This is a genomic window from Amycolatopsis speibonae (genome assembly GCF_042647925.1).
Classification (GTDB): domain Bacteria; phylum Actinomycetota; class Actinomycetes; order Mycobacteriales; family Pseudonocardiaceae; genus Amycolatopsis; species Amycolatopsis speibonae.
In genome coordinates this window covers 215,669-262,231 of record NZ_JBHRWK010000059.1, presented here as the reverse complement: position 1 = coordinate 262,231, position 46,563 = coordinate 215,669, and the positions used below count along the sequence as shown (strand labels likewise).

General features: G+C 66.8%; 45 protein-coding genes. 38 read left to right on the top strand and 7 right to left on the bottom strand.

Annotated features, from left to right (window positions below; all coding sequences use genetic code 11):
- Positions 1 to 124: 124 nt before the first annotated feature.
- Positions 125 to 670: a CHAP domain-containing protein gene (locus tag ACFOSH_RS32855; RefSeq protein WP_378243580.1), complete on the bottom strand. Its 546-nt coding sequence runs from the start codon at positions 668 to 670 to the stop codon at positions 125 to 127.
- A 222-nt stretch (positions 671 to 892) separates the two neighbouring features.
- On the opposite strand from ACFOSH_RS32855, the gene rpmE reads away from it, so the two are divergent.
- Together rpmE and prfA are read left to right on the top strand one after the other, a co-directional pair.
- Positions 893 to 1,120 (top strand): 50S ribosomal protein L31, encoded by a 228-nt coding sequence (rpmE, locus tag ACFOSH_RS32850; protein ID WP_005150382.1) that lies wholly within the window; start codon positions 893 to 895, stop codon positions 1,118 to 1,120.
- Positions 1,121 to 1,201: 81 nt separating this feature from the next.
- Positions 1,202 to 2,272: a peptide chain release factor 1 gene (gene prfA / locus ACFOSH_RS32845; protein ID WP_378243578.1), complete on the top strand. Its 1,071-nt coding sequence runs from the start codon at positions 1,202 to 1,204 to the stop codon at positions 2,270 to 2,272.
- A gap of 501 nt (positions 2,273 to 2,773) precedes the next feature.
- Here prfA and ACFOSH_RS32840 read toward each other — a convergent pair.
- Positions 2,774 to 3,445 (bottom strand): hypothetical protein, encoded by a 672-nt coding sequence (locus tag ACFOSH_RS32840; RefSeq protein WP_378243576.1) that lies wholly within the window; start codon positions 3,443 to 3,445, stop codon positions 2,774 to 2,776.
- Positions 3,446 to 3,939: 494 nt separating this feature from the next.
- Between ACFOSH_RS32840 and ACFOSH_RS32835 the strand changes: the two genes are divergently transcribed.
- From ACFOSH_RS32835 to ACFOSH_RS32815, 5 genes are all read left to right on the top strand, one after another.
- On the top strand, positions 3,940 to 4,422 hold the full coding sequence (locus tag ACFOSH_RS32835) for a hypothetical protein (protein WP_378243574.1): 483 nt from the start codon (positions 3,940 to 3,942) through the stop codon (positions 4,420 to 4,422).
- Between the two features lie 285 nt (positions 4,423 to 4,707).
- Positions 4,708 to 8,214, top strand: a complete 3,507-nt coding sequence (locus ACFOSH_RS32830; protein ID WP_378243572.1) for an ALF repeat-containing protein — start codon at positions 4,708 to 4,710, stop codon at positions 8,212 to 8,214.
- Complete coding sequence (locus ACFOSH_RS45160) at positions 8,139 to 8,540, top strand: SCO4402 family protein (RefSeq protein ID WP_449224199.1); 402 nt, start codon at positions 8,139 to 8,141, stop codon at positions 8,538 to 8,540. The genes ACFOSH_RS32830 and ACFOSH_RS45160 overlap by 76 nt, the downstream gene beginning before the upstream one ends.
- A 93-nt stretch (positions 8,541 to 8,633) precedes the next feature.
- Positions 8,634 to 10,589: an FG-GAP-like repeat-containing protein gene (locus ACFOSH_RS32820; protein WP_378243568.1), complete on the top strand. Its 1,956-nt coding sequence runs from the start codon at positions 8,634 to 8,636 to the stop codon at positions 10,587 to 10,589.
- A 305-nt stretch (positions 10,590 to 10,894) separates the two neighbouring features.
- A complete protein-coding gene (locus ACFOSH_RS32815; RefSeq protein ID WP_378243567.1) occupies positions 10,895 to 12,502 on the top strand; it encodes an arabinofuranosyltransferase in 1,608 nt (535 codons plus the stop codon).
- Between the two features lie 4 nt (positions 12,503 to 12,506).
- On the opposite strand, the gene wsfD is transcribed toward ACFOSH_RS32815, so the two are convergent.
- The gene (gene wsfD / locus ACFOSH_RS32810) at positions 12,507 to 13,940 is read right to left on the bottom strand and encodes a glycan biosynthesis hexose transferase WsfD (RefSeq protein ID WP_378243565.1); all 1,434 of its coding nucleotides are present in this window, start codon (positions 13,938 to 13,940) and stop codon (positions 12,507 to 12,509) included.
- Between the two features lie 111 nt (positions 13,941 to 14,051).
- Here wsfD and ACFOSH_RS32805 point away from each other — a divergent pair, with 111 nt between their 5' ends.
- The 17 genes from ACFOSH_RS32805 to ACFOSH_RS32725 all read left to right on the top strand — a co-directional run bounded on the left by ACFOSH_RS32805 (position 14,052) and on the right by ACFOSH_RS32725 (position 29,992).
- Positions 14,052 to 14,600, top strand: a complete 549-nt coding sequence (locus ACFOSH_RS32805) for an HD domain-containing protein (protein WP_378243563.1) — start codon at positions 14,052 to 14,054, stop codon at positions 14,598 to 14,600.
- An 84-nt stretch (positions 14,601 to 14,684) separates the two neighbouring features.
- On the top strand, positions 14,685 to 15,551 hold the full coding sequence (prmC, locus tag ACFOSH_RS32800; RefSeq protein WP_378243561.1) for a peptide chain release factor N(5)-glutamine methyltransferase: 867 nt from the start codon (positions 14,685 to 14,687) through the stop codon (positions 15,549 to 15,551).
- Between the two features lie 165 nt (positions 15,552 to 15,716).
- Positions 15,717 to 17,702, top strand: a complete 1,986-nt coding sequence (locus ACFOSH_RS32795; RefSeq protein ID WP_378243559.1) for a M6 family metalloprotease domain-containing protein — start codon at positions 15,717 to 15,719, stop codon at positions 17,700 to 17,702.
- 450 nt (positions 17,703 to 18,152) lie between these two features.
- Complete coding sequence (locus ACFOSH_RS32790; protein ID WP_378243558.1) at positions 18,153 to 18,803, top strand: L-threonylcarbamoyladenylate synthase; 651 nt, start codon at positions 18,153 to 18,155, stop codon at positions 18,801 to 18,803.
- Between the two features lie 88 nt (positions 18,804 to 18,891).
- Positions 18,892 to 20,043, top strand: coding sequence for a glycosyltransferase family 4 protein (locus tag ACFOSH_RS32785; RefSeq protein WP_378243556.1), 1,152 nt, complete (start codon positions 18,892 to 18,894; stop codon positions 20,041 to 20,043).
- Positions 20,044 to 20,099: 56 nt separating this feature from the next.
- Positions 20,100 to 20,555 carry a hypothetical protein gene (locus tag ACFOSH_RS32780; RefSeq protein ID WP_378243554.1) on the top strand — a complete coding sequence of 152 codons (456 nt, stop codon included), beginning with the start codon at positions 20,100 to 20,102 and terminating at the stop codon, positions 20,553 to 20,555.
- A 379-nt stretch (positions 20,556 to 20,934) separates the two neighbouring features.
- Complete coding sequence (atpB, locus tag ACFOSH_RS32775) at positions 20,935 to 21,729, top strand: F0F1 ATP synthase subunit A (RefSeq protein ID WP_378243552.1); 795 nt, start codon at positions 20,935 to 20,937, stop codon at positions 21,727 to 21,729.
- A 61-nt stretch (positions 21,730 to 21,790) separates the two neighbouring features.
- Positions 21,791 to 22,045: an ATP F0F1 synthase subunit C gene (locus ACFOSH_RS32770; RefSeq protein ID WP_378243551.1), complete on the top strand. Its 255-nt coding sequence runs from the start codon at positions 21,791 to 21,793 to the stop codon at positions 22,043 to 22,045.
- 33 nt (positions 22,046 to 22,078) lie between these two features.
- A complete protein-coding gene (locus ACFOSH_RS32765) occupies positions 22,079 to 22,636 on the top strand; it encodes a F0F1 ATP synthase subunit B (RefSeq protein WP_378243549.1) in 558 nt (185 codons plus the stop codon).
- A gap of 6 nt (positions 22,637 to 22,642) precedes the next feature.
- Positions 22,643 to 23,464 carry a F0F1 ATP synthase subunit delta gene (locus tag ACFOSH_RS32760; RefSeq protein WP_378243547.1) on the top strand — a complete coding sequence of 274 codons (822 nt, stop codon included), beginning with the start codon at positions 22,643 to 22,645 and terminating at the stop codon, positions 23,462 to 23,464.
- A gap of 53 nt (positions 23,465 to 23,517) precedes the next feature.
- Complete coding sequence (atpA, locus tag ACFOSH_RS32755) at positions 23,518 to 25,155, top strand: F0F1 ATP synthase subunit alpha (RefSeq protein WP_378243545.1); 1,638 nt, start codon at positions 23,518 to 23,520, stop codon at positions 25,153 to 25,155.
- A gap of 11 nt (positions 25,156 to 25,166) precedes the next feature.
- Positions 25,167 to 26,105 carry a F0F1 ATP synthase subunit gamma gene (locus ACFOSH_RS32750; RefSeq protein ID WP_378243543.1) on the top strand — a complete coding sequence of 313 codons (939 nt, stop codon included), beginning with the start codon at positions 25,167 to 25,169 and terminating at the stop codon, positions 26,103 to 26,105.
- On the top strand, positions 26,105 to 27,532 hold the full coding sequence (atpD, locus tag ACFOSH_RS32745; RefSeq protein WP_378243541.1) for a F0F1 ATP synthase subunit beta: 1,428 nt from the start codon (positions 26,105 to 26,107) through the stop codon (positions 27,530 to 27,532). Before ACFOSH_RS32750 ends, atpD begins: the two co-directional genes overlap by 1 nt.
- A gap of 114 nt (positions 27,533 to 27,646) precedes the next feature.
- Complete coding sequence (locus ACFOSH_RS32740) at positions 27,647 to 28,012, top strand: F0F1 ATP synthase subunit epsilon (RefSeq protein WP_093938091.1); 366 nt, start codon at positions 27,647 to 27,649, stop codon at positions 28,010 to 28,012.
- A gap of 25 nt (positions 28,013 to 28,037) precedes the next feature.
- Positions 28,038 to 28,472, top strand: a complete 435-nt coding sequence (locus ACFOSH_RS32735) for a DUF2550 domain-containing protein (protein WP_026466921.1) — start codon at positions 28,038 to 28,040, stop codon at positions 28,470 to 28,472.
- A 32-nt stretch (positions 28,473 to 28,504) separates the two neighbouring features.
- Positions 28,505 to 29,740 (top strand): 3-phosphoshikimate 1-carboxyvinyltransferase, encoded by a 1,236-nt coding sequence (gene aroA, locus ACFOSH_RS32730; protein WP_378243538.1) that lies wholly within the window; start codon positions 28,505 to 28,507, stop codon positions 29,738 to 29,740.
- A gap of 99 nt (positions 29,741 to 29,839) precedes the next feature.
- Positions 29,840 to 29,992, top strand: a complete 153-nt coding sequence (locus tag ACFOSH_RS32725) for a hypothetical protein (protein ID WP_378243536.1) — start codon at positions 29,840 to 29,842, stop codon at positions 29,990 to 29,992.
- A gap of 79 nt (positions 29,993 to 30,071) precedes the next feature.
- Here the strand turns inward: ACFOSH_RS32725 and ACFOSH_RS32720 are convergent, their stop codons facing one another.
- Positions 30,072 to 30,644 (bottom strand): cob(I)yrinic acid a,c-diamide adenosyltransferase, encoded by a 573-nt coding sequence (locus tag ACFOSH_RS32720; RefSeq protein WP_378243534.1) that lies wholly within the window; start codon positions 30,642 to 30,644, stop codon positions 30,072 to 30,074.
- Positions 30,645 to 30,705: 61 nt separating this feature from the next.
- On the opposite strand from ACFOSH_RS32720, the gene murA reads away from it, so the two are divergent.
- The gene (gene murA, locus ACFOSH_RS32715; protein WP_378243532.1) at positions 30,706 to 31,980 is read left to right on the top strand and encodes a UDP-N-acetylglucosamine 1-carboxyvinyltransferase; all 1,275 of its coding nucleotides are present in this window, start codon (positions 30,706 to 30,708) and stop codon (positions 31,978 to 31,980) included.
- Here murA and ACFOSH_RS32710 read toward each other — a convergent pair.
- Entirely contained in the window at positions 31,977 to 32,603 is a 627-nt protein-coding gene (locus ACFOSH_RS32710; protein ID WP_378243530.1) for a LysE family translocator, read from the bottom strand. The genes murA and ACFOSH_RS32710 overlap by 4 nt on opposite strands.
- Before the next feature lie 316 nt (positions 32,604 to 32,919).
- Here ACFOSH_RS32710 and ACFOSH_RS32705 point away from each other — a divergent pair, with 316 nt between their 5' ends.
- The 6 genes from ACFOSH_RS32705 to ehuA all read left to right on the top strand — a co-directional run bounded on the left by ACFOSH_RS32705 (position 32,920) and on the right by ehuA (position 38,719).
- Entirely contained in the window at positions 32,920 to 33,468 is a 549-nt protein-coding gene (locus ACFOSH_RS32705) for a hypothetical protein (protein ID WP_378243528.1), read from the top strand.
- Positions 33,469 to 33,549: 81 nt separating this feature from the next.
- Positions 33,550 to 35,571, top strand: a complete 2,022-nt coding sequence (locus tag ACFOSH_RS32700; protein ID WP_378243526.1) for a protein meaA — start codon at positions 33,550 to 33,552, stop codon at positions 35,569 to 35,571.
- Between the two features lie 117 nt (positions 35,572 to 35,688).
- A complete protein-coding gene (gene ehuB, locus ACFOSH_RS32695) occupies positions 35,689 to 36,582 on the top strand; it encodes an ectoine/hydroxyectoine ABC transporter substrate-binding protein EhuB (protein ID WP_378243524.1) in 894 nt (297 codons plus the stop codon).
- A 13-nt stretch (positions 36,583 to 36,595) separates the two neighbouring features.
- Positions 36,596 to 37,291: an ectoine/hydroxyectoine ABC transporter permease subunit EhuC gene (ehuC, locus tag ACFOSH_RS32690; RefSeq protein ID WP_378243522.1), complete on the top strand. Its 696-nt coding sequence runs from the start codon at positions 36,596 to 36,598 to the stop codon at positions 37,289 to 37,291.
- Positions 37,291 to 37,947, top strand: a complete 657-nt coding sequence (ehuD, locus tag ACFOSH_RS32685; protein WP_378243520.1) for an ectoine/hydroxyectoine ABC transporter permease subunit EhuD — start codon at positions 37,291 to 37,293, stop codon at positions 37,945 to 37,947. The genes ehuC and ehuD overlap by 1 nt, the downstream gene beginning before the upstream one ends.
- Before the next feature lie 7 nt (positions 37,948 to 37,954).
- The gene (ehuA, locus tag ACFOSH_RS32680; RefSeq protein ID WP_378243597.1) at positions 37,955 to 38,719 is read left to right on the top strand and encodes an ectoine/hydroxyectoine ABC transporter ATP-binding protein EhuA; all 765 of its coding nucleotides are present in this window, start codon (positions 37,955 to 37,957) and stop codon (positions 38,717 to 38,719) included.
- A 47-nt stretch (positions 38,720 to 38,766) separates the two neighbouring features.
- Here the strand turns inward: ehuA and ACFOSH_RS32675 are convergent, their stop codons facing one another.
- Positions 38,767 to 39,327 carry a cysteine hydrolase family protein gene (locus ACFOSH_RS32675; protein WP_378243518.1) on the bottom strand — a complete coding sequence of 187 codons (561 nt, stop codon included), beginning with the start codon at positions 39,325 to 39,327 and terminating at the stop codon, positions 38,767 to 38,769.
- Between the two features lie 72 nt (positions 39,328 to 39,399).
- Here ACFOSH_RS32675 and ACFOSH_RS32670 point away from each other — a divergent pair, with 72 nt between their 5' ends.
- On the top strand, positions 39,400 to 40,386 hold the full coding sequence (locus tag ACFOSH_RS32670) for a GlxA family transcriptional regulator (RefSeq protein WP_378243516.1): 987 nt from the start codon (positions 39,400 to 39,402) through the stop codon (positions 40,384 to 40,386).
- Positions 40,359 to 41,132: an enoyl-CoA hydratase-related protein gene (locus ACFOSH_RS32665; protein ID WP_378243514.1), complete on the top strand. Its 774-nt coding sequence runs from the start codon at positions 40,359 to 40,361 to the stop codon at positions 41,130 to 41,132. The genes ACFOSH_RS32670 and ACFOSH_RS32665 overlap by 28 nt, the downstream gene beginning before the upstream one ends.
- A 28-nt stretch (positions 41,133 to 41,160) precedes the next feature.
- On the opposite strand, the gene ACFOSH_RS32660 is transcribed toward ACFOSH_RS32665, so the two are convergent.
- Positions 41,161 to 41,700, bottom strand: a complete 540-nt coding sequence (locus tag ACFOSH_RS32660; RefSeq protein ID WP_378243512.1) for an NUDIX domain-containing protein — start codon at positions 41,698 to 41,700, stop codon at positions 41,161 to 41,163.
- Between the two features lie 37 nt (positions 41,701 to 41,737).
- Here ACFOSH_RS32660 and nucS point away from each other — a divergent pair, with 37 nt between their 5' ends.
- From nucS to ACFOSH_RS32635, 5 genes are all read left to right on the top strand, one after another.
- On the top strand, positions 41,738 to 42,397 hold the full coding sequence (nucS, locus tag ACFOSH_RS32655; protein ID WP_378243510.1) for an endonuclease NucS: 660 nt from the start codon (positions 41,738 to 41,740) through the stop codon (positions 42,395 to 42,397).
- Between the two features lie 247 nt (positions 42,398 to 42,644).
- On the top strand, positions 42,645 to 43,466 hold the full coding sequence (locus ACFOSH_RS32650) for a patatin-like phospholipase family protein (protein WP_378243508.1): 822 nt from the start codon (positions 42,645 to 42,647) through the stop codon (positions 43,464 to 43,466).
- 43 nt (positions 43,467 to 43,509) lie between these two features.
- Complete coding sequence (locus tag ACFOSH_RS32645) at positions 43,510 to 44,286, top strand: hypothetical protein (RefSeq protein ID WP_378243506.1); 777 nt, start codon at positions 43,510 to 43,512, stop codon at positions 44,284 to 44,286.
- A 293-nt stretch (positions 44,287 to 44,579) separates the two neighbouring features.
- Complete coding sequence (locus ACFOSH_RS32640) at positions 44,580 to 46,277, top strand: sodium:solute symporter family protein (RefSeq protein WP_378243595.1); 1,698 nt, start codon at positions 44,580 to 44,582, stop codon at positions 46,275 to 46,277.
- 10 nt (positions 46,278 to 46,287) lie between these two features.
- Positions 46,288 to 46,554: a hypothetical protein gene (locus ACFOSH_RS32635; protein ID WP_378243504.1), complete on the top strand. Its 267-nt coding sequence runs from the start codon at positions 46,288 to 46,290 to the stop codon at positions 46,552 to 46,554.
- The last annotated feature ends 9 nt before the right edge of the window (positions 46,555 to 46,563 follow it).

The following is a 46,563-nucleotide window of genomic DNA, read 5'->3' as shown; positions in this document are numbered from 1 at the left end:
CCCTGAGGCGACCGATCCCCACGGATCTCAAACAACACAACCCCTGAGACAAGTCAGGTGTTGCAACCACCACTAGAACCCAAGGGGAAGGGGGCCTTCACGCGCGACCCCGAAACTCGAGTGCTCAGCGGTGCGGAACGGCCGCGGGGGTCCAGCCGCGGTAGTTGTTGAAGTAGTTCACGCTCGACGCGTGGCCGATCTTGCCGCCGATGCTGGAGGCGTAGATCCCGCCGGAGCCGTCGGCGATACCGACGTGGCCCCACTGGCTGATGTTCCAGTACACGAAGGAGCCCTTCGGCGGCGTCCCAGTCGTGTGCTTCGGGCTGGCGCCGTTCCAGTGCGCGTTGGCCGAGGCCCAGACGCCGGTGGTCCCGTACGCGTTCTCGGCGGCCTTTTCGCAGAGGCCCTGGTACGCGGTGGAGCCGGCGTGGTTCTTGTACCACTGGACGGCGCCGGCGGGCGTGCCGTCGCCGGCGCCCTGGATGGACAGGTCACCTTCGGGCACGGTGGTGAACGTCCCCGCGGCCGGGTTGATGTCGGCGGCGGTGATGGTGGAGCCCGCTTCGGGGGCGGCCGGAGCGGCGCCGGCGACCGGAGCCACGGCGAGGGCCGCGATGGCCAGCGCGGCGACGGACGCCGGCTTCGCCACCTTGGCGAGGATGGTACGCATGATGCAAACCTCCTGTTGAGTATTAACCAACAGAAGAATCGTCCCGTGATCGAGTACAAATTTCGTACAACTCGGCGTAGATAGTTGATAACTCAACGTGTTGGAATATGCCGGGGGAGGGGTGCGTTAACCCCACTGCCAGCGCATCTGGCAAAATCATCCGCTGAAGTCCGGCACCGGTTCACCCCGTACGGGGACCCGGGGCCAACGAGAGAGGACACCATGAAAAGCGGTATTCACCCCGAGTACGTCGTCACGCACGTGAACTGTGACTGTGGCAACGAATTCACCACGCGCAGCACCAAGACCTCCGGCAGTCTCCACGTCGAGATCTGCTCGAACTGCCACCCGTTCTACACCGGCAAGCAGAAGCTCATGGACACCGGCGGCCGCGTCGCGCGCTTCGAGGCTCGCTACGGCAAGCGCAAGAAGGCCGAAGACGCCAAGTAGCTTGAACAACGGCGCCTACCCGCATGTCCGGGTAGGCGCCGTTTTTCATGGTTTCTGTCCAGGGTGTTGAGAGGTGGAGTGGTGGATTCGAGTTCGCTCAAGGGTCTGCTCGAAGAGCACACCCAGCTGGAAGAGCAGCTGGCCGACCCGTCCGTGCACGCCGACCAGGCGCGCGCTCGTAAGCTCGGCCGCCGTTACGCGGAGCTGAGCCCGGTCGTCAAGACGGTCCGCGAGCTCGACACCGCCCGCGAAGACCTCGAGACGGCGAAGGAGCTGGCGTCCGAAGACTCGTCCTTCGCGGCCGAGGCCGAGGAGATCTCGGCCAAGATCCCCGTGCTCGAGGCCAAGCTCACCGAACTGCTCCTGCCGCGCGACCCGTACGACGGCTCTGACGTGGTCATGGAGATCAAATCGGGTGAAGGCGGCGAGGAGTCGGCGCTGTTCGCCGGGGATCTGCTGCGCATGTACCTGCGCTACGCCGAGCGTCACGGCTGGAAGGCCGAGGTGCTCGACTCGGTCGACTCGGACCTCGGCGGCTTCAAGGACGTCACCGTGTCCATCAAGAGCCGTTCGGCCGACGTCGACGGCGTCTGGGCGCGGCTGAAGTTCGAAGGTGGGGTGCACCGCGTGCAGCGCGTGCCCGCCACCGAATCACAGGGCCGCATCCACACCTCCGCGTCCGGCGTGCTCATCTACCCCGAACCCGAGGACGTCGAGGTCGAGATCGACCCGAACGACCTGCGGATCGACGTCTATCGCTCGTCCGGCCCCGGTGGCCAGAGCGTGAACACGACCGACTCGGCCGTGCGCATCACGCACCTCCCGACCGGTGTGGTCGTCTCGTGCCAGAACGAGAAGTCGCAGATCCAGAACCGCGCCCGCGCCCTGCAGGTGCTGCAGGCCCGCCTCCAGGCGATCGCCGAGGAGCAGGCCGCCGCGAAGGCGTCGGACGCGCGCCGCTCGCAGGTCCGCACAGTCGACCGTTCCGAGCGGGTCCGCACCTACAACTTCGCCGAGAACCGCATCGCCGACCACCGGGTGAACTACAAGGCCTACAACCTGGACCAGGTCCTCGACGGCGACCTCGACGGCGTGCTGAACGCGCTCATCACGGCGGACCGCGAAGAACGGCTCGCCGCCCACGCCGGCTGATCCGAGCTTGTGATCGATCACCTCATCGAGGCGGAACTGGTCGAGTGCCGCGATCTCACGCTGCTGGGGGCCAGCACGTTCGAGGGGCGTGCGCCGAAACTCGTCCGGGTTCTGCGCACGAACCTGTACCCGGCGGACTGGTGGGCGGAGCTGAACTGGACTTCCGCCAAGTCCATGCCAGGGCGATCACCGCTCGGCTACTTCCTCTTCCACGACGACCAGCTTCCCGAGTCGAGGTGGATCGCGCCCGGGAACTTGTCCTGTGGGTGCTGGATGTCTTGCTGGAGAACGCATCCTCGTTCGGCCTTGCGGCGAGACTCGGACAGCTGCGTGAGGCGAAACAAGTACTTCCGGAGACACTGCTGTTCGAGGAGTAACAGCTTGTCGAGGTGCTCGCGATTCTCCGCTAGCGGCTCTGTCCCGCAGCCCAGCGGGCGTTCACCGATCAGCGGCGAACCATGCAGAACGTCTGGCATATCTCGCCTGCAAATGGAAGGCCAGCTAACCGGGTTCCGTGGCGAACGGGTCGTCTTCCAGGCTGGTGTGGATGGCCCGGACGGACATGCCCACGTCGGAAAGTCGGCCGATTACCTCGTTTTCGACCCGTCTGAGCGCCTCCTCGCCGGTCTCTCCGGTGCCTGCTGGGAATGCCGACAACAGCACCGCTTCACAAGGCCCCGCGTCCGTATTGATCCTGATCAGCGACGCCGAAAGGTCCGTCGCGGTCGCCCCGCACAGGCGTACGGCGGTCTGGAGGTCGCCGGTGGGAACGTAAAGATGTACCCGTGAGATGACGTCGGTTTCCGCCCTCGGTGTGGAATCGTGCCGGGGAACGTGCGCCGGCTCGCGTGGGTCGGTGCCGCCGAAGGTCGTCATGAGCGAAGAGACTGTGTAGCCGTCGGCCTGGGTGTCGTTGGCGTCGTAGCTACCGTACTGGCCGGTCTCCGGCGTGCCGCGAATCACGAAGAACTCCGCGTTCAGCCCGAAGTGGAAGAGCGCCGGTACCGCTGCACGCTGCAGGGTTTCGGCAGGTTCCTCGTCGTCCGCTGGCGGTGTGCGATAGCCGACGGAGACCGAGTGGCCCTTCCAGGCACCCTCCGGGTCGGCCCGGCAGATCTCCAGCTCGGTGGCCTCGAACTCACCGATCAGCCGCTCGCCCAGCTCGATGGCCACCGCGAAATTGTCCGTTTCGATATTCGCGGATATCCGCGTGACGGCTTCCGTTTCCCGGAGATCCATAGTTGTTTCACTGGCCCTTCGGCGACGGAGGATGCGCTCAGTCTACGGGTGGTGGCGGCGAGACCCTCGGTGGCGTGCCGGACGCCGAATAGGGTCGGGGCATGGCCGATTCGGAGAATGCATTTCGTGGCACCGGCAATAGGAATGTGATCCCGGATTTCCGGGTGTTACTCGGTTGTGAATTCACCATTCTTGGTCAGTGGTATTGAATTTCTATAGACATTCTCCATGATCGATATCGGTTTTGCGGTGCTTCGTGTTACATCGGATGTCACAACCCGTTTCCGCGAACCTGTGATCAGCGGTCGGCCGAACGGTCGATTTGGGTCGGTAGTCGTTGACGTGCTGAAAGTCCGAGACTAGAGTCCGTGGCAGCCCCAATCTGGGGGTGGAGAGGGCTTCGGCCCCTCTTAGGGGAGGACAACCTGGTGAGAAATTCGGCGCGCCTGCTTGGGCTTGCTGTTATCGCTATAGTATTTTCACCCATTCTCTCCGGAGCCGTTGCTGGAGCGTCGGTCAGCGACGATCAGCCGCCTCCGATTGTCGAGGATTACACCTATCCCGGTGCTGATCAGATCTTCGCCCAGTATGGTATTCGACTACTCAAGGGTAATGGGCAGATTTTGTTCACCCAGTGCGGCAGCGGTGGCAACCTTGTCGAAGTCTGGAGTAGGACGAAGTCTAACCCGTTCTGTTTCAAGATCTCGGGTAACAAGGGGTATCTCACCCTTGACCTGGCCGCAGTGTACTTGATCAAGGGTGATGACCACGCGCTGAAGGCGACTATGGTGATCAAGGGTTCGCCGGTTGTTTCCGAGATCGGAAAGAACACCTGGACGTCAGCGGGAGAGGGAGCTGACCCTGTGAACGGCCAGTCTCCGCTTGTGGAATTGAATTCAGGATCGCTCTGATTTTTGACCTGCTTGTTTGCGATGCTGAGCCGAAGCTCGGCGGGTAAACGGTTTCCGCTCAAGAACGGGCTCGCTTCGGCGAGCCTGTTTGATTATATTTTTTGGAATTCGCCCGTTAATTCACCTGTGGCTGTCGTTGTGCGCTCGGGTCGAATTATTACTCGGTGAACCTTCTGGTTCGTGACTGTAGGGACATGGATGAAATCGATTTCCCCGGTTCGGGTTAGGGTAAAGGCATGGTCGGTCTTGGCCATTTCTTTTGTGGTCAGTGCTGGGCTTCCTGCTATGTCCGGCCAAGCTGACGGAGCAGAAGCGAATCCACGACTGGTGGCCGTCGGATTTCTGAAGACCGGTGGTCCTGGCTTGGCGGACGCCGCCGAGACTGCACTTACCGGCACAGACGCCGACCTTCAGGAATTTATCGCTCGTGGTCAGCACCAGGCGCGTGAACACGATAATCGGGTCCGCGCGGCGCAGGTGCTTAATTTCGCAGGTCCTGGCGTGAAAAGCGCGACGAACGCCGCGCTGGGCAAGAGCGCTGCTGAACTGTCCGCTTATCTGGACAGTGGCTGGCAGCTCCCTTGGCTGGACGATCAGCGAGTGCTGGTGGCGCAGATCATGGAAAAGGGTGGCCCCGGCGTCAAGAGTGCGGCGCAGGCGGCACTCAATGGCAGTACCGAGGGCCTGCACGACTTCATCGCCCAAGGCCAGTTCGAGGCACGGACACATGACGAGCGGGTTCAGGTCGCCCAGCTCATGGCGTCCGGCGGGACGCAGGTGCGGGCCGCCGCGCAGAACGCCTTGAACGGTACCGCCGAGGACATCCGAGACTTCCTGCTCACCGGTCAGCATGTGGCACGAGAGCGCGACGAGGAAACACTGTCGATCACCCATCTGCTCGGCTTGGTCCGAGAGGCCGGCGCGAAAGCCGCAAGCGAGACCGATGAGGCGGTGAAGGCGGCTGATCGTGCTGTTCAGGCTTCGCGTTTGGCCAAGGAAGCCGCAGATCGTGCGGCGGCGGAGACCGCAGCCGCACGAGACTCGGCGGGGCGTGCGGCGGATGCCGCGAATCGCGCCGCCGAAGCCGCGGGCAAGGCCGCGGAGGCCGCGAAGGTTGCGATCGACGCTGCCAACGCCGCTACCAGGGCGGCCCGGTTGGCATCGAACGCCGCCGCGCGGGCTGCCACCGCGGCCGGTCTCGCTCGGGACGCCGCGGCTCGGGCGTTCGGCGCCGCCGGGGCCGCCGCGATCAACGCGAAAGACGCGGACACCGCGAGACAAGCAGCAGTCGACGCGCGTAAGGCTGCGGAAGGCGCCAAACTGGCCGCGGACGCCGCCGCTGCCGCGGGCAAAGCGGTCGAGGCGGTCGGGAGCGCCAGTCGAGCGGCGCTGGAAGCGGCGGGCAACGCCGATGCCGCCGCCAACGCCGCGAGCGCCGCGGATGGGCACGCGAAGGCCGCGGGCGTAGACGCTGCTCGTGCCAGGAAAGCGGCACAGGACGCCAAACGGGCGGCCAAGACAGCGGGGCAGGCTGCCCGAGCCGCAGATGCTCTCTCTCGTCAGGCAGCGGCGGCCGCCGGAGAAGCGCGTACCGCCGCGCTGGATGCGGCAGGGCATGCCGAAGCGGCCGCACGTGCCGCGGACGAAGCCGCGGACCACGCCGGGGACGCTGAGAACGCAGCCCGTGAGTCTGCCGCACACGCGGCTGCGGCAAGAGTGGCCGCTGACGCCGCCATACGCTTGTCAGGCCAGGCTCAGCAGATCGAGGACTCCGCGCGTGAGGCCGAGACCGGCCGGCTTCAGAACGACACCGAGCAGGCCGTCTATGACGCCGAGCAGGCGCGAGTCGCGGAGGCCGCTCGCACGGCCGAGAGCGCGTGGGATGCTGCTGAAACTGCGAGGCGTGACGCTGAGACGAGGCAGTTGATCGCTGAGGCGACGGCACCTGGAGCCTCCCCTGAGATAGTTTTGGGGAAAGGTCGCAAGGTCGCAGTTCGGCTCGTCCGGAACGGTGGCGCTTGGACTCGCGCCACCGCCGAGACGGCACTTGTGGACGATAACATGCAAGCCTTCCTGACAGCGGGACTCGCGGTTGCCGCTGAGCAGGATGACCGATCGCGGGCGCAGTACATTGGTGACACCACGACCATTCCGGCGCTCAAAGAGGCTGTCAGGGTGGCGCTGGCCGGTACTCATGCCGATGTCCTGGAGTTTCTGCGGACTCGCTGGTACGAAGGCAAGGAACACGACGATCGGGTAGAGATCGCTCGCATCATGGCTCTTGGAGGCCAAGCGACGAAAGACGCGGGAAACGTAGCCCTCAACGGCACGAACGCGGATCGTGAAACCTTCTTGCGGGTCGGTCAGCACGTGGCAGCCGAACATGACAACCGAATTCGGGTTTCCCAGATCCTGGCCGCAGGTGGGCCGGAGGTGAAGGCCGCGGCGCAGGTCGCCCTGGCCGGCCCGGCCTCGTACCTGCGCGATTTCCTTCAGGTCGAGCAGCTCAAGGCCGCCCAGCGGGATCTCGACACCGCGAGTCACGCCGCCGAGATCCGTGGATATGTCGCGCAGGCGGCCAAGGTGGCGGCGACCGCTCGTGAGAACGCCGACAAGGCCGCTGCGGCCGCGGCCATCGCCCGAAACGCTGCGGACGAGGCGGAGACCTACGCGGAACAAGCGCGCCGGTCGGAGGCGCAGGCGGCAGGCTATGCCCAGCAGGCCAAGGAGTCTGCCGCGAAGGCACAAACATCGGCGACCCAGGCCGCGCAGGCCGCGAAGACGGCGCGTGCCGCCGAAGCGACGGCGCGAAAAGCGGCGGATTCGGCGGCGAACTCCGCCATCCGTGCGACGGACGCCGCGTCCAGGGCGAAGTCCTACGCGGTTCAGGCAGCTGACTCTGCCGCGAGAGCACGGGATTCCGCGCTGAAGGCGGGGGAGAGCGCCTTCAAGGCTGCGGAGGAGGCACTTGCCGCAATCCGGATCTCCGGGGAGAAGGCGGCTGCGGAAAGCGCGACGCCGGGATCGCCGGCCGACCCTGGGTCGCAGGTGAGCGTCGGCGAGTTCCCCAACGGAACCAGGGTGGTGGTCGATGGCGGCGAATGCTATATCAATGGGGTATCCGTCCCGGCCACGAATGCTGGCTGCGGAAACCTTGGTGGAGAATTAGATCAATGGCTGAGCGTGGCCGCACTTCTCATTGATTTCAACACCTTGGAAGGAAATCCGAACGCGGGTGCCACCCTGCTCAAAGCTTTTTGTCGATCTTCCAAGAATAGTTGTCACCCGCTGCTCATGAGGCAGCTGGACGAGGCGAACCTGAAGACTCTCCCGATCGTAGAACTGGGCGGGGTTGGTGGAATCCCATTTCCCGGAGGTAGGTCTGGGCGTATTCCGAACCTGCCGGGGAAAATCTCGGATCTTTCGAAGATCTTGCCGGGTGCTGCCGATTGGCTGGATCCGCGCGCGCTGGCTAAGATTCCGGCTGAATGGAAAGCCGGGGTGGCGAACCAGAAGGGCGTAGGATTCAGGTGGTTCGGCCCCAATCCTAATGCGGCTGGGGTTCGGATCGATAAAGGTGTTCCGGGCGCGAAGCCGAGTCAGCAGGTCGACCACGTTGTTGTACGCGACGGGGGTAAGATCATCGGCAGAGATGGAAAGCCGATCCAGGGATCTCTCGAGCAGAACTGGGAAATGGGTCACATTCCGCTGTCGGAATGGGTCAAATGGTCGAAGTGGAATACGCCGTGTTTGAATCTGTCAAGTATCCTCAGATGCGAGAAATGGTCGTGAATGCGGTTAGGGCATTCTCTGACGTTGAATACCAGTGGCGACAGTGGGTTTGGCGGATGGATCCTCGAATCGTGGACAATTTCACGATGCAGATCAATGCGCTGGATGATCTTCAAATGCGCGAGTTTCCGCACGGTGCCGTCGGTGACGTATTGCGGAATACTCGCGAAGCTGACGCTTTCGGTCCGCTGAACGAGGCTCTGCAGAATTTGTTCGACAAGTTTGGAACCGAGCTTTCGGACAGGGAGTATCTGAACTTGGCCGAGTGGATTCCGGTGGTGACCGAGGCCAAGGAACTTCTCGCGGTACTTCTCGACAAGCAGTGAAAGCTCCGAGCGAGTTGTTTCTTGGGTTCTGTGGCACTAGTTGAGTTTGGTGTGAAGAATTTTCAGGCTGACGTCCACTAACTGAGGGAAGATATGAGCAAGGTCAGAGCGATCGCGTCGACGGTTTCGGCTGTCATCGCGTTTGGTGGCGTCCTCGCTGCTACGCCGGCGCAAGCTGTTTCCGGCGGTGCAGCGGCGGTCGATGGGGCCTATGGCTTCGTGGCCAAGATCGAGATCGACGGCAGCGCGTGCAGTGGTGCTCTCGTGGCATCGGAATGGATCGTGACTTCCGCGACCTGTTTCCCCGGCAACCCGCAGGGCGGCGTGCCGGTCAAGGCGGCCACCGCTATCGTCGGCAGGACCGACCTTTTCGGCACCACCGGAAAGGTCGCCAAGGTGGTGAACCTCGTCTCCCACCCGAGCCGCGGGGTGATGCTCGCCAGGCTTGACACGACGATCACCGGCATCGCACCGGTGACACTGGGCGGTGCGGTCGCCGCGGCCGGCGAGAAGCTGCGCCTGGCGGGCTACGGGCGTACCACCACCGAGTGGGTCCCGAACAAGCTTCACTCGGCGCTGTTCACCGTCGGCACGCCGACCGCGGACAATCTTCCCCTCGTCGGAGACAACGGCGCCGATGCGTGCAAGGGTGACGCGGGTGGTCCGGTGTTCCGCGAGACCGCGGGCAAGTTCGAACTCGCCGGTGTCGTGGGCGCATCGTGGCAGCATGGATGTCTCGCCGTGTCCGAGACGCAGCAAGGCACGACGGCTACGCGCACTGATGGTCTCGCTGAGTGGATCCGGCAGCAGACGTTCGTCGCGACGGCCAAGGCCGTCGATCACGCGATCACGGTCAGCTGGGCTCCGGTCTTGGGGCAGGGGCAGTTGACGTACCGGGTCTACGCGGGGGAGGAGCCCTCGGTTCCGGTGGCCGAAGCTCGCCGGATCGGTTCGACGACGGGAACCAGCTTCACGCACAAGTCCTTGCCTGCCAAGAAGACCTTGTACTACCGGGTCGTCACGACGCCCGCCGGCGGAACGGATCTGTCGTCCAACGTGTCATCGGCGACCACGCCGGTTCCGGCCGTGAGCGACTTCTCCGGTGACGGCAAGGACGACATCGCGGTCTTCACCCGCGGTGATACGGCGGACGTCTACGCGGCTGTTTCCGATGGCGCCAAGTTCGTGGGCAATTCGGTCAAGTGGCATGACCGGTTCGCGACGAACAACGAAGTGCCGTTGGCGGGCGATTTCGACGGTGACGGAAAGACGGACATCGCGACCTTCACCAGGGGGACGCTGGGTGATGTGTATGTGGCGCTGTCCGACGGTGGCAAGTTCGTCGGTGACTCGCAGCAGTGGCACGGTGATTTCGCGTTCGGCGAGGAGATCCCGGCGGTCGGTGACTTCGACGGTGACGGGAAGGATGACATCGCGGTCTTCACCCGTGGGTCGACGGCCTCTGTCTATGTGGCCTTGTCGGATGGCAAGAAGTTCGTGGGTAACGGCGTGAAGTGGCACGGCCGGTTCGCGGGAGGCGCGGAGGTTCCCGTGGTGGGCGATTTCGACGGCGATGGGAAGGACGACATCGCCACCTTCACGCGCGGTACTGCGGGTGACGTCTTCGTCGCGTTCTCCGACGGTGGCAAGTTCGTGGGCGATTCGCTGCAGTGGCACGGCGACTTCGCGTTCGGTGACGAGATCCCCGCCTCGGGCGACTTCGACGGTGATGGGAAGGATGACATCGCGGTCTTCACCCGCGGGACGGCGGCCGATGTCTACGTGGCGTTGTCGAACGGTGCGAGATTTGTCGGGAACGGCGTGAAGTGGCACGAGAACTTCGCCTTTGGGGCCGAATTGCCCGCGGTCGGTGACTTCACCGGTGACGGGAAAGCCGACATTGTCACTTACACGCGCGGCACGGGAGCGGACGTGTATGTCGGCTCGTCCGACGGGTCGAAGTTCGTGGGTGCTTCCGTGCTGTGGCATGGCGATTTCGGTTTCGGTGATGAGGTACTGGTCCCGAGGGCCTTCGCGCTCGGTTTCTGACCGTTCGCCAGTGTCGGGCAGGTGGATCGTCAACCGCCTGCCCGACACTGGCGATTCCGTCACCCGGTAAGATGACTCAAGATCGTTTTGGGGTCCTGCCCAGTTACGGACAGTGTTGTCACGTCACATTACTCTGGGTGGTTGTTGGTCTTTTCGGTTGCCTGGAGAATGCATTGAGCACGGTTACTGTCGAATCCGTATCTGCGCCTGGCAGACCCGGTGGAATTCGCGTTCGGACGTGGAACTGGGCTGTCATCGGGGCCACCGTGGTGGCTTTCCTGGTTCTTGCCTGGCAGCGGCGCTGGATGAGTGATGACGGCCTGATCGTGTTGCGGACGGTGCGGCAGGTCCTGGCGGGCAACGGCCCGGTTTTCAACGCCGGTGAGCGGGTCGAGGCCAATACCAGCACGCTGTGGACGGTAGTCCTCGTGCTGGTGGGGTGGATTCCCGGCGTCAGTCTTGAGTGGATCGCGGTGATCGTCGGACTGGCGTTCTCGGCGGGCGGTCTTGTCCTCGCTCTTGACGGTGCCCGGCGGCTGGCGGGTCCTTCGTCGTCCACTTTCGTTCTCCCGGCGGGTGCGCTTGTCGTGCTGGCGCTGCCGCCTTTTCGTGATTTCGCCACGTCCGGCTTGGAGACCGGGCTGATCAGCCTGTGGCTCGGCGGGACGTGGTGGCTTCTGGTGCGTCGCGGGACTGAACGGCCGTTCGGTCCGGTGTGGTCGACCGCGGTGGTCATCGGGCTGGGGCCGCTGGTGCGTCCGGACCTCGCTCTGTTCAGCGCGGCCGCGATGGTCGGTTTGCTGGTGCTCACGTGGCGGGGCTGGCGGCCCGCGCTGCTTCTTCTTGTCGCGGCGGCTGGGCTTCCGGTGCTGTATCAGGTGTTCCGGATGGGCTACTACGGGCTGATCACCCCGAACACGGCGCTGGTGAAGGAAGCCTCCGAGGCGCTGTGGGACAGCGGATGGGCCTATTTCGGTGATTTCACCGGTCCGTATCTGCTGTGGATCCCGGTCGCCGCGTGTCTGCTCGCCGGGCTGGCCTTGGTGGTGCGGAAGTCCGTGAATCGGCGGGTGGTGGTGCTGCTGGCTGTTCCGCTGCTGGGGGCGGTCATGCTGGCGGCGTATGTCATCCGGGTGGGTGGCGATTTCATGCACGGGCGGATGTTGCTTCCGGCGACGTTCTGTCTGCTGCTCCCGGTGATGGCGATCAGGGTGACCAAGCTGACGTTCGTGCCGGTCGTCGCGGTCGCCGTCTGGGCGGTCATCGCGGGTGGTTGGTTGCGGACTCCGTATGCCGGTCTGGAGGAGCCGATCGACGAGAACGAGGTCATCGCCGACGAGCGTGCCGCCTATGTCGAGGCCAGCGAGACCGAGTATCCGATCCTGGCGCGGGACTTCCGGTTGTTCGTGGCAATGGCCGACGACGCGAACAAGCAACTGGCCGCGCGGCAGGCCCCGGCCATCCACGTGTACGCGGACTCGACGGGGTGGGTCGCGTATCCCTCGGCGAACGGCCGCGACGTGCTCACGTATTTCAACATCGGCGGCCCGGGCATGCTGCTTCCGCTGGACGTGTGGGTGCACGACCCGATCGGGCTGGCCAACCCGGTGGCGGCGCACAGCACCACCGTGCCGGGACGGCGGATCGGGCACAGCAAGTTCGCCGGTTCCAACTGGGATGTCGCGGGTCTCGCCGAGGGGACGACGAAAGCCTTGGCGGCGCGGGGCCAGTACGAGCAGAGCGACCTCGACGCGATCCGGAGAACGCTGGCCTGTCCGCATACGAAGGAGATGCTCGACTCGGTCCGCGCGCCGCTGACCTTCGAACGATTCTGGGACAACCTCATCCACTCGGTCGGCCGGAGCGGACTGCGCTACGACCGCGACCCCGGGAACACGCCGGCCTGCGGATGACCCGTCAGCCGGAGATGGACACCGTCTCCGGCTCACGTTCTTCGGTCGTCGACGGCTCGTCCTTGCGCTTCGGCAGGAACGAGAGCGCGGCGAACGCGGCGGCCAGCAGGGTCGGGTAGATCGTCAGCTGCTGGTGCTTGACGTTCTCGATGCCTTCCGCGAGGCCGGAGACCAGCATCTGGCCCATCGCGAAGAACAGGAAAACGAACACCACGATGCCGACGTCGCGGCGTCCGGTGCGCTTCCGGAAGGCGCGCAGGCCCGCCCAGCCGATGAGCAGCCAGATCGGCAGCAGGGCGAACAGCCCCAGCGGGGCGATCCAGCCGGTGATCCCGGACAGGACCGGGACCCGGTACTCCTTGGCCAGCGGCGGCTGCCCGGCGTGCTCGCCGAAGCTGCCGAGGTTCGGCACCCGTGCGGTCAGCGTCTCCTGCGCGGACCGGTGCAGCATCTCGACCACGCGCACCGGGTGATCCAGGTAGTACTGGGCGACGTTGCGGCGGCTGATCTTGTCGCGATACCGGGCGTACGCGGGGTCGTGCCAGGCCGCGTTCTGGCTCCACCAGCCGGTGCCGACGTACTGGGCGAACTCGGGCGGGAGACCCAGCGCGGCGAGGTCGCCGGTGGTGTCGTGTTTCCCGTCCACGATCCCGTTGAACACGACGTGATACATGTTGGCCTCGCGGTACTCCGCGTTGGCCGAGTCGCCCGCCCCCTGCACCAGCGCGGTACCCGCGCCGACGACGGCGAGCACGGCCAGCGGCAGCGCCCAGCGGGCCAGGCCCCGGCTGCCCGCCGGTCGGACGAACAGCAGCGCGAGCGCGAACAGCGGGATCAGCAGCAGCGTCTGCGACTTCGCGTTGATCCCGATCATCGCGCCGAGCACGGTGACCGCGGCTCCGGTGTAGCGCCACGGCCCGGTGCGGTGCATCAGCAGGAGCCCGCCGGCGAGCAGGAGCATGCCGAGGAAGGCGGCGCCCTCGCTCAGCACGGAGGCGAAGTACCCGAAGAAGGCCGAGTCCGCCGCGACCAGCAGCAGCGCGGCGGTGGCGACGACACTGCCGCGGACGGTAAGGCGCAGGCCGGTCACGATCGCGGCGATCCCGCCCGCGACCAGCAGACAGCCCAAAACGCCCAGGACCAGCAGGTTCAGGATCGAGGACGAGCCGAGCAGCTGCCCGATCCCGCTGGCGATCTTGTCGATCCAGCTCTGGCTGGAGATGTACTCGCTATTGCAGGCAGGGGCGGGGCCGTAGGAAAAGCGGACGAAGCGTTCCGAAGGCCTGTCGAGTTCGCGCGCGCCGAACTGGCACAGGATGCGCCAGCCGTCGCCGTTGTCCGCCATGCCGATCGGACGTGGAAGCAGGAAACGGACGAGAAGCACACCGAGCGAGGCGAAAAACACGCCCAAGGTCAGTCTCAGTTCCCGGATCTTCACTCGCGCCACCTTAGGAGATTCCGGAGGGTGATCAGTTCGTGCCCTCTCGAAGGAGGGTGACGGGCCGGAGGACACTTGGTGGGGATCTCGCCGTCGACGCGTAGGAGAACTGTGGAAGCCCTGGCCAGGTTCGGATTCGAACTGGGTGTGCTCAAGCGGATCCGGCGGGCCGGATGGTGGCAGGCCGGGGTCCGCGATCCCGAATCGGTCGCCGAGCACACCACGCGGGTCGCGCAGCTGGCCGGCCTGCTGGCGGCCGAGGGCGGCGCCGACCCGGCGCGGGCGGCGTACCTCGCGCTTTGGCACGACACGCAGGAGACGCGGACCGGCGACCTTCCGCACACGATCAAGGGTTTCGTCGAGAAGCCGGACCCCCGGGCGATCACCGCCGCGCAGACGTCCGCGCTCCCCGGCGCCGCGCGTGGCTCCGTCCGCGACGCCGTCGACGAGTACGAAACCGCGGAGAGCCCGGAGGCGCTGTACGCACGCGACGCCGACAAGCTGGAGATGCTGCTTCAGGCCGTCGAGTACCGCGACGTCGGCGTACAGAACGTCGACGAGTGGATCGCTTCGGCGACGAAGAGCCTGCAGACCGACCTCGCGCGGCGAGTGGCCGAAGCGGCGCTGACGTTGTCTTCGCTCTCGTGGCGGGTGCGCTGAAAGCAATCGATACCCTGAGCCCGCGTGTATCGACCCCGGCACGCGTGCCTCGTGTGTCAGGCTTGACTCTGTGAAGGAACACCAGTGAACCGGCAGCCGCTGCGCCTCGCCATCATGGAAGCGACCCGCATCCTCACCGAGGCCGGCGTGGCGTCACCACGTTCGGACGCGGAACTGATCGCCTCCCATGTCCTCGGCGTCGAACGCGGCCGCCTGCCGATGGTGCCGCTGGTGGACCCGCCGGTCATCGACGCGATCGGCCAGCTCGTCAACCAGCGGGCCAAACGGATCCCGCTGCAGTACCTCACCGGCTGGGCGGCGCTCGGCGACATCACGGTCAACGTCGGCGCCGGGGTGTTCGTCCCGCGTCCGGAGACCGAACTGCTCCTGGAATGGGGCGTGAAACTGCTGCACGGGCGCGAGTACCCGGTGGTGGTCGACCTGTGCACCGGCTCCGGGGCGCTGGCGCTGGCCGTGCAGCACGCGCGGCCGGACGCCGTGGTCTACGCCGTCGACATCGACGCCCAGGCGCTCGCCTGGGCGCGGCACAACGCCGACGTCCACGCCGACGCGGGGGACACGCCCATCCGGCTGTACTCCGGCGACGTCGCCGACAGCACGATGTTCGCCGAACTCGACGGGCTCGTCGACCTGGTCCTGTGCAACCCGCCGTACGTCCCGGAAGGCACGCCGGTACCGGCGGAGGTCGCCGAGCACGACCCGGCGCGGGCGGTGTTCGCCGAGGAAAGCGGCCTGGCGGTGATCCGGCACGCGATCGCCGCCGCCGCGCGACTGCTGCGGCCCACCGGCGGGATGGCGATCGAGCACGACGACACGCACGGCTCCGCCGTCCCGGCCCTGGTGCGGGCGCGGCGCGTGCTGACCGACGTCCGAGGCCACCTGGACCTGGCCGGACGCCCCCGTTTCGTCACCGCCCTCCGCGTCTCCTGACGCCCCTCCCCGCCCCGCGTTTCGTCCTCTGAACGCGGAAGGGGGCCGAAGCATCCGGCGGTAGTTAGCGGGACTCACGACTTCCGGCGGTGCCCAGGACAAAGCCCGCCTCCTAACGTCGATCACGGCCGCCTCCTCGGCGGTCCGACTGGGAGGTGTACCCCGATGCGATCGTCTCTCCGACGAGCCCCACTCAGAACACTCGCCGTCCTCGCCACCGTCGTACTGCTGCCGGGTCTGTTGGCCCAGCCTGCGTCCGCCGCGGCGCCGGCGAAGGGCTGGCCCGCCCCGATCGACGGGTCGACCTGGGAGAACCAGGACCACATGACGTGGGACGACTACCGCAAGCCACCCGGCACCAACTGGGCCGATCCCACGCTGAAGCCGACCAAGCGGACGTTCAGGGGGGCCGTGGTCCTCGCGGACTACCCGGACCAGGAGTTCGCCGTCACGCAGCCCCCGCGTTCGACGGTGTTCGGCAACCCCGGCCCCGCCGCCAACAACATCCCGCGGGCGAACGTCGCGAAGTTCTACCAGGACTTCCTCAACAAGCCGCAGGCGCTCAACCAGGGCCACACGATCAACGAGTACTGGATGGAGGACTCCGGCGGCAGGATGGGCGTCGAACTCACCGCCTTCGGGCCGTACCGGCTGCCCGGCAAGTCCTTCGAATACGGCATGGAGTTCCAGCCCGACGCGTGTCCGCCCGGCGCGAACTGCAAGCGTGACCTGCGCGCCGACGCGGGCGCCGCCTGGAAGGCGGACGTCGGTGACGTCGCCAAACAGTTCGACTTCGTCTTCTATCTTTCCGCCGGTCAGGACGAGAGCGCGACCTGGCAGGAATTCGGCGTGATGAAATTCGGCGAGCCGGGGAACGTGCCCGCCGAATTCGGTCCGGGTGTCGCCGGAATGCCGAACGCCGCGTCCACCCGCTATGTCCCGTGGACGTCGTGGAAATCCGCGGCGAGCATCTGGCCGAACGCGGTCACCGGCTCCTCGACCCAGGCCGAAAGCTCGGGCCAGGCGGTTTACGCGCACGAATTGAGTCACATTCTCGGCATCGGCGACAACTACAACAACCCGTTCGGCACTCCACCGTCCAGGACCTACACCGGCCCGTGGGAGATGATGTCGCGCGGTAGCTTCAACGGACCCGGCGGACCGCACACGCGCTGGCAGATCCCGGCGATTCAGGGCGGCTCGATGGGGTCGCACCACATGCTGCGCACCAAGATGAAGCTCGACATCATCGACCCGGAAGACGTGCTGAAGCTCGACCGGAACTCCCTTGCCGAGACCGGCCCGGTATCGACGCGGATCACGGCGCGTTCGGTCCTGCCGGGACAGGGTGCCTACAGTGGAATCACCATCGCGCTCACCGGCGGAGACCATTCGCCGAAATGCGATCGCTCGAAGGATCCGTTCTGTGACGGCGGCGGCTTCAACAATTACACCGTCGAGGTCGTCGACCGGATGGGCAGCGATTCCTTCGCCCCCGATTCCGGCGTCATCATCGCGAAGACGAAGAACCAGGACAACGCGCCGTTCGAATGGATCGTCGACGCGCATCCGGCCGACATCGGCATGACCGACTACAAGAAGCCGGACGGCACCGGAGTCCCGATCCCCATCGGCGACTACCGGCAGCTCAACGACGCCGCCTTCAAGGCGGGCACCGGTTCGGCGAGCAAGTACGAGTACACCGACGAGGCGAACAGGCTGAAGTTCCTCGTCACGGACGTCGAGCGCGACCGCAAGGGCGTGCTGTCCTACGTCGTCACGGTGGCCTCGCTCGACGGCGCCGGCACGCGGGCCAGGGGCGTTTCGCTGTGGCCGTCGGTCCCGGCGTTCGCCAAGCAGGGGCTCGCGACCTGCTCGTTCCCGGTGCTCAACACCGGCGACGCGAAGGGCGCCGTGGCGCCGTACGACACCGACACCTACCGCCTGAGCGCGTCCACCACCGCGAAGGGCTGGGAGGTCCGGCTGCCGAACGAGCTGTCCACCGTCCCGTTCGGCGGGCGGTCTTCGGCGACGGCGCACGCCAAACGGGCCGCGGGCGGTGACCACATCGCGCAGATCAAGCTGACCGCGACGTCGATCGCCGACCCGGCCAAGACGGCGACGTCGTTCTGCGCCGCTTTCGCCTTCTGACGGGCGGCTGAAGGGGTCTTTCGCCACTCACGACTCCCTGGACCGATGCGTCATTGAGGTACACGAAGGCCCCCTTCCTTGCGCTAGGCGCAGTGAAGGGGGCCTTCACGCGCATCCGCTGTGACTGGTGGTGCGCCTGGGGCCAACGTGGCGATTCTGACGGTAGTGAAGGCCTCCTTCACTACCGTCAGGGTAGGCAAGGAGGCCTTCACGGACCCCGGCCGCGCGGGGGAAGGGGAGGGGGAGAGGGCTGCGGGGAAGGGGTCATGAAGTGGCGTGGGCCGGGGTGGTCGTGAGTGGTAAGTGGGGTTAGAACGACACTTGCCACTCACGACCACCCCGACCCACGCCCCACCGCGGCGCGAAGGCCGACTTGCCTGAAGGGGTCCTTCACGCGGCGACGGGCACCTTCGCGAGCTCCGAAACGCCACAGGACTACGCTCACCAGCCATGAGCGCGGTGTATGACTGCAGCAAGCGTGAATCCCGGGCCGACGGGCTCGCCGCGGCGGCGAGCGCGGTGCGCTCCAGCCGCCTGGTGGTCCTCCCGACCGACACGGTCTACGGCATCGGCGCGGACGCCTTCGACAGCGGCGCCGTCCAGTCCCTCCTGCGGGCCAAGAACCGCGGCCCGGACATGCCGGTCGGCGTCCTGGTCGGCTCCTGGTCCACTGTGGACGGACTGGTGCTCGGCACGCCGCCGCAGGCCCGCGCGCTCATCGAGGCCTTCTGGCCCGGCGATCTCTCCATCGTCCTGCCGCACGCGCCGAGCCTGCAGTGGGACCTCGGCCAGTCACGCGGAACGGTGATGCTGCGCATGCCGCTGCACCCGGTCGCGCTGGAGCTGCTGCGCGACGTCGGCCCGATGGCGGTCTCCAGCGCCAACGTCTCCGGTCGCCCGCCCGCCTCCACCGCGCAGGAGGCCGTCGACCAGCTCGGCGACAGCGTCGCGGTGTACCTCGACGGCGGGTCCACCGGTGAGGCCGTTCCGTCCTCGATGGTCGATCTCACCGGCGACGACCCGGTCGTCCTGCGGGAGGGCGCGGTCAGCCGTGCCGCGATCGCGGAAGTACTGGGAGTGCCCGCGGAGTCACTGGCCTGATTTCACGAGTGCCAGGACCGTTGACCGCCGTATCCCCCCAGCGCGGTAGCGTGTTCGAGTGACTTGGACCTCGGCGGCGTAACGCACCATGCCTCCTACGCAAGGCCTCCCGATCCGGGAGTACATCCTCGTCGCCCTCACCGCGGCGGCCGTTACTTTCCTGCTCACCGGCGTGGTGCGCCGGGTCGCCATCCGGATCGGCGCGATCGCCAACCCGCGGGCCCGCGACGTCCACGTCACCCCGATCCCGCGGATGGGTGGCATCGGCATCTTCCTCGGCGTCGCCGCCGCGATGGGGCTCGCGCACCAGTTGCCCGCGCTGAGCCGCGGCTTCGACTTCTCCTTCGACTCGCTGGGTGTCCTGCTGGCCGCCGGGGTGATCGCCCTGATCGGTGCGCTCGACGACCGGTTCGAACTGGACGCCTGGACGAAACTGGCCGGTCAGGTCATGTGTGCCGGGATCCTGGTGATCTTCGGCGTGCAGTGGGTGTCGTTCTGGGTGCCGTGGGGTGGCGGTGGCGACTCCTTCGGCCAGGTGCTGGTGCTGGACAAGAACCAGGGCGCGCTGCTGACCGTCGTGCTGGTGGTCGTCATGGTCAACGCGATGAACTTCGTCGACGGCCTCGACGGGCTCGCCGGCGGTCTCGGCTTCATCGCCGCGGCGGCGACCTGCTCGTTCTCGCTCGGCCTGCTCGACTCCTCCGGCGGCGACGTCGGCGCGTACCCGCCCGCCCTCATCGCGGCCACGCTCGCCGGGGCCTGTCTGGGTTTCCTGCCGTACAACTTCCAGCCCGCGAAGATCTTCATGGGCGACTCGGGCTCGATGATGATCGGCCTCATGCTGGCCGGCGCGACGACGTCCGCGTCGGGCCGCGTGCCGTACCCGCAGTTCAGCGGCAAGGACGCGCTCGCGCTTCTCTCGCCGCTCGTCGTGGTCGCCGCGGTGCTGTTCGTGCCGCTGCTCGACCTGATCATGGCGGTCATCCGCCGTACCCGTCGCGGCGAGAGCCCGTTCGCCGCGGACAAGATGCACCTGCACCACCGCCTGCTGGAGATCGGGCATTCGCAGCGCCGCGCGGTGTTGCTCATCTACTTGTGGGCCGGCCTGCTCGCGTTCGGCGCCGTCTCGGTGACGTTGTTCGACGACGCGGCGGTTTTCTGGATTGTCGGATTCGGCTTCCTGCTGGCGACTTTGGTGTCGGTCATCCCCCGGCTGCGGTCGCGGAACCGGACCGCCTGACAGGCTAGATCGGCACGGTCCTACACTGGTCGGTTGAGACGACCAGGGAGTTTTCTGTGAGCGAGACCGAGAAGACCGTCGAGGCGGAGGAAAACCCCCACGCCAAGGTGGTTCTGCAGGCGGCCAACGCGATGATGAAGGCATCCCTGAAGCTGGTTCCGCCCGCGGTGCTGATCTGCATCGTGGTGTTCACCATCCTCAAAGGACAGCCGGGGCTGCTCGGCTCGGTCATCGGCGGCGTGCTCGCCCTCGGGTCCGCGGTCGCGACGCTGGGCCTTATGCGCTTCAGCGCGGGCATGGACCCGATGTTCGTGATGGTGATCGCTCTCGGTGGTTACGTACTCAAGCTCATCCTTCTTTTCGCGGCGCTGAGCGTGCTTCGCGGAGTGGACTCGATCCACCCGATGGCCTTGGGCGTCACCATGATCGTCGCGATTCTCCTGGCCGCCGCGGTGGAGTTCGCGGCGTTCCGCAAGACCAAGATCCCGACGATCATCCCCGCCTCCCACTGACCGGCGGGACCGAGGTCCTGACCTGGGACGGGACCTAGGTCCTCGGCCGATCGGTGGCAATGTAGTACGCCTGTACGGCGCGTCCTATCCTGCTGATATGGTCCGCGTATGGGCGGCGGCCTCGGCTGCCGGCTCCTGATGACGAACCCCGAACAGCAGTGTGGCGACGGTGTTGAATCGTCCCTCATTACCCGCTGGTAGGCGTCTGTCTCCCGGGAGCGCTGCATCGAGATCCTCGTGTGCGGAACGTGAAACCGTGTTCAGCACATCGTGGGGTGGCCGCCTCCGACGACCCGATACGTGTCGGGTACGTTAAGTCCAGATCGTGACGATTCCCCCGGCGGAGTGAACGCCGGCCGGGAGAACCGGAAGGAGCCCAGTGGGCGCGCTGGTACTAGCCGAGGGTGCGGAGTTCGCGCCGCCTGGCGTCAAAGACTTCAACCTACCGCCGTTGTTCGGTTCCGGTTGGTTTGCTTTCACCAAGCCGATGCTGCTGGTGGTCATCTCCCTGATCATCCTCGTCACCTACTTCATGGTGACGTCTCGCCGGTTGAAGGTCGTCCCCGGCAAGGGACAGTTCATGGCCGAATCGCTTTACAACTTCGGCCGCAACAACATCGCGCGTGAGCAGATCGGCTCTGCCGACTTCAAGCCGTTCATCCCGCTTGTACTCGGTCTCTTCAGCTTCGTGCTGGTGAACAACCTCTTCGGGATCATCCCGCTCTTCCAGTTCCCGACCATGGCGCGGATCGGTTTCCCGGTCGCTCTCGCGTTCCTTGTCGTTTACCCGGTGTACCACTACGTCGGGTTCAAACGCCACGGCTTCAAGGGTTACCTGAAGAAGGAACTGGCGCCGGCGGGTATTCCCGGATTCGTTCTGCCGCTGTACTCCACCATCGAGTTCGCGCAGAAGTTCTTCATCGCACCGGCCACTCTGGCCATCCGAGTCTTCGCGGCGATGTTCGCCGGGCACCTCATCATCATGGTCTTCACGCTCGGCGGGAGTTTCCTGTTGACGGACGGTGAAGGCCTGGTCAAGGTCGCGTCGCCGGTGGCGTTCCTGTTCGCCATCGCGATGACCTTCCTGGAGGCATTCATCCAGGTCCTGCAGGCATACATTTTCGCACTGCTGTCCGCAGGGTACATCGGCGCCGCGCTGGCGTCGGAGCACTGAGAAACACCAAAAGCCCCCGATCCGCGTGAGTCGCGCGGACCGAGTTTGAAGGGAAACGCACGTGAGCAACATCGTTCTTGCGCAGGCTGCAGAGGCCGCTGGCAACATCAACCCGGGTCTCGCCGCCATCGGTTACGGCCTCGGCGCGATCGGCCCCGGTATCGGTGTGGGTCTCATCTTCGCCGCCGTCATCAACGGCACCGCCCGTCAGCCGGAGGCCCAGGGCAAGCTGCAGAGCATCGCCTTCTCGACCTTCGTTCTGACCGAGGTTCTGGCGCTGATCGGTATCGTCATTTACTTCCTCGCCTCCGCCTAGGGCTGAGTTTCGCTCATCGCTTAAGGAGACGTTGTGCTGAAGACCGAATTGGTGTTGGCCTCCTCAGAGGTGCCCAACCCGATCGTGCCGCACGTTCCCGAGCTCATCCTCGGGTTCATCGCCTTCCTTCTGCTGCTGTTCGTTCTGAAGAAGTACGTCGTCCCGCGTTTCGAGGCGGCGTACGAGGAGCGGACCAAGCTGATCGAGGGTGGCATCGAGCGGGCCGAGAAGGCGCAGGCCGAAGCCGAAGAAAACCTCGCGCAGTACAAGGCGCAGCTGGCGGAAGCCCGTTCCGAAGCAGCGAAGATCCGCGACGACGCCCGGCTCGAAGCCGAGCAGATCAAGGCGGAGCTGCGGGCCGAGGCGGAGTCCGAGTCCCAGCGCATCGTCGCCCAGGGCCAGGCTCAGCTGCAGGCCCAGAAGGCGCAGATCATCGCCGAGCTGCGCGCCGAACTCGGCCGTAACTCCGTCGAGCTGGCCAGCCGCATCGTCGGCGAGTCGCTCGCGGACGACGCGCGCCGTCACGGCACCGTGGACCGGTTCCTTGCCGAGCTGGAGACCGCGGGTGCCTCCAACGGAGCGGGAAAGTAGACCAGAATGACGCTGCATGCTGCGAGCCGTGAAGCGCTCGACCTCGCCGAGAATCGTCTCGGCGAGGTTCTGGCCGCCGCGGGTACTGACCCGGCGACGGTCGGCGACGAGTTGCTTTCGGTCGTCGCCCTGCTGGACCGGGAGATCGGCCTTCGCCGGGCCGTCGCCGACGGTTCGGCTTCGCCCGAAGCCCGGATCGGCCTCGTCCGCGGGATCCTCGCGGGCAAGGTTTCCGAACCGGCCCTGCAGGTGCTCGACTCCGTGGCGGGCAGCCGCTGGTCGAGCCCGCGCGAATTGACCGACGGGCTCGAAGCCCTCGGCCGCTCGGCGCTGCTCACCAGTGCGGAGAAGTCCGGGAACATCGACGCTGTCGAAGACCAGCTGTTCCGGGTCACTCGTATCGTTGCGGGAGCCCCGGAGCTCGAAAGGGCGCTGTCGGACCTGACAGCCCCCGCGGAAGCGAAGCGGACTCTCGTCCGCAACCTGTTCGCCGACAAGGTGGACGTGGTCACCGAGACCCTCGTCGAGCAGGTCGTCCTGCGCGCCAAGGGCCGCGGGGTCGCCAACGCACTCGAGCGGCTGGTCCAGCTGGCCGCGGAACGCCGTGAACGCTCGGTCGCCCAGGTGACCAGCGCGAGCGCGCTGTCCGACGAGCAGCAGGCTCGGCTGAGCGAGAAGCTCAACGCCCTTTACGGGCGGCAGCTCGCGCTGCACGTCGAGGTGGACCCCAAGCTCGGCGGCGGACTCGTGGTCCGCGTCGGGGACGAGGTCATCGACGGCAGCACCGCGGGGCGCATCGACGCCCTGCGTCGCCGGTTGGCCGGCTGACCCACAACAACGACTTTGCACACTGGCACGAACGAAGCGAGAGCGGGATTGAAATGGCGGAGCTGACGATCTCCTCGGATGAGATCCGTAGCGCGATCGAGAACTACGTCTCGAGTTACGCCCCGGACGTGAGCCGGGAAGAGGTCGGCGTCGTCGTCGACGCCGGTGACGGTATCGCCCACATCGAGGGTCTTCCCTCGGCCATGGCGAACGAGCTGCTCGAGTTCCCCGGCGGGGTCCTCGGCGTCGCACTGAACCTGGACGCGCGCTCCATCGGTGCCGCGATCCTCGGTGACTTCGAGACCGTCGTCGAAGGCCAGCAGGTCAAGCGCACCGGCCAGGTCCTTTCGGTCCCGGTCGGCGAGGGCTACCTCGGCCGCGTGGTGAACCCGCTGGGCGCCCCGATCGACGGCCTCGGCGAGATCGAGACCACCGAGCGTCGCCCGCTGGAGGTCAAGGCCGCTTCGGTGGTCGAGCGCCAGCCGGTGGCCGAGCCGCTGCAGACCGGTATCACCGCGATCGACGCGATGACCCCGATCGGCCGTGGCCAGCGTCAGCTGATCATCGGTGACCGCAAGACCGGTAAGACGGCCGTCGCGGTGGACACGATCATCAACCAGAAGGCCAACTGGGAGACCGGCGACCCGAAGAAGCAGGTTCGCTGCATCTACGTCGCGGTCGGCCAGAAGGGCTCCACGATCGCCGCGGTGAAGAAGTCCCTCGAGGACGCCGGCGCGATGGAGTACACCACCATCGTCGCGGCCCCCGCGTCGGACTCCGCCGGCTTCAAGTGGATCGCGCCGTACACCGGTTCGGCCATCGGCCAGCACTGGATGTACGAGGGCAAGCACGTCCTCATCGTGTTCGACGACCTGACCAAGCAGGCCGACGCCTACCGCGCGATCTCGCTGCTGCTGCGTCGCCCGCCGGGCCGTGAAGCCTTCCCCGGCGACGTCTTCTACTTGCACTCCCGTCTCCTCGAGCGGTGCGCCAAGCTCTCGGACGAGCTGGGCGCGGGCTCGCTGACCGGTCTCCCGATCATCGAGACCAAGGCGAACGACGTGTCGGCCTACATCCCGACCAACGTCATCTCGATCACCGACGGTCAGTGCTTCTTCCAGTCGGACCTGTTCAACGCCGGTCAGCGCCCGGCCATCGACGTGGGTATCTCGGTTTCCCGCGTGGGTGGTGCCGCGCAGGTCAAGGCGATGAAGGACGTTTCGGGTTCGCTCCGGATCGACCTGTCGCAGTACCGCGAGCTGGAGGCCTTCGCGGCCTTCGCTTCGGACCTCGACGACGCGTCGAAGGCGCAGCTCGAGCGCGGCGTCCGCCTGTACGAGGTGCTCAAGCAGCCGCAGTACTCCCCGATCCCGGTCGAGGAGCAGGTCGTCACGGTGTACCTGGGCACGAAGGGGCACTTCGACACGGTTCCGACCGAGGACGTGCGCCGCTTCCGCGACGAGTTCGTCGACTCCGCTCGCCGTAAGCACGGCGAACTGCTCAAGGACATCCGCGAGTCGGGCAAGTTCTCCAAGGAGACCGCTTCCGGGCTGGTCGACGCGGTGAACGAGTTCAAGAAGGAGTTCACCACCTCCGAGGGCAAGAGCCTGGTCGAGGTCTCCGACGCGATGGCCGCCGAGAAGGTCGGGCAGGAGACCGTCAAGGTCAACAAGCCCGCACCGAAGAAGTGAGCTGGTAGCTCATGGCCGCACAACTCCGAGAACTCCGGTCGCGTATCAAGGCGACCAAGTCCATCGGCAAGATCACCAAGGCGATGGAGCTCATCGCGACGGCGCGCATCACCAAGGCGCGGGCCAAGGTCGCGGCGTCCCGGCCCTACGCGGACGAGATCACGAACGTGCTCTCCGCGTTGGCCAGCGCGTCGTCGAACCTCGACCACCCGTTGCTCGTCGAGCGCGCGAACCCGAAGCGCGCGGCGGTCCTCGTGATCACCAGCGACAAGGGTCAGTGCGGTGGGTACAACTCCAACGTGCTGAAGGCGACCGAGGAACTCCTCACCCTGCTGCGTCAGCAGGGCAAGGAGCCGGTGCTGTACGTGACCGGCAACAAGGGCCTGAGCTACTACCGCTTCCGTGGCCGCGAGGTGACCGAAGGCTGGACGGGTTTCTCCGACCAGCCCGGTTACGTCAACGCCGCGGGTGCGGGTGAGCTCATCGTCGAGTCGTTCCTCAACGGCGCCGACGACGAGGCGGGCAACGCCGACGGCATCCTCGGTGTCGACGAGATCCACGTCGTCTACACCGAGTTCGTCTCGATGCTCACCCAGCGTCCGATCGCCAAGCGCGTCGCGCCGCTCGAGGTCGAGTACACCGAGGACGAAGAGGAAAAGCCCGAAAGCCTGCTCCCGAGCTACGAGTTCGAGCCCAGTGCCGAAAAGCTGCTCTCCGCGCTGCTGCCGAAGTACATCAACACGCGGATCTTCGCGGCCATGCTCGAGTCGGCCGCGTCGGAACTCGCCGCGCGCCGGACCGCGATGAAGGCCGCGTCGGACAATGCGAACGAACTGGTGAACACGCTGACGCGGGAGGCGAACCAGGCCCGCCAGGCGCAGATCACCCAGGAGATCAGCGAAATTGTTGGTGGCGTGGACGCGCTCACCGCTGCAGGAAGTGATGACTGATGACCAGTACTGAAACCCCGCGTGCCAAGGGGCGCATCGTCTCGGTGACCGGCCCGGTCGTCGACGTCGAGTTCCCGCGCGGTGCCGTTCCCGACCAGTTCAACGCGCTCAAGGTCGAAATCGAGTTCGAGCAGCTGCGCAAGACGGTGACCCTCGAGGTCGCCAGCCACCTCGGTGACAACCTCGTCCGCACCATCTCGCTCCAGCCGCAGGACGGCCTGGTGCGTGGCGCCGAGGTCACCAACACCGGTGGCCCCATCACCGTCCCGGTGGGCGACAAGGTCAAGGGCCACGTCTACAACGCGCTCGGCGAGTGCCTCGACGAGCCCGGCTACGGCGAGGACCTCGAGCGCTGGGGCATCCACCGCAACCCGCCTTCCTTCGACCAGCTCGAAGGCAAGACGAAGATGCTGGAGACCGGCCTCAAGGTCGTCGACCTGCTGACCCCGTACGTCGAGGGTGGCAAGATCGGCCTGTTCGGCGGTGCCGGCGTCGGCAAGACGGTGCTCATCAAGGAGATGATCACCCGTGTCGCCCGGAACTTCGGTGGTACCTCGGTGTTCGCCGGTGTCGGCGAGCGCACCCGTGAGGGCAACGACCTCTTCCTGGAGATGTCCGAGGACGGCGTCATCAACGACACCGCCCTCGTCTTCGGTCAGATGGACGAGCCACCGGGCACCCGTATGCGGGTCGCGCTGTCCGCGCTGACCATGGCGGAGTACTTCCGCGATGTGCAGAACCAGGACGTGCTGCTCTTCATCGACAACATCTTCCGGTTCACCCAGGCCGGTTCCGAGGTGTCGACCCTGCTGGGCCGCATGCCTTCGGCCGTGGGTTACCAGCCGACGCTGGCCGACGAGATGGGGCAGCTCCAGGAGCGGATCACCTCGACCCGTGGTCGTTCGATCACCTCGATGCAGGCGATCTACGTCCCCGCGGACGACTACACCGACCCGGCCCCGGCGACGACGTTCGCCCACCTGGACGCCACCACGGAGCTTTCGCGTGGCGTGTTCCAGAAGGGCATCTTCCCGGCGGTGGACCCGCTGGCGTCGACGTCGACCATTCTCGACCCGGCCATCGTCGGTGAGGACCACTACCGCGTGGCCTCCGAGGTCATCCGGATCCTGCAGAAGTACAAGGAACTGCAGGACATCATCGCGATCCTCGGTATGGACGAGCTCTCGGAAGAAGACAAGCTGACCGTTCAGCGCGCGCGCCGCATCGAGCGGTTCCTGTCGCAGAACATGCTGGTCGCCGAGGCGTTCACGCAGATCCCGGGCTCGACCGTGCCGCTGTCGGAGACCATCGAGTCCTTCGACCGCATCACCAAGGGCGACTTCGACCACTACCCGGAGCAGGCGTTCCTGGGTATCGGTGGCCTCGAAGACCTCGAGAAGAAGTACAAGGAAATCACCAAGAAGTGATGTTCCGACGAGCGGCGGGATCAGTGTCTACTGTGGACGCTGGTCCCGTCGTTCGCATAGCGGAACGTTTGACTATTACACTCGGTGCCAGCACCTGAGGTGAAGGGAAGCTACGTGGCTGAGATTTCTGTCGAGCTGGTAGCCGTCGAGCGCCGTCTGTGGTCCGGTACCGCCACGTTCGTGGTGGCTCAGACCACCGAGGGCGAGATCGGCATCATGGCCGGTCACGAGCCGGTTCTGGGCCAGCTCGTCGAGGGTGGCGTCGTGAAAGTGACGACCACGGACGGCGAGACCGTGTGTGCCGCGGTGCACGGCGGTTTCCTGTCGGTCACCGCGACCGGCGTGAGCATCCTCGCCGAGAGCGCTGAGCTTTCGGACGAGATCGACGTCGAGGCGGCCAAGAAGGCGCTGGGCGGCGAAGACGAGCAAGAGCGGGCTAGGGCGACCGCCCAGCTCCGCGCGGCCGGTCAGTCAGTCTGACCGGGCGAGGGGCAGGGGCCGGGCCGTGGAAATCGCCGTGGGAGTTCTCGGGGCCCTGACCATCCTGGCCGTCGTCGTGGCCTGGTACGCGTTGCGATGGGTCCGGATGCGCCGCGGCGGAGGCGTGAGTGTCGCGCTTCGGTGGCGTCCGGACGAGGCGCGGTCCAGCTGGCATCTGGGGCTGGGCCGCTACGAGGGCGACGAGTTCGTCTGGTTCCGGGTGTGGAGCCTGCGGACCGGCCCGGACCGGGTCTTCCAGCGGGCGAGCATGGAGATCGCGGACCGGCGCGACCCCTCCGGCACGGAGGCGTACGCCGTCCCCGAAGGTTCGATCGTCCTGCGGTGTGAGTCCGCCACGCAGGAGGCGATCGAGATCGCGATGGGCCCCGGCGCCCTCACCGGCTTCCTTTCCTGGCTCGAGTCCGCTCCTCCGGGCCGGCGCCTCCCACGCGCTTCCTGAATCGGTTCCGCGGCACGTCGTATGCTCACGCCGTGACCATCGTCGACATCCCCGGTTCGAAGTCGATCACCGCCCGAGGCCTGTTCCTCGCGGCCGCCGCCCACGGTACGACCGTGCTGAGCAGGCCGCTGCGTTCGGACGACTCCGAGGGCTTCGCCGAAGGCCTCCTGAAGCTCGGCTATCAGGTGTCCCGCTCCGAGTCGGAGTGGACCATCGCCGGCAGGCCGGAAGGCCCCGCCTCCGACAGCGCCGACGTCTTCTGCCGTGACGGTGCCACCACCGCGCGCTTCCTGCCCGCCCTGGCCGCAGCCGGGCACGGGACCTTCCGCTTCGACGCGTCCGAACAGATGCGTGCCCGGCCGCTGGGGCCGCTCACCGACGCGCTGCTCGAACTGGGCGTCGACCTCACCTTCGAGGGCTCACCGGGTCACCATCCGCTGGTGGTGCGGGCCGCCGGGATCAAGGGCGGCGAACTGACGCTCGACGCGGGGCTGTCCTCGCAGTTCCTGACCGCGTTGCTGCTGGTCGGGCCGCTGACCGCGGAGGGACTGCGGATCACCGTGACGGACCTCGTTTCGGTGCCCTACGTCGAGATCACCATCGCGATGATGCGGCGCTTCGGCGTCGAGGTCGTCCGGGACGGCGACACGTTCGTCGTGCCGCCCACGCCATACCAGGCTTGCCACTACGAGATCGAGCCCGACGCTTCGACGTCCAGCTACTTCTTCGCGGCGGCGGCCTTGGCCGGGCAGTCGGTGACGATCCAGGGGCTTTCGACCGGGGCGCTGCAGGGCGACCTGCAGTTCGTCGAGGTCCTGCGGCAGATGGGCGCGGACGTCGAGATCGGCGCGGACGCCGTGACCGTGAGCGGGACGGGCGGGCTGCGCGGCGTCACGGTGAACATGCGCGACATCTCCGACACGGTGCCGACGCTCGCGGCCATCGCGCCGTTCGCGGACGGGCCGGTGCGGATCGAGGACGTCTACAACACCCGGATCAAGGAATGCGACCGGCTGGCCGCGTGCGAGGAGAACCTGCGCGCGATGGGTGTCGCGGTCGAGACCGGACGGGACTGGATCGAGATCCAGCCGGGTGCGCCGACGGGGGCCTTGGTGAAGTGCCGGCGGGATCACCGGATCGCGATGGCGTTCAGCGTCACGGGGCTGCGCACGCCCGGGATCACGCTGGACGACCCGGCTTGCGTGAAGAAGACCTTCCCGGGGTTCCATGACGCTCTCGCCGCGCTCCGTGCCTCCTGGGGCCTCTGACGCATTTCGCCCTCTGAATGCCGTCCGGGAAAACATGGGATCATCACGAAGCGGCATTTCTACCGGGCTTCGAACGTGATCCACGTCTATTCTCGGTCCATGACTCAGAGCGAGGACACGAACCGCTGGAGCCACCTTCCCGAGTCCGTGTCCATGGAGGACACGATCACGATGAAGGCGATCGACCCGGGCAAGGACGGCACGCCCGACGTCGACCTCGAGCGCTATTGGGCGGCACAGGAACAGGGCTGAACGTGCGCTGAAGGACGCTTTCCCCGCATCAGATGGGGGAAAGCGTCCTTCGCTGCGTCTTACGCGGGGAAAGTCGCCTTCAGCTCGCGCCGCCGGGCTGCCACAGGATGTCGCCGTCCGGGTTCGCCAGCCGCGACAGGATGAACAGCAGGTCCGAAAGCCGGTTCAGGTACTTGATCGCCAGCTGGTTCGTCGTGGCCTGTTCGGCCTCGAACAGCGCCCAGCCGGACCGCTCCGCCCGCCGCGAGACAGTGCGGGCCTGGTGCAGGAACGCCGCCCCCGGGGTACCGCCCGGCAGGATGAACGACGTCAGCTTCGGCACGCGCTCGTTGAACTCGTCGCACCAGCCTTCCAGCCGCTCGATGTACCGCTCGGTGATCCGCAGCGGCTCGTACGGAGGGTTCTCCACGATCGGCGCGCACAGGTCCGCGCCGACGTCGAAGAGATCGTTCTGCACCCCACGCAGCACCTGCGTGATCTCTTCGGACAGTCCGCCCATCGCGAGCGCGAGCCCGATGACGGAGTTGGCTTCGTCGACGTCGGCGTACGCGGACAGCCGCGGCGAAGTCTTCGGCACGCGGGAGCCGTCGCCGAGCGCCGTGGTGCCGTTGTCGCCGACCTTCGTGTACACGCGGTTGATGCGAACGACCATGAAGCCGACTCTACCGGCCCGGCGTAAGGCAAATCCGGGCGAGAGGGCATGATTGGCGCCCATGAGCGAGCACTTCGACGTGCACGGCGGAGCACGGCTGGTCGGCGAGGTCGACGTGGTCGGGGCCAAGAACAGCGTCTTGAAACTGATGGCCGCGGCACTGCTGGCCGAGGGTACGACGACCATCACGAACTGCCCCCAGATCCTGGACGTCCCGCTGATGGGCGACGTCCTGCGCAGCGTCGGCTGCGACGTCGTCATCGACGGCGACACCGCCAAGATCACCACTCCGGCCGAGCTGTCGCACCGGGCCGATTCGGCCGCGATGGGCAAGCTGCGCGCGTCGGTGTGCGTACTGGGCCCGCTGGTCGGGCGGCTCAAGCAGGCCGTCGTGGCGCTGCCGGGCGGTGACGCCATCGGTTCCCGGCCGCTGGACATGCACCAGAACGGCCTGCGCAAGCTGGGCGCGACCAGCACCATCGAGCACGGCTGCGTCGTGGCGAAGGCCGACGGCCTGCGCGGCGCGCAGATCTGGCTGGACTTCCCGAGCGTCGGCGCCACCGAGAACATCCTCATGGCCGCTGTGCTCGCCGAGGGCACCACGGTCATCGACAACGCCGCGCGCGAGCCCGAGATCGTCGACATCTGCAAGATGCTGACCGAGATGGGCGCGAAGGTCGAAGGTGCCGGCACCTCGACCCTCACCGTCGAGGGCGTCGAGAAGCTGAACCCCACCGAGCACCGCGTGATCGGCGACCGGATCGTCGGCGCGACCTGGGCGTTCGCCGCCGCGATGACCCGGGGCGACCTGACCGTCCGCGGCGTCAACCCGCACTACCTCGACCTGGTCCTCGACAAGCTCCGCCTGGCGGGCGCCGAGGTCGAGACGTTCGACGGCGAGGGCTTCCGCATCGTCCAGAACGAGCGCCCGAAGGCCGTCGACTGGGTGACGCTGCCGTACCCCGGCTTCGCGACCGACCTGCAGCCGTTCGCGGTGGCGCTGTCGGCCGTGTCCGAAGGCACCTCGATGATCACGGAGAACATCTACGAGGCCCGGTTCCGGTTCATCGAAGAGATGATGCGGCTTTCCGGCGACGCGCGCACCGACGGGCACCACGCCGTCGTCCGGGGTGTCGAGAAGCTTTCGAGCGCTCCGGTGTGGGCCGCGGACATCCGCGCCGGCGCCGGGCTGGTGCTGGCCGGGCTGTGCGCGGACGGGGTCACCGAGGTCTGGGACGTCTTCCACATCGACCGCGGTTATCCGCATTTCGTGGAGAACCTGAACCGGCTCGGCGCCCGGATCGAGCGCGTCGCGGGCGAGCCCGAGCGCGCCTAGCTTTCCAGCGCCAAAGCAGCGCCGAAACCGACCAGCGCGGTTCCGGTGACGCCGTCGAGCGCGCGGCGGACCTTGCGGCGTTCCAGCCAGGTCCGCACGCGGTGCACGAAGAACAGCAGCGTCAGCAGCCAGATCGCGCCCAGCACCGCGACGGTGTAGGCGAGCAGCAGCGCGTCCCACGCCGAGGTCGTCACGGGATCGAGGAACTGCGGCAGCACCGACAGGTACAGCACGAGGACCTTCGGGTTGGTGATGTTGGAGAGGAAGCCTTCACGGAAGCGGCGGAACCCGCTCGTCCGGTGCTGCTTCACCGCCGAGACGCCGGAGTAGTCGCCCCGCCAGGCGCCGCGCAGCGCCTGGAAACCGAGGAAGACCAGGTAGGCGGCGCCGACCCATTTGAGCGTCACGAACACCGGCTGCGACTGCGAGATGACGACGCCGAGACCGAGCGCGGCGGCGGTGCCCTGGACGGAGTTGGCGACGAAGATCCCCGCCGTGGCGAGGAAACCGCCGCGGGTACCGCCGGAAAGCGAGTTCTTGAGCATCACCATCGTGTCCGGCCCCGGCGCGAGGACGATCAGGACGACGATGAGCAGATAGCTGCTGTACGAACTCCAAGTCACGGTCCTTCACGCTAGCCGCCGGGCGTGGGCGAGTCTCGCGGATTTCGGTCACAGTCGCCGGTCGCGGGTGGCACTGGGCCGGGGCGATCCTGACGGTAGTGAAGGGCTCCTTCACTACCGTCAGGGTAGGCAAGGAGGCCTTCACGGACTGGGGTCAAGCGCAGCCAGAACCCGGTAGGTACCTATGACACTCTTGGCCCTGACCCGAATCGCCACTCACGACCCACGCGGGGCAAGCGGTAGCGCCGGTGGACCGTCGTGCGACCGACGATCGGCCACTGCGCCCTCCCGGGAACGACGGGTAGGGTGCGATGCCATGCATGAGGGGCAGATCGACCTCCTTCCAGGCGAACGGGTCATCTGGGCCGGGCACCCGGTGCGCAGGCCTCTCTTCAATCCCGGCGACTACTTCAACGTTCCCTTCGGCCTGCTCTGGCTCGGCGGCGTGACGCTGTTCTTCTCCGGCAACCACGGGACGGCGTTCCTCAAAGCCGCGTGGGCCGTGCTCACCGTCGCGGGTTTGTCCCTTCTCGTCGGCAGGCCGCTGATCCGCTCTCTCAGGCTCGCCTCGACCACCTACGCCGTGACCGACGGCAGGGTGATCGCGACCAGTTCGCTGGTCCGTCGCAAGGAGGAGTCCGCGGAGCTGGCCGGACTCGCGGATCCCGTCGTCACCCCGGGGCCCGGCAAGACCGGGACGATCACGTTCGGCAGGCTCGGCGTGCTGACCTGGGCGTCGGCGAAGCCACCGGTCATCCTTGTGGGTGTCAGCGAAGTGGCGAAGGTGCGGGAAAAGCTCGCGAAAGCCGTGGACGAGGCACGACAGCGTCAGCAGCCCCCGGAGGTCCACGCCGTCGGAGAATGACCCGACTGTGTGCAATTCAACTGCGCGAGTGATGTTACCGGCCGGTACACTCAGACGGTCGTCCAGTGCCGGAGGTGTACCGTGCCCTATCCCACGGACCGTGAGCGGGACCGCCCCTGGGTGATGCGGACCTACGCGGGCCACTCGTCCGCGGCCGCGTCCAACGAGCTGTACCGGCGCAACCTCGCCAAGGGGCAGACAGGTCTCTCCGTCGCCTTCGACCTGCCCACGCAGACCGGCTACGACCCGGACCACCAGCTGTCCAAGGGTGAGGTCGGCAAGGTCGGCGTCCCGGTTTCGCACCTCGGCGACATGCGGCGCCTCTTCGACGGCATCCCGCTCGCCGAGGCCAACACGTCGATGACGATCAACGCGCCCGCCATGTGGCTGCTGGCGCTCTACGTCTCCGTGGCGCGCGAGCAGGCCGAGGCCGAGGGCCGCGACGTGGACGAGGTGCTCGCCAAACTCACCGGCACCACGCAGAACGACATCATCAAGGAATACCTCTCCCGCGGCACCTACATCTTCCCGCCGGGACCGAGTCTGCGCCTGATCACCGACATGATCGCGTGGACCGTGCACCACGTGCCGAAGTGGAACCCGATCAACATCTGCAGCTACCACCTGCAGGAAGCCGGCGCGACGCCGACGCAAGAGGTCGCGTACGCGTTGTGCACCGCCATCGCCGTCCTCGACGCGGTCCGGGATTCCGGGCAGGTCGAGCAGGCGGACATGGCCAAGGTGGTCGCGCGGATCTCGTTCTTCGTCAACGCCGGGGTGCGGTTCGTCGAGGAGCTGTCGAAGATGCGCGCGTTCACCGCGCTCTGGGACGAGATCACCCGGGATCGTTACGGTGTAACGGATCCCAAGGCGCGACGCCTGCGCTACGGCGTTCAGGTCAACTCGCTGGGCCTGACCGAGGCGCAGCCGGAGAACAACGTCCAGCGCATCGTCCTGGAGATGCTCGCGGTCTCGCTTTCCCGCGGTGCCAGGGCCCGCGCGATCCAGCTGCCCGCCTGGAACGAGGCGCTCGGCCTGCCCCGGCCGTGGGATCAGCAGTGGGCGCTGCGGATGCAGCAGGTGCTGGCGTTCGAAACCGACCTGCTGGAGTACGAGGACATCTTCGACGGTTCGCACGTCATCCAGGCCAAGGTCGACGAGATCATGGCGGGCGCGCGCGAGGAGATCGCGCGGGTGCAGGATCTCGGCGGCGCTGTCGCGGCCGTCGAGAGCGGCTACATGAAGTCCCAGCTCGTCGCCTCGCTCGCGGAGTTGCGGCGCGGCATGGAGAACGGCGAGCGGATCCTGGTCGGGGTCAACAAGTTCGAGACCACCGAGCCCTCCCCGCTGCAGGCCGAAGGCGCCAAGGCGATCGAAACGATCGACCCCGCCGTCGAGAAGCAGGCCGTCGCCGCGATCGAGGAATGGCGGGAGAACCGCGACCACGCGGCCGCCGAGTCTTCGCTGGAAAAGCTGAAGGCCGTCGCGAAGACGTCGGAAAACCTGTTCGAGGCCACGATCGACTGCGCCCGTGCCGGGGTCACCACCGGTGAATGGTCGGGCGCGCTGCGCGAGGTTTACGGCGAATACCGCGCTCCCACCGGGGTTTCCGCTTCGGCGGCCGCGGGCGAGGGCAACGCGGAGATCCGCCGTGTCCGCGACAGGGTCAAGTCGACGAGCACCGAGATCGGTGAGCGGCTGCGGATCCTGGTCGGCAAACCCGGTCTCGACGGGCATTCCAACGGTGCCGAGCAGGTGGCCGTCCGGGCGCGCGACGTCGGTTTCGAGGTGGTGTACCAGGGCATCCGGCTCACGCCGGAACAGATCGTCGCGGCCGCCGTCCAGGAGGGCGTGCACGTGGTCGGTCTTTCGGTGCTCTCGGGTTCGCATCTCGAGGTCGTGCCGCAGGTCGTGGACGGGTTGCGGGCCGCGGGCGCGGGCGACATCCCGGTCATCGTCGGGGGCATCATCCCGCCCGACGACGAGAAGCTCTTGCTGGAGCGGGGAATCGCGAAGGTGTTCACGCCGAAGGACTACGAGCTCACCGACATCATGGACGGAATTGTCGGATTGGTGCGGGAGCGCCACGGTCTGAGCACGTAAAGTCACCGTAAATCTCGGTACCGTAACGGCGGATGGTTCGTCACCCGCTCACGCTGCCCGGGCAAAGGTACCCACCTACGTTTCGATTAAACCGATTAATCGAAAAGAGGTGCGGCTATGGCGCACGGCGAGTGGTCGAGGCGGGAATTCTTCCGGCGGTCCGCGGTGCTGGGGGCGGTGACGATCGGCGGTCCGGTTCTGTTGTCCGCGTGCACATCGACGTCCTCCGGTGACGCGCTCCAAGCGGCCAAGGACGCGAAGAAGATCAAGATCGGAATCGCGAACGAAGCGCCTTACGGATTCACTGATCAGAGAGGCAAGGTCACCGGTGAGGCACCGGAAGTCGCTCGCGCCGTTTTCAAGGCCATGGGCATCGACAACGTGGAAGCCGAAGCGGTCTCCTTCGACCAGCTGATCCCCGCGCTCAACGCCAGGAAGTACGACATCGTCGCGGCCGGGATGAACATCAAGAAGGAGCGGTGCGACGCGGCGGCGTTCTCGATCCCCGACTACTCGGCGCTGACGGCTTTGCTGGTACCCAGGGGAAATCCGCAGCAGGTGCTGAAGTTCGAGGACATCGCGGCCAAGAAGGTCAAGGTCGCCGTGCTCTCGGCGGCCGTGGAAAAGGGGTACGCCACCGACTCCGGTGTCGCCGAAGACCAGATCGTCACCCTCGATTCGCAGGACAACATGCTCCGCGCGGTCACCGACGGCCGGGTCTACTGCGCCGCGCTCACCGACATCTCGCTCAAGGACGTCCTGGCGAAGAGCCCGGGTGCCGCGGCGGAGGTGACGCCGGGCTTCGACCCGATCAAGAACGGGCAGCCGGTCGTCTCCGCCGGCGCGTTCGTCTTCCGCAAGGACGACAATCCTCTACGCGAGGCGTTCGACGCCGAACTCAAGAAGCTGCACGACAGCGGCGAATGGACCAAGATCGTGACGCCGTTCGGGTTCTCGGCGGACAACCTGCCGAAGGCCGACGTCACCACCGAGAAACTCTGCGCGGTGTAACGGGGCTGACGTCATGTCGTCGTCGGTATCGCACATCATCACGTCCGTCCTCAGTGGACTGACCGCGACCGTCACCGCCACGCTCGGCGGGATCGCGCTCACCGTGGTGCTCTCCCTGGTCGCCGGGCTCGCGCTGAGATCGCCGTCCCGGCTGGTTCGCGGGATTTCCCGCGTCTACGTCGAAATCTTCCGCGGCACCTCGGAAGTCGTCCAGCTGTTCTGGCTCTACTTCGTCCTTCCGGTGCTGATCGGGTTCCAGCTCGTGCCGTTGTTCGCCGGGATCCTGGTGCTGGGGCTCAACCACGGGGCCTACGGCGCCGAGATCGTCCGCGGTGCGGTGAATTCCGTGCCACGGGCGCAGTTCGAGGGTGCCATCGCGCTCAACCTGACGCCCGCCCAGCGGATGCGGCGGGTGATCCTGCCGCAGGCGTTCGCGGAGATGCTGCCACCGTTCAACAACCTGTTCATCCAACTGCTGAAGAGCACCGCCCTGCTGTCGTTCATCGCCGTTCCGGAGATGGCGCGCCAGGGTGAACTGCTGCGGCCGGTGTTCGGTGCCGACCTCGGCTGGATCTACGGCACCGAACTCGTGCTCTATCTCCTGCTCGCGCTGCTGATCACCAGCGGGATGCGGCTGATGGAACGGCTCGCGGCCCGGCGCCTCGGCCGGGCTCCGGCCAAGATGACGGCCACCGCGGGAGGTGTGTGATGGACTGGAGCTGGGAAGCGGCCGCGAATTCGATTCCGCTGCTGCTGGACGGGCTTCTCGTCACCGTCGAGATCACCCTGCTCGCCTCGGTGGTCGGGTACGCGCTCGGCCTGGTGTTCGCGCTGATCCGCCGCTCGGGGATTCCCGTGCTGTCCCAGGCGGTCCGGCTGTTCATCGAATTCGTCCGCAGCACGCCGTTGCTGATCCAGGTGTTCGCGATCTTCTATGTCGTGCCACCGTTGACGGGGTTCACGATGTCGCCGTTCGTCACCGGTGTGGTGGCACTCGGCGTGCATTACGCGACCTACGCGGCCGAGGTCTACCGGGCCGGCATCGAGGCCGTCCCGAAAGGACAGTGGGAGGCCGCGACCGCGCTGAACCTGCCGAGGTCCCGCGTGTGGACCGCGGTCGTCCTGCCGCAGGCCGTCCCGCGGGTGCTGCCCGCGCTCGGCAACTACACGATCTCGATGTTCAAGGAAACCCCGTTGCTACTGGCGATCGGCGTCGTCGACGTCCTGGCGAGGGCGAAGGAGGTCGGTGCCGAAACGTTCCGTGTCATCGAGCCGTACACCCTGGCCGGGGTGCTGTTCCTGCTGGTGAGCCTGCCGGCTTCGATTCTGGTGAGAAGGTTGGAGCGACGTGCCGCCCACAGTTGATTCCCCGATGATCCGGTTCTCGCAGGTGGTCAAGTCCTATGGCGACCACGTCGTGCTGCGCGACCTCGATTTCACCGTCGCACCGGGGGAATTCGTCTCGCTGATCGGGCCGAGCGGGTCCGGGAAGACGACGATCCTGCGGCTGCTGATGACCTTGGAGAAGGTCGACGGCGGCACCATCGAGGTCTGTGGCGACTACCTGAGCCACTTGAAGCGCGACGAGAAACTGGTGCCCGCCGACGAGGAGTACCTGCGGGACGTGCGCAAGCGGATCGGCATGGTGTTCCAGCAGTTCAACCTGTTCCCCAACATGAACGTGCTGCGCAACATCACCGAGGCGCCGATCCACTCGCTCGGCGTCTCGCGGGACGAGGCCGAGGCGAGGGCCGTCGAACTGCTGGAAATGGTGGGGCTCACGGACAAGAAGGACGCGCACCCCACGCGGCTCTCCGGCGGCCAGCAGCAGCGCGTCGCGATCGCCCGTGCGCTCGCGATGCGGCCGGACGTGCTGCTGCTGGACGAGGTGACTTCGGCGCTCGACCCGGAACTGGTCGCCGACGTCCTGCGCGTGCTGCGCGAGATCGCGACGTCCACCGACATCACGATCCTTTGTGTCACGCACGAAATGCAGTTCGCGCGGGACGTCTCGGATCGGGTGATGATGTTCGACGAGGGACAGGTGCTGGAGGACGCCGCGCCGGAGAAGCTGTTCAACGACCCGGAGCACGACCGGACGCGGCGGTTCCTGAAGGCCGTGATCGACCGCGCGTGAGCCGTTGGTCTCGTGAGTGGTGAGACGGTTCTGACCGTCCTCACCACTCACGAGGCGCTCAGGATCTCCTTCGTCGAGGTGACCGTGGCGAACCCGCCGCCGTGCAGGTTCGTCGCGGTCGCCCGGTACAGCTCGTCGGCGGTCAGGACGCCGCCGTCCGGCCCGGCGAGGTCGAAGGTGAACGTGGCGTCGAGCGCGAAAGTCACGTCGTAGCCGAGGTTCCCGCCGACGCGCGCGGTGGTCTCGCAGCAGAAGTTCGTCTGGATCCCGGCGAGTACGAACGAGGTGATGCCGCGGGTCTTCAGCCAGCCGTCGAGGTCGACGTCGCCGTGGAAGGCCGAGTTGACCTTCTTGCCGAAGACCAGATCCGCGCGCACACCGTCGAGTTCGGGCTTGAAGTGGTTGCCCTCCTGTCCTGGCTGCAGCGACGAACCGGGCTTCACGGAGTCGTGGTGCACCAGCACGATCGGCAGTCCGCGCTCCTGCCAGGCGTCGACGAGCGCCTTGATGTTGGCCTCCGCGCCGGGGTTGTTGCGGGGACCCCAGACGGGCTTGTCGAAGCCGCGCTGGGCGTCGATCACGAGCAGGGCCTTGGTTTCAGTGGTCATGGCTACGAGTCTCGTTCCCGTGGCGGCCGGCGAGGGAGTGGCAGAAGACGCGCGATGCGGTACTTTTCTGCCATGCGAACCGTGGGTGTGCTCCTCCTGCCGGGCAGCCGGTCCTTCGATCTGGGCGTGATCGGCGAGGTCTGGGGCGTGGACCGGACCGACAGCGGCATCGGCCCCTTCGAGGTCCGGCTCTGCGCGCCCGGTCGCGAGCGGGTCGCCATCCACCCGTTCGGCCAGGTCGAGGCGACCCATGGGCTGAGCGGACTGGTGGGCTGCGATCTCGTCCTCGTACCCGGCAGGGTCGATCCGCACGCCGAGGTGCCCGCGGCCGCCGTCGCCGCGTTGCGCAAGGCGCACCGGGCCGGGATCACCGTGGCGTCGCTGTGTTCCGGCGCCTTCACCCTCGCCGCGGCCGGGCTGCTCGACGGCCTGTCCGTCACCACACACTGGCGGCTGCTGGACGCCCTCGAAAACGCCGCTCGTGACGCCGTCGTCCAGCGGGACGTCCTGTTCACCGACGAGGGTGACGTGCTGACGTCCGCCGGCGTGGTCGGCGGGCTGGACCTCTGCCTGCACCTGGTGCGCCGCGACCACGGCGCCGAGGTCGCGGCCGCCCTCGCCCGGCGGCTCGTGATGCCGCCTGCGCGGGAAGGCGGGCAGCGGCAGTATGTGGACAACCCGTTGCCGCCCAAGCCGTCGCGGCCGAGCGTTTCGTCCACAATGGACTGGGCGCTGGAGCGGATCGCCGACGACATCGGCGTCGACGACCTGGTCGGTCATGCCGGGCTCAGCGAGCGGACCTTTCATCGCGAGTTCGCGGCGGCCACCGGGGTGACGCCGGGGCGCTGGCTGCGCGCGCAGCGGGTCCGGCTCGCGCGGCGCCTGCTGGAGACGACCGAGCTCCCGGTCGAGCGGGTCGCGCAGCGCTCCGGCCTCGGCACCGCCGCCAACCTGCGGCGACGGCTCCGGGCCGACGTCGGCGTCGGGCCCGATTCGTATCGCCGGACCTTCCGGTCGGTTACCGTCGAAGCATGGCCGAGTACGAGCACATCCTCGTGAAGCGGGACGGCGACACCGTCACCATCACCATGAACCGCGCCGCGCGGCGGAACTCGCTGTCGGCGGACCACCTCGCCGAACTGCTCGCGGCGTTCCGCGAAGCCGGGGCGACCGACGCCACCGGGATCGTCCTGGCGGGTGCCGGGCCGGTGTTCTCGGCGGGACACGACTTCGGCGACGTCGCCGCGCGAGACCTGATGGGCGTGCGTGAGCTGTTGCGGCTGTGCACCGACCTGATGGGCACGATGCAGTCGGTGCCGCAGGTCGTCGTCGCGCGGGTGCACGGACTCGCGACCGCCGCGGGCTGCCAGCTGGTGGCCACCTGCGACCTCGCCGTCGCCGCCGAGTCCGCCGGCTTCGCCCTGCCCGGCGGCAAGGCGGGCTGGTTCTGCCACACCCCGGCGGTGCCGGTCGCCCGCTCGATCGGGCGGAAACGGCTGATGGAACTGGCGCTCACCGGCGACGTCGTCGACGCCGCGACCGCACTGGACTGGGGCCTGGTGAACCGTGTGGTCCCGGACGACTCGCTCGACGAAGCCGTCGCTTCGCTGCTGGCGCGCGCGACGCGGGGGAGCCGGGCGAGCAAGGCGATGGGGAAGCAGACCCTTTACGCGCAGCTGGACCGGCCCGAGGCCGACGCCTACGCGCTGGCGCTGGAGGTGATGGCCTCGGCTTCGCAGCTTCCCGGGGCGCGGGAGGGCATGGCGGCTTTCCTGGAGAAGCGTTCCCCGGTCTGGCCCGACTGAGCGCGCTCCGCACGCGCGGGTGGGCAGGTCAGAGGCGTTCGCGCATGAGCAGCAGCGTGTAGGCGGCCAGCGTCTGCGCGTCGGTGATGTCACCCGAAGCGATCATCTTTTCGAACTCCTCGCGCTCGAACCACGCCGTCCGCATGTCCTGCTCCTCGACCTCGCGCTGGGTCTCACCCTGCGTGAGGTCGGTGGCCAGGAACACGCGCCCGCGCTGGCTCGACATACCGGCGGCGACGTCGGTCACGCCGAGGTCGGCCATCGAACCCGCGAGCAGCCCGGTCTCCTCGCGCAGTTCGCGGGCGGCGAGTTCGGGTGGCGGGACGTCGGCCCGATCGGGGGCGGTGCCCATGGGGAACTCCCAGCGCCGCAGCCCTAGCGGATAGCGGAACTGCTCGACCAGGTGAAACCTGGCGCCGTCGAAGGGGATGATCACCGCGCAAGTGGGTTTGTCGACGACCGCGTAGATCCCTTCGGAACCATCGAGCCGCCGGACGGCGTCCTCGCGCACGGTCATCCAGTTGTTCCGGTACACCTCACGCGAGCTGACACGCTGAACGGGGTCCATGCGCATAGTATCGCCATGCTTGTCCTACCCTCGCGTGGTGCGCCTAGTGATCGCTCGCTGCCAGGTCGACTACGCCGGCCGTCTGACCGCCCATCTGCCGATGGCCACCCGGCTGTTGCTCGTCAAGGCCGACGGCTCGGTGTCCGTGCACTCGGACGACCGCGCCTACAAGCCGCTGAACTGGATGAGCCCGCCGTGCTGGCTGATCGAGGACGGCAAGCTGTGGATCGTCGAGAACAAACAGGGAGAGAAGCTCGTCATCAAGATCGACGAGATCTTCCACGACCACGCCCAGGAACTCGGCGCGGAACCGGGACTGCAGAAGGACGGCGTCGAGGCGCACCTGCAGGAACTGCTCGCCGAGCACATCAAGACCCTGGGTGACGGCTACACCCTGGTGCGGCGGGAGTTCCCGACCGCGATCGGGCCGGTCGACATCATGGCCCGCGACGCCGACGGTGCCAGTGTCGCCGTCGAGATCAAGCGGCGCGGCGAGATCGACGGCGTCGAGCAGTTGACGCGGTACCTCGAACTGCTCAACCGCGACCCGCTGCTGGCGCCGGTGCAGGGCGTCTTCGCGGCGCAGCTCATCAAGCCGCAGGCCCGGGTGCTGGCCGAGGACCGGGGCATCCGGTGCCTCACGCTGGACTACGACGCGCTGCGCGGTATCGAGTCGGACGAGTTTCGCCTGTTCTGAGCCAACTTCGCTGAAGAGTCGAGATCCAATCGAGTCCTCGGTTTTGTATCTGCATTCTTTCCCGCACCACAGAATGCCCAAAAGGGCGGCGAGAAATTAACGAACTCGACTCGTCCTGCAAAAGAACCAGCTGTTTCTGTGCCATTCGGGTGAACGCCGGATTGCTCGGTCTCGCGTTGTGCCACACTCGATTTCCGCGAGGGGTACCGCCGATCTGCGGCGGTCGTGGGTGCAGGGGTGATGTGCCATGGCTGATTCTCCGAAGTGCGTCGATCTGGTGCTGGAAGGCGGCGGCGTCAAAGGCATCGCGTTGCTGGGCGCGGTGCTGGAGTTGCACGAAGCCGGCTATTCGTTTCCCCGGATCGCCGGCCCGATCGGCGACGGGGTCGACCTGCTCTTGCATGACGGGATGCACACCGGTGACTATCTCGCCGAATGGCTCACCCCGGTGCTCGACGAGGTGGACGTGCGTACTTTCGCAGATCTCGCGATCGAGGATCCCGAGAGTACTTTGCTTCCGTATCAACGGTATTCGCTCGTCGTCCACGTCAGCGACCTGACCCGCCGCGTGCTCGTCCGGTTGCCTTGGGACTACTCCCAGTACGGCCGTGATCCTGGCGAGGAAAAGATCGTCGACGCCGTTCGCGCGTCGATGTCGATCCCGTTCTACTTCCGGCCGGTGCAGTTCGGCGTCCGCCCCGAGGGCACGGTCACCTGGGTCGACGGCGGTCTGCTGTCGAACTTCCCGATCACCGTCTTCGACCGGACCGACACGAAGGAGCCGCGGTGGCCGACCTGGGGCGTGAAGCTTTCCGGTGAACCCGTGGGCGGCAGGGACAAACCGGTGAAGAGCGCGTTGCGGATCGCCATCGGTTCGCTCGAAACCCTGCTTTCGGACTGGAATCGTTACCGGTCGCACGAGGAAGGTGTGAACCGGCGGACGGTGTGCGTCGACACGACCGGCGTTTCCGCCGTCGACTTCGGGCTCGGCGAAGAGGAGAAGAAGCGCCTCTTCGAAAACGGGCGGGAGGCCGTGCGGAGGTTTCTGGAAAAGATTGTGCCGCAGTGACTCGCCGGCGGTATTCCGGTGGGATGAGGGATAGGAGGATCCCATGCGTTATCGCCCGATCGGCAGTGACCCGGCGGACGGCCGCCTCGGCCGGTTCGTCCCGGATGACTGGCGCCACGTCGACAGCTATCCGCTGACCGCGCTGGCCGCCGAGGACCGGCCCACCCGGTCACCGGTCGTCATCGGCGTCAACTGGTACAAGGAATTCGACGTACCGGAGAAGGACGAGAAGTCCGGCGAGTTCTTCGTCGCGAAGGGCGGCGCGAAGTCGCTCACCAAGATCCGCGGCGGGCACTGCGTCTGCCTCGAACCTGGCGAATCGGCCGACGGCGACACCCAGTACGCCTTCTACGACCAGGGCAGGGAAGGTGCTTGCGTCGGTTTCGGCTGGTCGCGCTGCATGACGCTGTTCAACGGCGACCTCTACGCCGCGCGGTGGCTGTGGGACCAGGCGAAGCTGCGCGACGAATGGGAAGAGACCAATCCCGGCGACAACAACGGCACGTCCGTCCGCGCGGCGGCCGAGGTGCTGCTCGAACTGGGGCACGTCACGTGGGCCGAGGCCTACGCCAGTGACGACTACGTCAAGCGGGCCGCCTACACGCCCGACGTCAAGAACGGTATCCAGGCCTATCGCTGGGCGAAGACCGTCGACGAGGTGCACGAGGTCCTCGGCAACCCGCGTGCCGACGAACTCGGCGCCGTGCCGTTCCTCAACTCGTGGGGTCCGAGCTACCCACACCGCACGTACCTGCCGGACGACGTCCTCGCCCGGTTGATCAAGGAGGACGGCGAAGTAGGCCTGCCCACGGACCGGTAAACCCCCACCGGTCACGGGAAAGGGCTGTTCCGGATGCGGAGCGGCCCTTTTCCGCTGACCTGACGGCCCGGCGGTGAAGAGCCGGCGTCGCGCGGCGGACGCGGGACCGGGGCGATGAACGCGTGACGATCCGGCGGCGACAGGACGGGAATTGTCAAGAACCGCCCCGAAACAGACACTTCCGGTCAGTCGTCACCCACCCGCGCTGCCGTTCCTGAATCCATGCAGTATGGTCCGCGATTGACGCGATACCGGCGTTTCTCGTGAACATTTTCACTATGGAGGTGGGTCGGTTGCACGTGCTGGCCGATGCGAATCTGCGGCTCGACGCGAGTCCTATCGACTACGTCCTGCTCGCCTTCTATTTCGCACTGGTGCTCGGCATCGGGTACATGGCGCGAAAGTCGGTCTCGAGCAGCCTTGACTTCTTCCTCTCCGGCCGCTCGCTGCCCGCCTGGGTCACCGGCCTCGCCTTCATCTCGGCGAACCTCGGCGCGGTCGAGATCATGGGCATGTCGGCCAACGGCGTGCTCTACGGCCTGCCGACCGTCCACTACTTCTGGATCGGCGCGATCCCGGCGATGCTGTTCCTCGGCATCGTGATGATGCCGTTCTATTACGGCTCGAAGGTCCGCAGTGTCCCGGAGTTCATGCTCCGCCGGTTCGGCAAACCCGCCCACCTGGTCAACGGCATCAGCTTCGCGAGCGCGCAGATCCTCATCGCCGGCGCGAACCTGTTCCTGCTCGCCAGCGTGGTGAACCTCCTGCTCGGCTGGCCGCTGTGGGTGTCGATCCTCGTCGCGGCCGTGGTCGTGCTCTCCTACACCGCGCTCGGCGGCTTGTCCGCCGCGATCTACAACGAGGTCCTGCAGTTCTTCGTGATCGTCGCGGCGCTGCTGCCGCTGACCATCGTCGGCCTGGTCAAGGTCGGCGGCTGGCAGGGCCTGGTCGACAAGCTCAGCGCGGATCCCGGCGGCGAGGCGCAGCTGTCCTCTTGGCCGGGTGACAACCTCACCGGCTTCGGCAACAGCTTCCTCTCCGTCCTCGGCCTCGTCTTCGGTCTCGGTTTCGTGCTCTCGTTCGGTTACTGGACGACGAACTTCGTCGAGGTCCAGCGCGCGATGGCGTCGAAGAGCATGTCGGCCGCGCGGCGGACGCCGATCATCGGCGCCTTCCCGAAGATGCTGATCCCGTTCATCGTGATCATCCCCGGCATGATCGCCGCGGTCACCGTGTCCGAGTACGTCCAGGACAAGCAGATCCTGCTCGACGGCGGCGATGCGCCCAGCGGGGTCACCGCGAACAACGCGATCCTGCTGTTGATGCGCGACCTGCTGCCCAACGGCATGCTCGGCGTCGCGATCGCCGGTCTCCTCGCGTCGTTCATGGCCGGGATGGCGGCGAACCTGAGTTCGTTCAACACCGTCTTCACCTACGACATCTGGCAGTCGTACGTGAAGAAGAACGAGTCGGACGGCTACTACCTCCGCCTCGGCCGCGTGGTCACCGCGGCCGGCACCGTGCTGGCGGTCGGTACCGCGTTCATCGCGTCGAACTCCGGGAACATCCTGACCTACCTGCAGGACCTGTTCTCCTTCTTCAACGCGCCGCTGTTCGCCACCTTCATCCTCGGCATGTTCTGGAAGCGGATGACGCCGACGGCGGGCTGGGTCGGCCTTGTCGCCGGTACCGCGTCCGCGATCACCGTGTGGCTGCTGTCGCAGGCCGGGGTGCTCGGGCTCACCGGGCAGGGCATCAGCTTCGTGGCCGCCGGTACGGCGTTCGTCGTCGACATCGCGGTCAGCGTCGGGGTCTCGCTGGCCACCGCGCCGAAGCCGGAGTCACAGCTGGTCGGCCTCGTCTACTCCCTCACCCCGAAGGAGTCGCTGAAGCACGACGAGACCGGCGACGACGCGGGCTGGTACCGCAAGCCGGGCCTGCTCGCGGGCATCGTGCTGATCCTGACCATCGCGCTCAACATCATCTTCTAGGAGGCCGGAGATGGCTGCGTCCCAAGCTCCCAAGAAGGCCGGCGTCTTCGACATCCGGCTGATCATCGCCCTGCTCATCGGCGGCTACGGCCTGGTGCTCACGATCATGGGTATCGGCTTCACCACCGAAGAGGAGCTGGCCAAGGCCGCCGGGGTCAGGATCAACCTGTGGGCGGGCATCGGCATGCTGGTGTTCGGGCTGCTGTTCGTCCTGTGGGCGAAGCTGCGGCCCATCGTGGTGCCGCCCACGTCCGAAACCGGCGAGGACGGCGAATAGCCGGGTTGT

What these genes read in the sequence shown, in the direction of transcription:
- ACFOSH_RS32855 (WP_378243580.1), bottom strand. Translation starts at nt 670, where the DNA reads ATGCGTACCATCCTCGCCAAGGTGGCGAAGCCGGCGTCCGTCGCCGCG.
- rpmE (WP_005150382.1), top strand. Translation starts at nt 893, where the DNA reads ATGAAAAGCGGTATTCACCCCGAGTACGTCGTCACGCACGTGAACTGT.
- ACFOSH_RS32830 (WP_378243572.1), top strand. Translation starts at nt 4,708, where the DNA reads ATGTCCGGCCAAGCTGACGGAGCAGAAGCGAATCCACGACTGGTGGCC.
- ACFOSH_RS45160 (WP_449224199.1), top strand. Translation starts at nt 8,139, where the DNA reads ATGGGTCAAATGGTCGAAGTGGAATACGCCGTGTTTGAATCTGTCAAG.
- ACFOSH_RS32820 (WP_378243568.1), top strand. Translation starts at nt 8,634, where the DNA reads ATGAGCAAGGTCAGAGCGATCGCGTCGACGGTTTCGGCTGTCATCGCG.
- ACFOSH_RS32815 (WP_378243567.1), top strand. Translation starts at nt 10,895, where the DNA reads ATGAGTGATGACGGCCTGATCGTGTTGCGGACGGTGCGGCAGGTCCTG.
- ACFOSH_RS32795 (WP_378243559.1), top strand. Translation starts at nt 15,717, where the DNA reads ATGCGATCGTCTCTCCGACGAGCCCCACTCAGAACACTCGCCGTCCTC.
- ACFOSH_RS32790 (WP_378243558.1), top strand. Translation starts at nt 18,153, where the DNA reads ATGAGCGCGGTGTATGACTGCAGCAAGCGTGAATCCCGGGCCGACGGG.
- ACFOSH_RS32785 (WP_378243556.1), top strand. Translation starts at nt 18,892, where the DNA reads ATGCCTCCTACGCAAGGCCTCCCGATCCGGGAGTACATCCTCGTCGCC.
- ACFOSH_RS32760 (WP_378243547.1), top strand. Translation starts at nt 22,643, where the DNA reads ATGACGCTGCATGCTGCGAGCCGTGAAGCGCTCGACCTCGCCGAGAAT.
- atpA (WP_378243545.1), top strand. Translation starts at nt 23,518, where the DNA reads ATGGCGGAGCTGACGATCTCCTCGGATGAGATCCGTAGCGCGATCGAG.
- ACFOSH_RS32750 (WP_378243543.1), top strand. Translation starts at nt 25,167, where the DNA reads ATGGCCGCACAACTCCGAGAACTCCGGTCGCGTATCAAGGCGACCAAG.
- atpD (WP_378243541.1), top strand. Translation starts at nt 26,105, where the DNA reads ATGACCAGTACTGAAACCCCGCGTGCCAAGGGGCGCATCGTCTCGGTG.
- ACFOSH_RS32725 (WP_378243536.1), top strand. Translation starts at nt 29,840, where the DNA reads ATGACTCAGAGCGAGGACACGAACCGCTGGAGCCACCTTCCCGAGTCC.
- ACFOSH_RS32720 (WP_378243534.1), bottom strand. Translation starts at nt 30,644, where the DNA reads ATGGTCGTTCGCATCAACCGCGTGTACACGAAGGTCGGCGACAACGGC.
- murA (WP_378243532.1), top strand. Translation starts at nt 30,706, where the DNA reads ATGAGCGAGCACTTCGACGTGCACGGCGGAGCACGGCTGGTCGGCGAG.
- ACFOSH_RS32705 (WP_378243528.1), top strand. Translation starts at nt 32,920, where the DNA reads ATGCATGAGGGGCAGATCGACCTCCTTCCAGGCGAACGGGTCATCTGG.
- ehuB (WP_378243524.1), top strand. Translation starts at nt 35,689, where the DNA reads ATGGCGCACGGCGAGTGGTCGAGGCGGGAATTCTTCCGGCGGTCCGCG.
- ehuC (WP_378243522.1), top strand. Translation starts at nt 36,596, where the DNA reads ATGTCGTCGTCGGTATCGCACATCATCACGTCCGTCCTCAGTGGACTG.
- ehuD (WP_378243520.1), top strand. Translation starts at nt 37,291, where the DNA reads ATGGACTGGAGCTGGGAAGCGGCCGCGAATTCGATTCCGCTGCTGCTG.
- ehuA (WP_378243597.1), top strand. Translation starts at nt 37,955, where the DNA reads ATGATCCGGTTCTCGCAGGTGGTCAAGTCCTATGGCGACCACGTCGTG.
- ACFOSH_RS32675 (WP_378243518.1), bottom strand. Translation starts at nt 39,327, where the DNA reads ATGACCACTGAAACCAAGGCCCTGCTCGTGATCGACGCCCAGCGCGGC.
- ACFOSH_RS32670 (WP_378243516.1), top strand. Translation starts at nt 39,400, where the DNA reads ATGCGAACCGTGGGTGTGCTCCTCCTGCCGGGCAGCCGGTCCTTCGAT.
- ACFOSH_RS32665 (WP_378243514.1), top strand. Translation starts at nt 40,359, where the DNA reads ATGGCCGAGTACGAGCACATCCTCGTGAAGCGGGACGGCGACACCGTC.
- ACFOSH_RS32660 (WP_378243512.1), bottom strand. Translation starts at nt 41,700, where the DNA reads ATGGACCCCGTTCAGCGTGTCAGCTCGCGTGAGGTGTACCGGAACAAC.
- ACFOSH_RS32650 (WP_378243508.1), top strand. Translation starts at nt 42,645, where the DNA reads ATGGCTGATTCTCCGAAGTGCGTCGATCTGGTGCTGGAAGGCGGCGGC.
- ACFOSH_RS32645 (WP_378243506.1), top strand. Translation starts at nt 43,510, where the DNA reads ATGCGTTATCGCCCGATCGGCAGTGACCCGGCGGACGGCCGCCTCGGC.
- ACFOSH_RS32635 (WP_378243504.1), top strand. Translation starts at nt 46,288, where the DNA reads ATGGCTGCGTCCCAAGCTCCCAAGAAGGCCGGCGTCTTCGACATCCGG.